We start from the raw sequence: 57,671 nt of genomic DNA, 5'->3' as shown, positions 1-57,671 counted from the left end.
CCCAATGAGGTTACGGCATCAACAATACTGATACAGTCATGTAATTGCGCTAAGGTGCACAAGGTTTTCGCATCAGACAGCGCACCAGTTGAGGTTTCGGCATGTACAAATGCGAGAAATTTTGCATCTGGATGCGCCACGAGTGCTGCTTCAACTTTATCTGGGCATACAGGTTCGCCCCATTCATTGTCGACAACAACTGCTACACCGCCAACTCGTTCAACGTTTTGACGCATGCGCTCACCAAACACCCCATTACGACATACGATGACCTTTTCGCCTGGCTCAACTAAATTGACAAAACAGGTTTCCATTCCGGCACTACCTGGTGCTGATACCGCTAAAGTCATTTCGTTTTTAGTTTGAAAAGCATATTGAATTAATCTTTTGAGCTCATCCATCATGCCGACAAATAATGGGTCAAGGTGACCGATAGTCGGCTTTGATTGTGCCGCAAGCACTTCGGGATACACATCAGATGGGCCTGGGCCCATTAAGATTCTGCGCGGTGGCATAAAAACTGGAATTGTTGGCACGGGTAACATCAATGTCTCCTTAAAATGAGGTCTAAAATTCATAACTCAATATGAATCTGGAAAAATTTACCCTACATATAAAGCAAAACATACCAATCAGTTGCAGCAAAATAAATCAACATTCACTTGTTGGTAATCGTTTCTACAGACCCACGAATATTTTTTCGTTTTAGGCGTACTGACAATACCACATTGAGGCACTAAATCACCTAAGAATGGTAGTTAACCTGAACTAGGGATAACAAACGCCTCTCAAACAGCCCTTTGTCTTGCTAACGGTGTTGAATTAACTTGCCATAGACCCGCTATTAACGCGCAATTCGCCTTGTTAGTAAAACAAATGACAAGTTTGATAGTGATAAACGTCTAAGCCTATGATCTTTAATATCATATCTTCATCTCTTATCCCGATTTCAGGTCAGTTAAAAATGAATTATGATTTTGCTTTCGCACTATTTAAAAATAACTGATAAGCCGGACTGTGGGTTTCTTCTTGATAAACGAAACCGAGCTCCATTAAAAATTGCGCAAACGCGACGTCATCTTTAGCCGGTACTTCAAAACCGGTTAACACCCTACCAAAGGCTGCACCATGATTACGGTAATGAAATAAACTGATATTCCATTTGCTCTGTAAAGTGGTTAAAAACTTCAGCAATGCCCCGGGATGCTCAGGAAACTCAAAGCTAAATAAGCGCTCTTCTAATGGCTCAAGTGGGTGACCACCGACCATATAACGCACGTGTAATTTAGCGGTTTCATCTTGGGATAAGTCTTGAACTTCAAAGCCTTCAGACTCTAACTTAGCAATGATCTCACTGAGTTCTGCTTGGCCGCCAGTGAGACGAATACCCGCAAATACCACTGCAATATCACGACTGCTAAAACGGTAATTAAACTCGGTCATCACTCGTTTATCAAGTAACTCACAAAAACGTAAAAAACTGCCTGGTTTTTCAGGTATTTTAACCGCTAACACCGCCTCTTTTTGCTCAGCTAATTCACAACGTTCAGACACATAACGTAAACTATGAAAATTGACGTTAGCACCACTGAGAATAGCCGCTACTTTTTTGGGGGCATCGATAGAGTCACCCTGTTGCGCCATGTACTTTTTAAGCCCTGCTACCGACAAGGCTCCAGCGGGTTCTGCTATCGCGCGAGTATCCTCAAAAATATCTTTAACCGCGGCGCAAATTTCATCAGAAGTAACGGTAACCACTTCATCAACGTATTCACGCGCTAAGCGAAATGGCTCAGTACCAATCCGCTTAACCGCTACGCCGTCAGCAAACAACCCCACTTGAGCCAAAGTTACTGGTTCATCAGCTTCGAGTGCCGCCTTTAAGCAAGCAGCGTCTTCGGGTTCAACCCCAATGATCTTAACTTGCGGCATCACAGCTTTGTAATAGGCCGCAATACCGGCAATTAAACCACCACCGCCAACAGGCACAAACACGATTTCAATATCGCGTTGTTGTTGTACCATTTCTTGAGCAATAGTGCCTTGTCCGGCAATAACCGCTTCGTCATCAAATGGGGCGATATACACCCGTCCTTCTGTTGCCGAGAGGTTTTTGGCATAGTCATTGGCTTGATCAAACGCCTGCCCATGAAGGACCACATTGCCACCTAAGCGTTTCACTGCATCAATCTTAATATCTGGCGTGGTACTAGGCATTACAATTACGGCATCAATACCGCGACTGGCAGCAGACATCGCTACCCCTTGAGCGTGATTGCCCGCTGATGCGCACACCACACCTCTATCACACTCATCTTGAGTTAACGCTGCGATACGGTTGTAGGCACCACGTATTTTAAACGAATGCACTGGCTGCATATCTTCACGCTTTAAATACACCTGACAACCAAAGCGAGCAGACAATTTATTCATGCTCGACAATGGCGTCACTTTAGCCACATCATAAACAGACGACAGCAAAATTTTCTGTAAATAATAATGCGCTAAATCTAATTGAGTTTGAGACGCCAAAGCCAACATATTACCCCTCCAGCTTAGCGCGATCGCGAACGGCACCTTTATCAGCACTGGTGGCCAATAATGCATACGCCTTAAGCGCTAATGACACATAACGTTCACGAGCAACCGGCTTCCAACCTAGCGGACCTTTGGCATCCATCGCAGTGCGACGCTGAGCAAGCTCTTTATCGCTGACATTAAGTTGAATGCTACGCTTGGGAATGTCGATGGCAATTTGATCGCCGTTCTCGATAAGTGCAATGGTGCCACCTGACGCCGCTTCTGGTGACACATGACCAATCGATAAACCTGAAGTACCACCGGAAAAACGCCCATCGGTAATTAACGCACATTTAGTGCCTAAACCACGTGATTTTAAGTAGGTTGTTGGATAGAGCATTTCTTGCATACCTGGGCCACCTTTAGGGCCTTCGTAGCGAATAACCACTACATCACCTTCAACGACTTCGCCACCGAGAATACCGGCTACCGCATCGTCTTGGCTTTCATACACTCGAGCGCTACCAACAAAGGTTAAGTTAGACTCGTCTACCCCTGCGGTTTTCACTATACAACCATCAACGGCCACATTACCTGACAATACGGCTAAGCCCCCTTCTTGGCTAAAGGCAAACTCACGCGAACGAATACAGCCATTTTCACGATCATCATCAACACTGTCCCAACGACAATTTTGGCTGAATGCTTTCGTGGTGGGAATACCAGCAGGGCCGGCACTAAAAAAGCGGATTACATCTGGATCGTTAGTTTGTTTAATGTCGTACTTAGCTAAGACTGATTTTAAATCACCACCATTGTCTGCGGCCACATGCGGTACATCGTTATGGATTAAACCTGCTCTATCTAACTCGCCTAAAATCCCCATTACCCCACCAGCACGGTGAACATCTTCCATATGATATTTAGGCGTTGATGGTGCAACCTTACATAGATGAGGCACTAAGCGCGATATGCGATCAATGTCCGCCATGGTAAAGTCAATTTCCGCCTCTTGCGCTGCGGCGACTAAATGCAACACAGTATTAGATGAACCTCCCATGGCAACATCGAGTACCATGGCATTTTCAAATGATTTAAATGACGCAATATTACGTGGCAAGGCAGTTTCATCGTCATGCTTGTAATAACGTTCAGCAAGCATCATCACCCGGCGACCTGCTTCTAAAAATAATTCACGACGGTCTTCATGAGTTGCAAGCATTGAACCATTACCCGGTAAAGACAAACCTAAGGCTTCGGTTAAACAGTTCATTGAATTAGCAGTAAACATACCCGAGCACGAGCCACATGTAGGGCAAGCACTGCGTTCAATTTGCTTGCTGTCTTCATCACTGACATTAGAATCTGCACCGGCAATCATGGCATCGACTAAATCAAGTTTAATAATTTGATCAGATAACTTGGTTTTACCTGCTTCCATTGGGCCACCAGACACAAATACCACTGGGATATTTAATCGCAGCGCTGCCATTAACATGCCTGGGGTAATTTTATCGCAGTTAGAAATGCACACTAATGCATCGGCACAATGAGCGTTGACCATATATTCAACACTATCTGCAATTAACTCGCGTGACGGCAAGCTGTACAACATGCCGCCATGGCCCATGGCGATACCATCATCGACGGCAATAGTATTGAACTCTTTGGCAATACCGCCCGCCTCTTCAATCGCGCCGGCAACCAATGAGCCCATATTCTTTAAATGTACATGACCCGGTACAAACTGGGTGAACGAATTGGCAATGGCAATAATGGGCTTACCAAAATCATTTTCTTTTACGCCAGTTGCACGCCATAGTGCGCGGGCGCCTGCCATGTTGCGGCCTTCGGTACTGGTTGCTGAACGTAATTTTGGCATTGCAAATATCCTTGTTTAATGTGGAGCGCGTTACCGATTTGATCACGGATAACGTTCTAATAATGAGTGATAAAAAAGCTTAACTGTTTGCTGCTTGATCCAGTGACACTGCTGGCAAAACTTTACAATGCATCACATCAATGAGTTTATCTAACTGGGTACTTAACAATTCAATGGCGCGTTCGGCCTCAACCCATAAGTCGACCGCCATACTGGTGTCGTCGTTGATGCGCACCTGCATTTGAGTGACTTTAAATCCACGATGGCGAGTCACACGAAGCACGCGTTCAAGTACCTCGGGGCGTTGCTGAACGGTTATTTCTAATGCATGCATCATGTTTGCTTCTCCATTTGGTCCATCATGTCACTATTACTCGCACCTGGCGGTACTAAAGGCCATACGTTAAAAATATCATCAATCGATACATGCAGCATGTAAGGACCGCTACTGTTTAACATATCATCCAATCCTTGCTCGACTTGATCCGCACGCGTAATGGTTCTGCCAGGGATATCAAATGCCGACGCCATAAGGACAAAGTTAGGGTTATCAGATAAGTCTGTTTCACTGTAACGTTCTTCAAAAAATAGCTGTTGCCATTGCTTAACCATACCCAGTTTTTGGTTATCAATCAGTAAGATTTTCACCGGTAATTTACGGCGTTTAATGGTGGTTAACTCTTGGACATTCATCATAAACGAGCCATCACCAGAGACAGTAACCACAGTCGCATCGGGGCGTGCGACTTGGGCACCAATGGCGGCAGGTAAACCAAAGCCCATAGTGCCTAACCCTGCGCTGGTTAAATGATCTTCAGGGCGGCGGAACCACATGTGCTGTGCAACCCACATTTGATGCTGGCCGACATCGCAAGCAACTACGCTGTCTTCCGGTAATTTATTGGCTAAACGTCGTAACATCGCTGGCGCATAAATTAAATCACCTGGATGGTGATAATCCCATTGATGCTTTCGAGACAACTCCTCAACATCTGCTTGCCACTGACCAATATCAAGCTTATCTGCTACCGCCGCAGTTAATGCTGGCAACACTATGCTCAACTCGGCGGCAATGGCGACATCCGCTTGGCGTAACTTGCCAATTTCGGCGGCATCGATGTCTAAATGCAATACTTTGGCATTACAAGCGAAACTGGCAAGGCGGCCAGTAACCCTGTCATCAAAACGTGCACCGACAACCATCAATAAATCGCATTCTTGCACTGCAAGGTTGGCACCTTTACCACCATGCATACCCAACATGCCTAAATAACCTTTAGTCCCATGTGCAATACTGCCCAAACCTTTTAACGTCGCTACCGATGGGATGCCCGTGGTGTCGATGAACTGACGTAAGTGCGCAACAGCACCCGCCATCCCCACACCACCGCCAACGTATAACATAGGTTTTTTAGCCTGCTTAATTAACACTGCAGCTGCATCTAAATCGCTTATCTGAGGTTGTAACTCATCAGCAACGCTTTGAAGCGGTGTTCTGTATTCTAATGCCGCAAGTTGGATGTCTTTTGGGATATCAACTAATACAGGACCAGGACGTCCTTCTGCAGCGATTTCGAATGCGCGATATAACGTTGGGATTAACTCGTTGATGTCGGTGACCATAAAGCTATGTTTGGTACATGATAACGACATACCTAATACATCGATTTCTTGAAATGCATCGGTACCAATAACACTAGTAGACACTTGACCGGTTATGGCAACTAATGGCACTGAATCAAGTAAAGCATCGGCAAGTGAAGTGATGAGATTCGTAGCCCCTGGACCTGAGGTGGCAAAGCACACTCCGGTTTTACCACTGGCGCGGGCATACCCTACAGCAGCAAACGCAGCACCTTGTTCGTGACGACTAAGCAAGTGTTCTACCGGACCGCCATAAAGGGCATCGTAGATTGGCATAATCGCTCCGCCAGGATAACCAAATACGGTTGTCACACCATGTGCTGCTAGTACTTTGATTACTGCATCCGCGCCGCGCATTTTCTGTCCTGCTTCCATATGTTGCTCTCTACTTCGTCAATGGTTCTGCTGCTCTACTGTGTGGTTGTTTTTCTTTAAGCCTAAAACTAAAAAACCCCCGGTCCTTTCGGAGCGGGGGTTTTTGCAATCTGTTTGACTCTTAGGTCAGTCTAGTTGCCAAACGCCACCCCCGCTGTGACTTAATAATCACTACGGTAATAATTACGAGAATGAGCATGGCTGCATGGTTTAACATGTTTTAGACTGTATCCTAAGTTTCTAGTAAATAATTTGTTTAGTTATGTTCAAATAACGTTACGGTATTACTAACAAGTACCATAAAAGATTTACTTAGCACAACTAATAAATTGTCTTTATAAAAAAAATTCAGCTTCCCTGCCGAGACAATGCAAACAACAACAAAAACTTAACCTATGAGTTCAACGACATAATCAAGTTGAACTCACTCTAACTATTTGTTTTCCCCACGCCTCAATCAGGAGGATAAAGGCGTTTCGATTGATGCCTGTCCGACAACGGAGCTGTATTTCCAGCCAAAACTCTGAACAGGTACAACATCAGTTCAATTAAACACTTGGTAATTAGTGCTTAGTTCGCTTCCACAATGCCTTTCATGTCGGTCATGTAACCGCGTAATTCTGCGCCAATGAATTCAACGTCGGTATGACGAATTTGCTCATTCACTTCAATCAAACGTTTGTTATCAACACCATTTGATGAAACATCCAGCCCTGCACCTAAATATGCCGCTGGCATGGCATTCACATAATCACGTAACATTGGCACGGCAGCATGGTTGAACAAGTAACAACCGTATTCTGCCGTATCCGAAATCACTACGTTCATTTCGTATAAACGCTTACGTGCAATAGTATTCGCAATCAAAGGGGTTTCATGTAACGACTCATAGTAAGCAGACTCTTCAACAATCCCTGCGGCAACCATGGTATCAAATGCCAGCTCAACACCGGCTTTGATCATCGCCACTAAGAAAATACCTTTATCGAAGTAGGTTTGCTCATCAATATGTTCAGATGACACTGGCGCATTTTCAAATGCGGTTTCGTTAGTTTCCGCTCTCCAACGCAGCAAGTTAGCGTCATCATTTGCCCAGTCTGCCATCATAGTGCGAGAAAACTCACCGCTAATAATGTCATCCATGTGTTTTTCGAATAATGGCTTAAGGATAACTTTTAACTCTTCAGCCATATCAAATGCTTTGATTTTTGCTGGGTTAGATAAGCGGTCCATCATGTTGGTAATGCCGCCGTGCTTAAGTGCTTCGGTAACCGTTTCCCAACCTTGTTGAATTAACTTGCCGGCATAACCAGGTTCAACACCGTCAGCGACCATTTTCTCGTAGCCTAAAATGGCACCCGTTTGTAACATGCCACATAAAATGGTCTGCTCGCCCATTAAGTCTGACTTAACTTCAGCCACAAACGAGGACATTAATACACCGGCACGGTCGCCACCTGTTGCACTAGCATAAGCCTTAGCAATGGCTACACCGTCACCATTAGGATCGTTTTCTGGATGTACAGCAATCAAGGTCGGTACGCCAAAACCACGCTTATATTCTTCACGAACTTCTGTCGCTGGACACTTAGGTGCAACCATAACAACAGTAATGTCTGGACGAACTTGCATGCCTTCTTCAACAATATTGAAACCATGTGAATAAGATAGCGTAGAACCTTGTTTCATTAATGGCATAACCGCATTAACAACATTGGTATGTTGCTTGTCTGGTGTTAGGTTTAACACTAAATCAGCTGCAGGAATAAGCTCTTCAAAGGTGCCGACTTTAAAACCATTATCGGTCGCTTTTTGCCATGAGGCACGCTTTTCAGCGATCGCTTGCGGACGCAAGGCAAAAGAAATGTTCAGCCCTGAGTCTCGCATGTTTAAACCTTGGTTAAGGCCTTGTGCGCCACAACCTAAAATAACGATATTCCAATCTTTAATATATTGGCAACCATCACTGAATTCAGTACGGTCCATAAAGCGGCATTGTGCTAGTTGAGCTAATTGTTGACGTAAATTCAGAGAGTTAAAATAGTTAGCCATCTGATACCACCTTTAAAATTTAATAATTTGGGACTCAACATCTTATAAGTCAGCGACCTTAAGCGTTGTGATTGAAATCACTATAGCGCATGCATATGATTGCTTAAAATGATATATTCGGGACGTCACGTTGCAATTAATGCAACATGGACTGATGAACCTCATACTCAACTGAATTTGTGCTTTAAGGTACTGTTATGGATATTCGCTCACTTAAATTGTATTTACACTTGTGTGATAGCCTGCATTTTGCCAAAACTGCAGAGCAATCTCATGTCAGTCCCTCGACGTTAAGCCGTGCTTTACAGCGTTTAGAAGAAGAAGTAGGCAGTAAATTGTTCGAGCGTGACAATCGCAGTGTCACTATTACCCATGCAGGCATTGAATTTAAAGCTTTTGCGGAGCAAACTTTAGCGCAATGGACCCAACTACGCAGTCGGATTGATCCCAATCAGCAGGTGTTACGCGGTAATCTTAATCTGTATTGTTCGGTGACCGCTGCTTACAGCCATTTACCGGCACTGTTAGATCGCTTTAGACGTGAACATCCCCATGTAGACATCAATCTCAACACCGGAGATCCGGCAAATGCAGTCGGCCAAATTCAAAAGAATCGTGCTGATATTGCCATTATTGCATTGCCAGAGGTGCTCCCCAGTAGTTTGCATTTTACCCCGATTGATAAAGTACCGATTTCTGTCATTGCACCCACAATACAATGCCAAGTTCAGCAATGGGTCAATCAAGCAAAAATTGACTGGGCTAAATTACCTTATATCGTACCGGACCATGGTCCCGGCAGAAAAAGAATCGATTTATGGTTTAAGCAGATGGGGATTAAACCCAATATTTATGCTCAAGTATCCGGTCAGGAAGCAATTGTCTCTATGGTCGCACTCGGTTGTGGTGTTGGTATTAGTCCAGAAGCGGTGATCCACAATAGTCCGGTGCGAGAGCGTATCCAAACCTTATTGTCACCGGTGCCGATTCCTCCTTTTGAATTAGGCTGTTGCTGCAAAGAAAAACGCACCAATGATCCAATCATTAGTGCGTTCTTAGACATCATTTAATCGTACCGAGGCGACTTAAGCTTAAGCGGATAGACGATACTTAAGGTAGTGGTGGCATCTCAATATCTAAACGAGTAACCAGTAATTGGTCCACTTTATATGAATCAATATCGACTACCTCAAACTTGTAACCCGCGTAATTGACAAAATCAGTCCGTTTAGGAATTTTGCGCAACATATACATCATAAAACCAGCAATGGTTTCGTAATTTTGATTATGCGGAAAGGCTTCAATATTAAAAGCGCGCATCACATCAGTGATAGGCGTCACACCATCGACTAACCAAGAGTTGCCATCACGAGCCACTATTTGCTCCTCACTTTCGTGTAATGACCACGCCCCCATCACGGCGCTTTGTAAGTCATTAGTGGTCACAATGCCGACGACTAAAGCATACTCGTTCATGACCACCGCAAAGTCAGAACGATTATTCTTAAAATATTCCATCGACTCTGACAAGGTCAACGTATCAGGAATGATCAGACAGTTATGCACTAAGGTACTGCCTTTTAAGGTGATGTTCTCGCCGTTAATCACCCTAATGAGCAACTCTTTGGCATCAACAAAACCTTTGATCATGTCCAGTTGGCCATCACAAACAATAAACTTATTATGTGGATTCTTAGCAATTTTTTGTTTGATGACTTCTTCACTATCTTGCAGTAAGAAATACACTAAACTTTCACGCGCCGTCATTGCAGAGGTTACCGATACCGACTGCATTTCAAACACGTTCTCCATCATTTGCTGCTCACCTTTATCCATTACACCAGCTTCAGTACCTGCGGTCATCATGGCGTAAATATCATCATGAGTAACTTGATCGTTTCGCGCTGTAGGCACTTGCAACAATTTAAAAATCGCATTGGCCAAGCCATTAAAAATCCACACGAAAGGTTTTAACACTTTAATACACAAAATAATCGGCATCACAAAAGTGACCGCGACTTGCTCAGGGATCACCATGGCAATCCGCTTCGGCATTAAATCAGCAAATAGAATGAATAAGGATGTAACTGTGATAAATGAACACACAAAACTCAGTTGTAAACCCCATTCGTTGCCTAATAAAGGTAACAATAGTTGTTCAAAATGAGGTCTAAAAGCAGACTCTCCGACGATACCGCCCATGATCGCCACCGCATTGAGGCCGATTTGGACAACGGTAAAAAAACTACCGGGATGAGCTTGAAGTTTCAGCACTTTGGCTGCACGTAAATCGCCCTCATCAGCCATTAATTGCAGACGAATTTTACGCGACGCCGCAAGGGCAATTTCGGACATAGAGAAAAAACAACTAATGCCGATGAGGCACAAGATGATGACTAAATTATCAGAGAGGCTCATAGTTTACCTTTACCTGAATACTAGCCAAAATATCAGGAATGTATGGACATATCATTGTTACAAAATGGGTAAATGTAAAACCAAAGCGATTGATTTAAATAAAAAATCAATAACGCTAATGATTCAATACAAATAGAAATAACGACAGATGGAATATGATTATAGCGTTTCACAGCAAAAGGCCTATTGATTAACAAGCCTCTCGTACTATAAAGCCGCGGTATTCTACTCAACATCAGTGATTTAAACTAGCGTGCCAGCATAATTATATCTGAGTTATTTGGGCTTTATCACGCAAAAAAACACATCGCTGCTAGACTATAATCACGTGTTGATTTGTATATTATTCAAACAAAAGGAATTGTTAATGGCGATTGCCTGTGTATTTACCCGAGCGAGTTGCGGTGTAGAAGCGCCGAGAGTCACAGTTGAAGTCCATTTAAGTAATGGTTTACCAGCATTTAATCTGGTGGGATTGCCAGAAACGTCAGTTAAAGAAGCTAAAGAGCGGGTCAGAAGCGCGTTAATTAATGCAGGATTTGAGTTCCCGCAACGACGGATCACTGTCAACCTAGCGCCAGCAGATTTACCTAAGCAAGGCGGTCGCTATGATTTGCCTATTGCCGTTGGAATTCTCGCAGCATCAAATCAAGTCCCAGCCAAAGCATTACATCAATGTGAATTTGTCGGTGAACTGGCTCTTTCCGGTCAAATTCGCCCTTGCAGTGGCTTGTTACCTGCCATTATTGCCGCCCGTAACGATCAGCATCATTTCTTTATGCCTATCGAAAATCGCCATGAGGCAGAGCTCGTTGGCTATCATCACAGTTATTTTGTCGCCCACTTACAAAACTTAGCGGCATTTCTACACGGCCAAGCACAATTACCTTTAATCGATACTCTCCCCGAGTGGATTGAAGAAGAGCCGCAACTGCAATCATCACTTTGCATGAGCGATGTCATTGGTCAATATCAAGCCAAACAAGGATTAGAAATCGCAGCTGCCGGGGGACATAACATGTTATTGATAGGCCCCCCTGGCACAGGAAAAAGCATGTTAGCTAATCGAATTATCCCACTATTACCCAAACTCACCTACGATGAGGCCATTGAAGTGGCTGCCATTCACTCTGTCGCCGGATTACATATTAAACCACAAAGTTTCCTTAACCGCCCTTTTCGCTCGCCGCATCATACCTCATCATCGATTGCGCTTATTGGTGGTGGCAGTCATCCAAAACCTGGGGAAATATCGTTGGCTCACCGTGGTATATTATTTCTTGACGAAATAGCTGAGTTCCCTCGAAAAGTATTAGATTGCCTGCGAGAGCCACTAGAAACTGGTCAAGTTGAGATATCACGCGCAGCCGCTAAACTGACTTTTTTGAGTCGATTTCAACTCATCGCGGCAATGAACCCCAGCCCCTGTGGCGATACGGAACGTACTCGTTCTACCCCTGATCAAATTCAACGTTACTTATCACGTCTATCAGGACCTTTTTTAGATCGTTTCGATTTAACCGTTGATGTACCCAAACTGCCAGCTGGCACCTTAACCCAACAACATCAACCCAGTGAGTCCAGCGTTGAAATCGCTAAACGGGTTAAACAAGCACGCGATCGACAACTCAACCGATCAGGGGTATTAAATAGTGAATTAAGCCCAAAACAACTCAAACAAGACGGCGGAATAACTCAAGCAGATTTGGCTTTTTTGGAGCAAAGTGTGGTGAGTTTAGGGTTGTCGGTTCGCAGTTTTCATCGTATTCAACGTGTATCTCGCACCATTGCCGACTTACAGCAATCACCAACAACCGAACGCAGTCATATTGCTCAAGCCCTTGGCTATAGGGCAATGGACCGATTACTGGCAAAATTGAATCAGCAATAAGCGTAATTTAACCTATCGTATTGATTGAGCAAAACAGCGACTACGAGTAACATAGCACTCCGTTTAATAGGAGATACAAATGTCGCTGCTTTCGAAAATCAAAGGTTCAATCGCATTCTTATGTTATGTCATTAATACCATTTTTTGGACCATCCCGATCTTAGCATTTAGTTTTGTAAAATTGATCCCTATTGGTATTTGCCAAAAAATCTGCAGCTATATTCTTGATAATTGCGCCACTGCTTGGATTAGCGTCAATACCGTCATCGAAGCTATTTTTCATCCGATGCGTATTCGCGTTACAGGTGATCAATCATTTTCGGAACAAGAGTGGTATATGGTTATTGCTAACCATCAATCCTGGGTCGACATCCTCATTTTACAACGAGTATTTAATCGCAAGATCCCCTTTTTAAAGTTTTTCCTAAAACAAGAACTGATTTTTGTGCCCGTACTAGGCTTGGCTTGGTGGGCATTAGACTTTCCTTTTATGCGCCGTTATAGCACATCACAATTGCGCAAAAACCCTAAATTGAAAGGGAAAGACATTGAAATCACACGTAAAGCATGTGAAAAATTTAAAACTAAGCCTGTGAGTATAATGAACTTTGTTGAAGGTACGCGTTTTACTGCAGCTAAACACGATAAACAAGCATCACCTTTTCAACATCTTTTAAAACCTAAAGCTGGTGGTATGGCGTTTGCTCTTTCAGCCATGGGTGAACACATTAACAAGCTGGTTAATGTCACTATATATTACCCTGATACGGTACCCACATATTGGCAATATATCAGTGGCGGGTTGTCAGAGGTGAGAGTCGACATCAAAATCACTGATATTCCTCAGAAGATGCGAGGTGATTACCTAAAAGATCGTGAGTTTAAAATTGAATTTCAAGAGCAGCTCAATCAGCTTTGGCTTAAAAAAGATTTACAGTTACAGGAATTTTCTTCGCAAGCAAAGCAAGAGGTATAACAAGGAATGCTGTCTTTTCTACCAGGTCCGATACTGTTTATTATTAGTCTGTCACTATTGATCATCAATACCGCAATATGGAGCACCTTATTGACCATTGGTGGGGTGGTAAAATTATTACTGCCTTTCTTGCCCGTTCGTCGTCTGTTAACGCGAATAATGAACCGATTCATGTGGGCGTGGGCAACATGCAATGGTGGTATTTTATATTTAATCTCAAATATAGAATGGGACGTCGAAGGTTTAGATAAACTTGACCCTAATGGCTGGTATTTATTGATCAGTAATCATGTGAGTGGTTTCGATATAGCAGCCCAAACATACTTATTGCGTAACCACATTCCAATGTTGAAATTCTTTTTAAAAAAAGAACTCATCTATGTGCCCATTATGGGTCTAGGTTGCTGGGCACTCGATATGCCATTTATGGATCGCACCAGTGCTGCCAAGCTGAAAAAAAATCCCAAATTAAAAGGCAAAGATCTACAAACAACCCGCAAAGCTTGTGAACGATTTAAGCACATGCCGACATCCATTATTAATTATGTCGAAGGGAGTCGGTTTACCGAAGAAAAACGCCTGCGTCAAAACTCACCTTATCGCCATTTGTTACGTCCTAAAGCGAGCGGTATCGCTTTTACACTTTCAGCAATGGGCGAACAATTTACCGGACTGCTCAATATCACTTTAGTGTATCCAGAAACGTCAGAAAAAGTATTAGCCAATGTCATGCATGGGCGCACTAAAAAAGTGGTTATGCGTGTTGAAACGCTACCCGTGCCTAAAGTGGATTCAGAAATTTACTTTTCAAGCCCTGAAAACCGTGTCGAATTTCAGCGCTGGTTAAATCAGCTCTGGTTAGATAAAGATCAGCAAATTGATGACATAATAAAAGTTTACCAACAGTAATAGGGATATTGGATAGGTTTAATTGTCAGAAAGTCGACAAATGACGATTTTCTGTTGCGTTGAGCATGTAAAACTGTCAGTTTTAGAAATAAAATAGTTTTCAGATAACTCAATTGATAAAATTAGTTAACAACTGAATCTGCAAAGCTTAAATTAGCATATCATTGTTAACATAATTAAAATTTTTCGCAGCCTTCCAATGAAATGTTTATAGGTGAAATTTGAATTTTCGTGCCTTAACGCTTGCAACACACTGGCTAATTTTGGTCATTACATTGAGTTTCTCAGTGTCTGTTGCAGCGCAAAAAAATGCTCCTTATGACAGCCTAACTGAAGTAAAATTTGAGCACTTTGATACCAAGGATGGCCTAAATCAAAACTCTATTACTCGCCTTTTCATGGACAGTGCGGGAATGCTATGGATAGGTACTCAAGACGGTCTGCACAGTTATAATGGTGTAGACTTTAGCTTGTATTTGAAACAACAAAAAAGCACTAACTCTATTTCAGGCAATTTTATCACTGATATTTTGCAGTCACCTGACGGCGATTTATGGGTCGGTACTCTCAATAATGGTCTCAATAGGTTAAATTTAACCACAGGCAAATTTACTCAGTTTAAAAAAGCTCAAGGCTTGCTAGATCTTCAGGTGACCAAACTTGATGTTATCGGTGATACCCTTTGGATCGGCACACGTTCAGGTCTTTACATTCTCTCGCTAAAAACAGAAAAAATAACCTCCGTTAGCCTAGGCAATAACATTGCACCTGAAATTACCAGTATCGCTAACATCGACAATAAGTACATTGTTGTCGGTACTCAAGCGCATGGCATATTTGCCATCGACAGTAACACTATCATTCGACTTGATATTCCGGTCAATATGACAGTAAATCAAATTAAATCGAGCTCAATCTATTCAGTTTGGTTAGCGATTAATAATCAAATTTGGCGCTACAATCTTGATACCCATGAAAAAGAACTCATTTGGACAAATGAAAATAGTTACGGATACAACCGTAATATTGCAGACTTTGTGGTGATTAATGCCAATCAGATTTTTGCTATCGGCAATAACAATGGCCTTTTTCAGCTGGATTTTTTTGATGAACAATGGCATAGCAGGCATTACAAGTATAATCCGCAAACCCTCAATACCATCAGTGCTAATAATCTGCAAAACCTAATGCTTGATCCAAATGGCACCTTATGGATTGGCACAGGTTATTCAGGAATTGATAAACTCTCTCTTACCAATCAATATTTTAGCCATCTCTACGATTACCAAACTGATACCCCAGGTATGGCAAACATGATCCGGGCTATTTTTCGCGATAAGCAGCAACGCCTGTGGGTTGGTACTGATGGTGCAGGGCTTAAATATTTAGCTCCTAATGACCATCAATATCACTATATTAATGAATTATTTGCTAAAACATTAGCAATACCAGCAGAAGAGTTATCGTTTGTAGTACACGACATAGTGCAAGATAACCAAGGTTTACTGTGGTTTGCCACCAATATAGGACTGTTTACTCTCGATAACAACAACACCCTCAAACAAGTAAAACCTGCAAATGAGCAATTTAGTACCGATACCAAGTTTCGGAGTTTAACCATTGATGACAAAGGCCGTTTATGGATAGCAAGTTCACAGGGGTTATATTTCATCTCTGAATATAGTCACACTATGATGGCTTATAACTTTGGCTTTCAAGATGACTTTTCACCCTATAAATACCAGATTATTAAGCTCTATTTTAGCCAAGGTTATTTATGGCTAGGCACCATGGGCGGTGTCGTTAGGCTCTCTGCTGAAGCGCAACAATTAGTGTTGTTAAATCACGACCCAGAAAATCCTTACAGCATTAGTGATAACCGTGTTAGAGACTTTTTACTGGCCGATAACGGTGATTTTTGGGTAGCAACCCATGGTGGTATAGACAAGCTAACGATTGAATACGGTACATTTAAATTTGAACGGATGGACGTTAACGCGGATAACAGTAGCAATACGGTTTATGCCATTTTAGAAGATGACGCTCACGATTTGTGGCTCAGCACTAACTCAGGGATTTCACGATTTACTCCAAGTACTCAGAGCTTTATTTCCTATAATAAATTCGAAGGTCTACAAGCTAACGAGTTTAATGGTACTGCCAAATTTAAAGAGGCGAATGGCGCCTTATGGTTTGGCGGTATTAGAGGGCTTAATCAGTTTAACCCCAGCACAATTCCCACTCAGAGAGCGGAGAATAAACTGGCGCTAACGAAATACACCGTAGGTGAAGACCAGCATCCTATTCTCGACTTAAGCCATGCACCTCACATTGTCATGCCTTATGAACAACAACTGATCAGTTTTGAAATCGGCTCACTCAATTTTAATTACCCTGGATTAAACCGTTTTAGTTACTTTTTAGACGGCTATGATAGTGATTGGCATGAGTTATCTAACGGCAATGACATCACTTATACGAACTTGCCGCCGGGTGAGTACACCTTAATGGTTCGCCATGCTCTGGGAACCAATAGATACAGTCAATATACACTAAATGTAAATGTGTCAGTCATCCCGCCTATTTACATGACCAAGATGGCCTATGCACTTTATGCCACATTTGGGTTATTTATTATTATTTGGATTTTTTCGACTAGAAAGAAAAAACGAGCTAAACAACGCGAGTTTGACAGCAGTATCCGCGCATCTGAAGAGCGTCTCAAATTAGCGCTTTGGGCTTCTGGCGACGGTATGTGGGATTGGAATATTAAGGACGATAAAGTTTATCGCACTAATATGATTGAGCCGATGAATTTATCATTAACAGATCAACTATTGATTAAAAATATTGATCCAGAAGATAAGCCTCGGGTTCAACAACTGCTTAACGAACATCTCAATGGCGACAGTGAGTTTTTTGAAGCTGAGTACCGTGTTGAAACTAAACCTGGAGAATGGGCTTGGGTACTAGACCGGGGCCAAATCGTTGAACGTGATCATAATAATATTCCCATACGGATGGCGGGAACACATAAAGATATTACGAGTCGTAAAATTACCGAAAATGAACTTAAACTGTCATCACAAGTATTATTCAGTATGAACGAAGCCGTTGTCGTCGGCGAGTTGGATTACCAAATCCGTTCAATCAACCCTGCGTTTAGCCGTATAACTGGCTTTAAACACCGTGATGTTGTTGGCAAGCACTTCTTATTTTTGACCATGGGTAAGCAGTCTCGAGAATTTTATAATGCTGTTGAAACCCAGCTACTAAGACACAAACATTGGGCTGGTGAAATTCATATTCGAACTCGCGATCGACGCGGTATTCTTGCATGGTTAGAGATCAACCAAGTCATCGATAATAAAGGTGAAACCAGTCACTTTGTTGCAGTATTTACTGATATTACCGCACGTAAAAAAGCTGAAGAAGATTTACGTGTATTGGCTAACTTTGATCCACTGACCGGACTGCCTAACCGCACTCTGTTTCAAGACCGACTAAATCAAGCAGTAACCAAAGCCCATCGCGCCAATAGTATCGTGGCATTATTATTTTTAGATCTCGATCGATTTAAACATATTAACGACTCAATGGGCCACCATATTGGTGATTTGCTGCTTAAAGCCGTCGCCCATCGTCTACAAAATGCTGTACGAGATGGCGACACGGTTGCTCGTTTGGGCGGAGATGAATTTACCATTATTTTAGAAGGCGTGGCTAAAACTAAAGCGGCCACTATTATTGCGGAAAAAGTGTTACATGCATTTCAAACCCCATTCTTACTAGACGATAAAGTACTGACGATCTCACCGTCAATTGGTATCAGTTTGTATCCTGAAGATGCTAAAGACACTACATCGTTGATTAAGTACGCCGATACAGCCATGTATCATGCTAAATCATTGGGGCGAAACAATTTCCAATTCTATACTGAACAGTTAAACCAATATGCAACACGTTATGTTCAATTAGAAGCAGGGCTAAAAAAGGCGATTCAAGACAACGAATTATATTTGGTTTATCAACCTAAATATGATGTTAAAACTGAAAAGATTATCGGCGTTGAAGCCTTAATGCGTTGGGAGAGTCCAGAGCTAGGGCTTATTTCACCAGTTGAGTTTATCCCGCTGGCAGAAGAAACGGGCATCATTAACCAGATTGGTCACTGGGCGATTAACCAAGCCTGTAGTCAATTGGCACAATGGCATGCGCTTGGTTTTGAGCATATATCTGTCGCGGTAAACCTTTCGGCTAGACAGTTAAAAGCCGATATAATTTCTATCATAGAGGTCGCATTAGCCGTCTCTGGATTACCAGCAAGCGCCCTAGAGCTCGAATTAACAGAATCAATGATCATGGGCAATCCTCAAGATTCTGTAGCGATATTGGCGCAATTAAAGGCACTAGGGTTAACTATTGCTGTTGATGATTTCGGTACTGGTTACTCTAGCTTAAGCTATTTAAAGCGCTTCCCTATTGATACCTTGAAAATTGATAAAGAATTTGTGCGTGATATCACTGAAGACCCTGATGATGCCGCCATCACTAGCGCGATTATTACTTTAGCCCACAGTTTAGATCTTAACGTTGTTGCTGAAGGCGTAGAAACCCAAGCACAATTAAATTTCTTACGTGAAGGCGGTTGTGATCAAGTTCAAGGCTTCTTACTCAGTAAACCCTTAAGTGCCGATGACTGCATGACTTTATTAACATACGACAAAACTGACACTCGTCATTTTTAAGATAAAATAAAAGCTCCCAAGGGAGCTTTTATTTTTATGAACATAATAAGCTAAACTATGGAGCAACGCGCTCAATACGCTTTACCCAGCCTGCTGGTGCAGGAATATGGCCTTTTTGTAACTCAGTAAATACTTTATAGATACGTTTGATATTAGGCCCAACATTACCATCACCGACTGTGATAATGCGTCCATCCTCAAAAATATATGAACTAACAGGTGATACTACTGCAGCGGTACCAAAACCGCCCGCTTCAATAATTTCGCCAGACTCAATATCAGCAACAAACTTATCTAACATTACGGTTTCTTGTCTCACTTCACATCCAAGTAAATCGCCCAACTCAAGAATCGATTGCGAGGTGATTGACTTTAAAATCGTATCGGTAAATGTCGGAATAATTACCGTACCGTCTTTTAAAATATGAAAATGATTCATTGCGCCAACTTCTTCAATTTGAGTGTTGGTTGAATCTAGATACAGCACTTGCGCAGCACCATATTCAGCTGCCGCTTTGCCTGCACGTAAAGAAGCGGCATAGTTACCCGAAGCCTTTGACGCTCCCGTACCACCAGAAACAGCACGGTGAAACTTAGTCGTGATTAATAAGCGAATACCATTATTAACCCCAGAAGCATAATAAGCACCAGATGGGCTTAACATGACGCAAAAAGTGTATTGCTGGCTTGGGCTAACTGACAAGCGATCTTCAGTGGCAAAAATGAAAGGTCGAATGTATAAACAGGCACCATCTTGCTGCGGGAACCACAAACGATCAACATCAATAAGGGCATTAATCGCCTTTACTTGCATCGCTTCATCGATATTTGGAATACACACAATATCGGCAGAACGATTCATACGCTCAGCATTTTTATTTAAACGGAAAGTATAAATCTCACCGTCTTCATGCATAAATGCTTTTGCACCTTCAAAAATCGATTGACCATAATGCAATGTCATTGCACCTGGCGCCATTTCAAAAGGACCATAAGGCACTATGCGCGGATCGCACCATTGACCATCACGGTAATCCATTAAAAACATGTGATCAGTACGAAGTCGACCAAAACCAACATCACCTTCTGGTTTAAAGGGTTCTGTGCGGCGCTCTGACGCTGATTTTAAATTATATTTTATGTCCATTGCATACCACCTTAAAAACTGAGCTTGCAGACTATGGAGGCTAGAGATTAATGTCAAGTCGCAGCCATATATCCTAAATCAAAATACGTCAATTGAACGTAACAAGCATCAATATATTTATTCAAATTGCAACAGACAAACTGTCAGTGCATGTCTGATTTTCATCGCGCGCTAATTAATCAAAGTGAATCCATTAAGGCTAATCACTGACTTAAGGCAATAACTCGTTTACCACAGCGGCAATCACTGATATTTCAACTAAGTATTCCGGCTCCGCAATCGCAGCTTGCACACATGCTCTTGCAGGAGCATGGCCCACTGGCAACCAACTATCCCATACTAGGTTCATAGCATCGTAATCTGTCATGTCTTTGAGGTAAATAGTCGCGGATAAAATATGATCGCGTCGGCTACCAGCTTGTGCCAGTAAACGATCAACCTGTTCAAGCATGCTCGCCGTTTGAGTATTAATGTCTGCGTACTTATCATTTGCAACTTGGCCACACAGGTAAACAGTATCATTATGGATCACAATACTGCTCATTCGCTCACTGACATCGTGTCGAGTAATTATCATAACTAAGTCTTTTATTACCATAGAGGGCAGATGAAAATAGCGCGATCTCAGATAAAGTACAATATAGTACGATTTATTGAATATATTTTAGCCACTTAGTTTTAAAGGCTATTCCTATAGGCCTTGTCACTGCTAGAATCGGGATTCCATCCAGAAACGTATAGGACTCCCCATGAGCCTTGAATTATTGTCCCAACTGGAAAACAAAATCCAGGCAACTCTCGAAAATATTGAGCTACTAAAAATGGAGCTTGATGAAGAGAAGCAAAAGAATGAAGCATTAGTATTACAGCAGCAAGAATTGACACAAAAAAACCAACAATTGCAGCAGGACCTAAACTCTTGGAGTGATAAGGTCAACGGCCTTGTTGGTTTATTGAATAACGAAATCTAAATGGATTGATACTGCTTTGATTGTGTTTCAATCAAGGCATTTAGTTCGCTGATAGCCTGCTTAACTTTTGGCAGGCTTTTTTTCGTCTGTAAAAAGCGGCCCTTATCAAACTCAAGTAACCCTAAGTCTTTTACCCAGATAACACCACTCAAAAAAATCCTCGCATGCTTAACAATTAATTTAGGTGCATACACAGGGAACCTTCTCATACGATTTCCTCCAACAAGATAACATATGTAAATTGCGATGAAATAACGACAATAAGTTATGTATAACTCGACAGATAGAAGTCTAAAGCGCCGATAAAACCACTTAACACGACTATTCACTTTTTGTTTAGTTTTCTAGTTGAGCCACTACAAGGTTAATGTCAAAAGATTAGACCACGTGCCCGCGGAAGAGTTTCATCAATACGCTATTTTTTATCAGGTTGATCAATCCAAAAACAAAAACGACACTTTAATGCCGCTTGCCAATATTTTGACGCCATGTTAGGATCTTTAGTGTTACTCAGGGTAAAAAAGAGTTATTTAACTCATCTCCGTATCGTCTTTTATAGACATACGGTTTTTTTTTGCCTGACACTTTTTGCTTACGGCCTTTTGATTAACGTTTTTGCCGCAACGTAATATCCGCTCCCCCACCACAATACACTCCCTATAAATAATGCTACCAAGCTGCTCTTTTACAGGAGAATAAGTGACGACTGGCCCTTGCCAGCATTTAAATCACAAATATTCAGGCAACAAAAAAGGAGCCTAAGCTCCTTTTAAAATATCAGCAGTCAACACTACTTTTTATTCATAGACGTTAAGTAATATGCAATATCAATTAACTCGTCATAAGATTTAATTGAGCTTGTTTCAACACGATATTTACCATTAACAACCAATGAAGGCACACCTGAAATTTTCGCATTCTCAGTATCACGCTTCATTTTAGACATCTTGGCATTCACCATAAATGATTTTGCTGCGGCATCATAAGCTTTACCATCTATGCCATTAGCAATAAATATCGCTCTGATATCATCAGGACGGGTGAACTGCTGGCGTTTTTCATGGATAGCGCTAAACAAAGCTGCTTCCATTTTTTTCTCAACATTAAGCTGCTGCGCAACTGCAAATGCACGAGACATTTCAACACCCATTTCACGGCCAATAAACTCAACATGTTCCTGATTAAAGCTTACGCCTTCAGGTAAAGTCGCTTCTATTTTTGGCACCACAGTTTTAGAAAAATTAAAACAATGTGGGCAGTAAAAGGAGAAAAACTCAGTAATTTCTGGCTTGGCAGTTTCAGGGCCATCACTAATCACAGTGTAATGAACACCTTCTTTATAATCGGCAGCCATCGCAGCCATCGGCGCTAGCAAGAGTGCAGCAGCCATCAGTAATGCTTTTTTCATTTTACTTCCTTCTAATAGGCAAAATATAAATACGCTGGCTCTATCATAGTCTAGCGTTAGCCTGTAACTCAATTGCTAGCTAATTGTATTTGTAACTAAATACGATTAGGTAGTGATTATGAAATATTGTTAATTAAAACTGGGTAAACTCAGCGGAGGTTCATTGAGCGTAGATAACTGCTCTTTAAACGCTAGCGTTTGTTGTTCCCAGTACTTTATATCACCAAACCATGGAAAATTCATTGGAAATGCTGGGTCTTGCCAGCGTTTGGCTAACCACGCATTATAATGCACCATCCTGAAAGCCCTTAACGGCTCAATCAGAGCCAGCTGTTTAGCATCAAAATCACAAAACTCTTGATAGCCTTCTAATAAAATATCAAGTTGCAACAACTGTTGATGGCGATCACCAGTTAACATCATCCACAAATCTTGTATTGCTGGGCCTTGCCTGGCATCGTCTAAGTCAACAAATCCGGGGCCGTCTGGGGTCCATAAAATATTACTAGGGTGCAAGTCTCCGTGCAGGCGTATAGGCGTAAAACGATGTTGCTGCCATATCTGCTTGGCTTTATCTAAGACCTGCTCAACTACGGTAAAAAAAGCCGTTTGCATCGCGCTTGAAACCATATCACTTTCACGTAAATAGCGATAAGACTCATCTCCCAAAATCTCCGGTGTTAGCGATTCACGGTACTTAAAAGGTTGTGTTGCACCATACTGATGAATTCGCCCAATAAAACGGCCCACCGATTCGAGTTGATCTAAATTATCAACTTCAAATGCCCGACCACCAATAGAGGGGAACAGTCCAAAACGATAACCTTGATACTCAAATAAGGTTTTACCCTCGATAACCACAGGAACAGCAATAGGAATATCTTCGGCCGCTAAAGCCAAGGCGTAATCATGTTCTTCTTGAATTTGCTCATTACTCCAACGATGTGGTCGATAGAACTTGACCACATAGCGCCTCCCTTGGTCACAACGGAACTGATACACTCTATTTTCGTAACTGTTTAGCGCTAATAATCCCGTTTCAGGGAAGATACCAATGCTTTCAATGGCATCAAGAATGAGATCGGGTCTCAGTGCCTGAAAATGAAATTCTGCGCCCGTACGGTTATCCATGTATGCCTTCTTTAGTCGTTTGAATATGTGGAGCAAGTAGCGTTAACAAAAACGCTAGTACGTCTAATTCTGCAGCGCTATCGGTAGATATCCAACAAATATCACCATAAAACTCATAATGTAACCATAGAGGACTGCCTTCAAAGTTCAGCAACCATTGGTGGCGATCTGCGCCCCATTGGCGCTCACGGATTTCGCAATCAAGTGCCGCCGCCAGCGGTTCTGCAAATCGTTCAAACTGCTCAAAATCCACCTCAGCTTTAATAATAAGACTTAATGCTGCGGGATCTAATTGGGCTGACAATAATTTCATAAATTAACTCGACTAAAATAATTCAATTAACTGCTGCAAGACATAATTAGGCCTTGCCCCCATTCTGGTGGGCGTTTAGCAAAATCTTCCATCTCGGGCTGTTCGTCAAAAGGACGACTTAACAATTGTTGGAGTTGCAATAGCTTACTGTTATCGCCACTTTCTTCTATATCAATAATGGCCTCTTGCGCGAGGTAATTACGCAAAATGTATTTCGGGTTAGCACTATTGCGCTCACCTTGCCACGCATTGACATCTGCCACTTCACCCACTCGCTTTTGATAAGCTTGATACCAAGTATCAAAGCCTGCAAGATCGACCATATCATCACGTAAAGTACAATAAGAGCTACTCGGGTCAATTTGACCCACACGACGTAAACTATTGGTGTAATCAAGTTGATTCGCTTCCAGTAAAACAGTTAACTGCCCCACGAGCTGTAAATCTTGCTGATCCAGCTCAGCTTGAGCCGCCTGAGTGCATGTATTTGAGTTAATGCTCGCTTGAGGCAGCCCTAATTTGGCGCGCATTAGGCTTAAATACTGGTTAACTAATTCAGTTTGATAAGTATTTAAGGCCGCAATTAAATCATCAGCATCAATAATGGGCGAGAGTGCTTGGGCTAAACGTTTAAGGTTCCACAGACCTACTCCGGGCTGCTGGCCAAATGCATAACGGCCCTCGTGATCAGAGTGGTTACAGATAAAGTTTTCTTTAAAAGTATCTAAAAATGCAAAGGGGCCAAAGTCGAAGGTGTCACCGAGTATCGACATATTGTCGGTATTCATTACCCCGTGAGCAAAACCAATGGACTGCCAATGGGCAATCATTTTTGCAGTAGATTGCACCACCTCATAAAACCACTGCTTATAACCCGCAGCATCGGCGGATAAGTGGGTAAAGTGCTGCTGAATCGTAAAATTCACTAATTGAGTCAACTTTCCAGCATCACCGCTTTCGCTGTGAAAAAAATATTCAAAATGACCAAAACGAATATGACTTTTAGCCAGGCGTACCGTAATAGCTGCTGTTTCTTGGCTTTTACGCCATACAGGTAAGTCGGAACCGATAACGGCTAATGCGCGGCTTGTGGGCACATTAAGCGCCGCAAGCGCTTCTGATACTAAAAACTCGCGCACCGCAGAGCGCATTACTGCCCGGCCATCACCTTGGCGAGAGTAAGGTGTTGGGCCGCCACCTTTTAACGCGACATCCCAAGCACCATTAGGGCCAATAGCTTCACCTAATATAATTGAGCGACCATCGCCTAATCTGGGAGTGTAACCGCCAAATTGATGACCACTATATACTTGCGCATAATAACTGGCGCCAGGCGCGGCATAGTTAGCCGATAACTGCATCAGCAATTCATTATTAGGTTTTTGTAATCCAATCAGTTTCGCGGCGTCATCACTCCAACCAAGCCAATGAGGATTGCTGATGGGTAGCGGATAAACTTGTGAATAAAATCCGTCTAATTGTTCAAAAAAATCTTGCTTAAAGTGCATCATATACAGCACCAACAACCTGACTTTTACATTGTAATTGCTGTTGTTCATTTACCTGACACTGTTCACCACAAGCAAAAGCTTTCTCTGCTGGCAATGATGATGCCTGTAAGCGTAACATTCCTGCACCTTTAGCTTGGCATTGTTCTAATGAATTGTAATAACCAGAAATATGCTCTTGCAGGACAATTTGCGTCGGCACAGGCGTGTGGTCAGCCACATAAAATAAGGTCCATTCTGGAGTACGCATACACCCGCCAAGTAAGACAAGCGTGGCAGTTATCAGCAATATTGTAGTCAATGTACGGGTCATTAATATCATTTTAAACCTTAAAATCATTGGATCTGAAGCAACAAAAAAGCGAACCAAGGTCCGCTTTCCTTTTGAATATCATACCTGATATCCATGCAACAGTATTGATTAGCCTATTAGCTCGCTTTAGCTTTAGCTTTTTCGATGCGTTTTATTCGCCCTTCAAACCCAGTGACAGTTCCATCAGTTAACTGGTATTCAAGTGCTTGCTGGCACACCTTAAGCGCTTCATCAAATTGACCAACATCATTTAACAAGGTTGATAACTGCATAAACGCTGGCGCTTTGATATCGTCAGTATTTTTTTGAGCCACATGCTGCTGATGCAGTGAGCGATATACCTCTAGATAGGTTAACTGCAATGCTGCGCCATATTGGCAATAATCAGCTTGCTTACGCATTTTATAACAATGGTTAATCACACTGACTAAACCATCATGCTGACCTTGAAGATCTGTGGCATTGTTGGCTACTTCAACCTGCTGTTGCAAACTCTCACTAGCCCAATCGCCTTTAGCTGACTCCAAACTCAATCCTCCAGCTTGGAGAGTCGACACTGCAGTCGCAGATGTGTCCGCGGATCTAGTTTCAGCATGAGTCAAGCTCTCTGGAGTTTCAGAATCATTTGGCTCAGCATCTGGCTCGGTCGTGAGTTTTATGTTTGGAGTATCGACGGGTGAAGCGTTCACTGATGGACTCTTAGCATGACTCAAGGTATCTGTAGTTTCAGAATCATTTAGCTCAGCATCTGGCTCGGTCGTGAGCTTTATTTTTGGAGTATCGACAGGAGAAGCGTTAACTGATGGACTCTTAGCATGACTCAAGGTTTCTGTGATTTCAGAATCATTTAGCTCTGCATCTGGCTCGGTCGTGAGTTCTGCTTGTTGAGTATCGACAGGCGAAGTATTAGCGGTTGTACTTGGTTCATCGACCAATGTAGCCGATGTGCTCTGAGGGGCATTAATTACAGAATCGCCTAAAACGGCATCAGCTGCCGGTTTATCTAATTCCTTATGCTCTGCATCAGTCGTATCGGTAGCGGCTGGCGATGACGGTTGAGCAACTTCAGATGATGACGAATGCGCAGCGGCATTGCTATCGGTTTTATCAAGTTCTTGTTTTGCCACTGCTTGAGTGCGTCTGTATAGGTACAGAGCAATTGCAACCAATACGAGCATTAAAATGATCTTCATTAGGCTTCCACCTTGCTGATTAAGTGTCATAACACACTATTTGTTCTCACTCACAACGACATTTATTGTGAGGTAATGTAAAGGGTTAATGATAGCGCGCTGTTTTTTTAAGCATCTACCATTATTATTTCAATGTACACTATAAAAGCGACTATTTATCTATTTTAATCTGTAAAAAGGCATACATAGCCGATCATTTGAGCACTGGTTCAATCTTTTTTGCGATCTTAAGCTCATATAAAGTTAATTTTGGGCCGAATATCAAAGTTAACCACACTCAGTTTGTCAGCTGTTATCATCGAGCTTACACTGCCAATATCAGACTATTTTACTAAGGTATTAAATCGAGGATAACCTTATGGCTGAAGCAGAATTATTGAGTGACCAATTACTCTATGAGTTTCGCACTATGCAAGCTATGGTGGAAATCTACTGTAAAGTGCACCACCCACTCAAACCAGCCAGAGATGTGTGCCTACAATGTAGTGAGTTTCTAAGCTATGCCAACACTCGTTTAGATCGTTGCCCCTACGGCCAACAAAAACCAACGTGTAATAAATGCCCAGTACACTGCTACAAGCCCCAAATGAAACAAAAAGCCCGCGAAATTATGATGTTTGCTGGGCCAAGAATGTTATTACCACATCCCATTATGGCGATTAAGCATTTACTTGCTGAGCGTAAACCTGCACCAGGTTTACCACCAGAAAAAGCCTCAAACAGACATTTTCGAAAAGTTAAGCAAGGTTAACAATCGTAAACTACTTGCTTTGCAGAAAGTAGGTTAGTATTCACTGTCGTCCAAGAGAGTGAAAATGAACCAATTTAACGATTTATTTATTCAAACATACTGGTGGCTTTCCTTACTCGGAGGCATTCATTGCCTTGGAGTGGGCGTGTATGTTCATTATATTTATCAAAGCAGCACTCGCAGCCATAGCCTACTCGCCGGAATATTTTTACTCATCGGTTGTTATTTTTTAACCGGGTTGCTAACACAAGAAACAGCTCCAATACCAATCCATTTGGCCCTAACGTTATTCATTCCAATCTATTTTTTACTCATGCCCATGCTGTATTTATATTGTAAAAGCAGCTTAACCGAACAAGACTACCAACCACTGATCATTAAACATTTTGGCGGGGCTATTTTGGCTGCCTTAGTCACCAGTTCAGCCATCTTGTTTCATATTCGTATCGCCCCTAAAAACTTACAAAACACTATTACATCACTCGCTGAGTTAAACACGATTAACCTACTAGCAGTCATTTTACCCCTACTATTAATGCTGCAAACCATGGGTTATTCTTGGGCGATTTATCGCTTGTTATCACGCTATCGACCACAATATTTAGCCAGTAGGCAACCTAACTTACAAGTTATTCGTTTTCGCTGGTTAAGCGTATTAACCATAGGTATTTTGATTAATTGGGTGCTGCGAATTGTATTGGTATACTTACCATTTTACTTAGGTGATTCAGTATCCTTGTTAATTCAAGCAGTAACTCAATTAAGCCTTCTATTCACAGTCTATGTATTTGCCTTGTATGGTATCCATCAAGTCACACGATCAGCCTATTTGCGCGGTGCTCTCAACGCCAGCAGCAAAGGCGATACGTCACAGTCGCCACTTAAAGCTCATTCGCTACTAGACGATGAAGAAATCACCTATTTACAGCAGTTAATGATCAATAAAGATGGACGCGATACCAGTCAATACACGACTAAAAATGGCAGTGATAAAAAAGACTAACGGCACATGTCTCAGGTTAACATTATGCTTAAAAGCGTATTGCGACTAGCCGAATATAAATGTTAATTAACGCACGCTATGTAAGGGTTATGCTACTCTAAGGCCAGTTTTATCATGACAATATAGTCACCGAGGTTATTTATGAAACGTTCAATTAGCTTAGTGTTTTCTAGTTTTCTTGTGTTATTAAGCTTCGCGTTTTCAGCTCCTAGTTTTGCTGACGAAGCAGCTTATAACGATGCAACTACCAATTTTAAAAAAGCCAATGAAAGCCGACATTTATTTGATTCAGCTTATGGTTATGCAATCTTCCCCAGTGTCGCCAAAGGGGGTATAGGTATTGGTGCTGCTTATGGTAACGGTCGAGTGTATCAGGCAGGCTCGTACATGGGTGATTCTACATTAACCCAACTATCAATCGGTTTTCAGCTAGGCGGACAGGCCTATAGCGAAATAATCTTCTTTAAAGATGCCAAAGCATACAATGATTTTACCAGCGGCAGTTTTGAGTTTAGCGCTCAAGCGTCAGCAGTAGCAATTAACCTTGGTGCTAATGCTCAAGTTGGCACCACAGGTAATTCTGCGGGTGCAGGACAAGCTGGCAGTAATCATGCTGCGACTGCAGCCTACATCAATGGCATGGCGATATTTACCGCCGCTAAAGGTGGATTAATGTTTGAAGCCGCCCTAGCCGGTCAGTCATTTACTTTTGATGGTAAGTAACCGCGACGAGTCTTAACACTCTTAAGCACATAACATTCAGGCTGCCATTGGCAGCCTGAATTATTTTGAATAAGTGGTTTTTAAGGTATGGCCTGTGGCCATAAATACAAAAGTACAAAAGTACAAACCGGGATCCCGGCTCACTAACATTACCGGGATGACGATTAAAGTAGCCTGCGTAAGAAGACAACCTACTAACTTACTCTGGTATGGGCGAAGCACCACAACGCTAGTGGCCGTAGGCCATGCCAAACCGATAAACCTACCAAAAACCTATTTATATCCCCAAGGGGCTGGCGGTAATGCAACTGGTTGAGATAAATCAAACTCAACTTTAAAGTCGCGATTTTCTCTGGTTAACCGATAAGTAAAAGTATTGGCTTCAATCATCATTTGCCACTCGTTAGTGACCGATTGCGTTAAGCCATGTTGCTTAAAGTTGGCAATAGACTCATCGTCTACTGGAAACGTTTGCAAGTTGGCTGTGCCAGTATCACGGGTCTCTCCACCATACATAGTCACTTTGTCATCGCTGCCATCTTTATGGCGATGATCATGCTTTAAGCGCAATCCGGTATCGGTTTGAGTTATCACCCAAGTGCGAGAGTGATCATCACCAACATGAAATGGAATACGTAACTGATGATCGGTGCATTCTCTTACATGCATAACTAATGGTTTGCCACTAAAGCCATCTCCTTCACTGCCACCAGCAGTGATCTTACCGGCAAAAGCTTTCCCACAAAGAGCGCTAATAGCTTCAAAAAATTGCTGTTGCTGTACCGAGTTTGCGGCATAAGCAGGATTAACCAACATAGTGCTACCACACAGTAATACCCCACTAAGGTATCCGCTCAGCCTAATTAACGTTGGCATAATGATTATTCCTTGTTTATCAAATAATTAGATTTTCAAACGATTAAATCGATAAAGAGTCATAGTGTAAAACACTTATCACTATTCGCTACAGTATTAGCGACAGTATTAGCGACAGTATTAGCCCACATTACCTTGTTATTGAATCTATTGCTGCTAGAAAAACAAAACCCGCAAATGTTAATGCGGGTTTTATGACAATAAGTTAACGTGTTAGCTTACTTAGCGTATTTAGACTTAGTCGCCCAACTGGTCGCTTTAGCTGGACGCTTAGCGCCCTGGCTTTTGGGTGCTTGCCCATTTGCCGCTTGGCTCGAAGGCTTAGCTGGAGACTTTGGTTTCTTCCCTACTGGCTTAGCACTGCCTTTATCCGCTTTAGTGTTACCTTTACGGTCTTCAAACTGGTCGGCAGAAAAACGGGTCATCGCCTTTTGGCCGCCTTGTTCTTTCGCTTTAAGCGACGGCTTTTGGCCCCACTTCACTTTAGTTTGCTCGTTACGCGTTTCTGGTGGTACCAAATGATTTGGACCATTACCAATTAACGACTCTTTACCCATAGCCACTAACGCTTCACGGATCATCGGCCAGCCGACAGGGTCGTGGTAACGTAACAAAAATTTATGCAATTTACGCTGACGGCCTTTTTTCGGCACTGTCACTTGTTCACTGTCATGTTTAATGTTTTTCAGTGAGTTAAGTTCGGTATGATAAATCGTGGTCGCATTGGCCATCGGCGATGGATAAAAATTTTGTACTTGATCCAATTTAAACTTCTGGCCTTTTAACCATAATGCCAAATTGACCATGTCTTCATCGGTAGTACCAGGATGCGCCGAAATAAAGTACGGAATTAAAAACTGCTCTTTACCGGCCTCTTTAGAAAACTTATCAAACAGCTCTTTAAACTTGTCATAGGTTCCCATACCTGGCTTCATCATTTTACTGAGTGGGCCTTCTTCGGTATGTTCAGGGGCAATTTTTAAATAACCACCCACATGATGTTTCGCTAACTCTCGAATATATTCTGGGTTTTCGATAGCCAAGTCGTAACGCACACCCGAAGCGATTAGCACTTTTTTAATGCCAGGTACTTCACGCGCCGCTTTGTATAAGTCGATGGTATGTTTATGGTCGGTGCCCAGATGGCCACAAATAGACGGGAACACACACGATAAACGTCGGCAGGTTTTCTCTGCTTTCTCACTGGTACAACCTAAACGGTACATGTTTGCCGTTGGGCCACCCAAGTCAGAAATAACACCGGTAAAACCTGGCACTTTTTCTTGAATGTCTTTAATTTCTTTGATGATCGACTCTTGCGAGCGACTTTGAATAATTCGCCCTTCATGCTCGGTAATCGAACAGAATGAACAACCACCAAAACAACCACGCATGATATTGATTGATGTCTTAATCATGTCATAAGCTGGAATTTTTTCTTTGCCATACATCGGATGCGGGATGCGTTGATACGGTAAATCGAATACCGCATCCATCTCGTCAGTGTTTAATGGCCACGCTGGTGGGTTTACCCATACACCACGGTTGGCATCATGTGGTTGAAACAAGGCACGGGCACAACCCGGATTTTGCTCTTGGTGCAAAATACGCGAGGCATGGGCATACAAATACTTATCTTCGCTGACCTTGTTATAGGCAGGAAGCAGCACATAGGTTTTTTCCCATGGCTTTGGACGTGGCGGTTGCACGCTAATGGCTTTGGGCGCATCGTTATCAAAAATCTTTTCGTCTGTTGGACCAGATAAATTACTGCAACCAACATCATCAGCACCATATGGGCTAGGTAATGGCTCAATTTTATGTAGTTGGTCAATTTTGCGTGAATCCATGCCGCGCCAACCGGGCATAGGTTCTTTGCGCATTGTTGCGGTACCACGAACATCGTCAATATCGCCAATGGCTTCACCCGCAGCAATACGGCGTGCAACTTCCATTAATGGTCGCTCAGCATTGCCGTAAATTAAAATATCGGCTTTGGCGTCAAAAATCACACTGCGACGCACTTTATCTGACCAATAATCGTAATGAGCAATACGGCGTAAGCTGGCTTCAATGCCGCCAATCACAACCGGTACATCTTTAAAGGCTTCTTTACAACGCTGAGTGTACACGGTTACCGCACGATCAGGGCGTTTACCACCAATATCACCGGCAGTATAAGCATCATCATGACGTAACTTGCGGTCTGCTGTGTAACGGTTAATCATCGAATCCATGTTACCAGCGGTTACCCCAAAAAACAGATTTGGGCGACCTAACTGCATAAAGTCTTCTTTGTTTGACCAGTCTGGCTGCGAAATAATACCCACACGATAACCTTGAGCTTCTAACATTCGCCCAATCACCGCCATACCAAAGCTAGGATGGTCAACATACGCGTCGCCAGTCACGACAATAATATCGCAACTATCCCAACCTAAAATATCCATCTCTTTGCGAGACATAGGTAAAAAAGGTGCAGTTCCGTAGCATTCAGCCCAAAACTTTGGATAATTAAATAACGTTGACTCAACTTGCATGTATATGACCTACATAAATGGGGAAAACCAGTCTAACTGATCCGATGACAACATCAGCCTACGGCTGAATTTAACGGACGCGGAGTATAGCAGTACAGCGACACTAAGTGTGACTAAAAAAACATCAAAAGTGAAATATTTTTATCCTTTTATAACCTTGTAAAACACATGGGAATATTGCTATTCCCTCATGCTTTCAATGTTATAACCCAAGAAAGAAGCCAATATTAGCGACCGCTAAGGTTAATAGCACAATCCACGTGATTAATACGCCCCAAAAACGGCCAAAATGATAGCCACCTTGACCTTGATTTAATCCAATAGCATGTAATAAGCGCGCCACAATCCAAGCGGTGCCCAAACAATGTATCAAGTAAACTGGCATGCCATTTAATTCAGCCAACGCTAACAAAATAAGTACTATGGGTGCATTTTCAATTAAATTGCCATGCGCTCGAATCGCAATCGATAATCCTTGGTGACCACCATCACCGATACCTATTTTATTTGCGCGACGAAATTTAACCACTTTGTACGATAATGCTAAAACCAATACCGCCGTTAAACCCGCGTATAAACCCGATATCATCAATGTCATGTGTTATTCCTTGAGTCGACTATATTATTGTTATTACATCAATCTTTAACATATTGATGCTATACCAACATTTTGGATCAGTTTGGCTGTAAACACACGCCTTAATCGGTTAATATTCGCGCCAAAACTAGCTCAACCCCCTAACAAGAGTGACTATCGCCCAGTGGATAATCAGGATTTTTTAGAAAAACGCCGATTTATTATTAAGTTAGGAAAATACTTACATAAGTTTGGTACGCCTGCGTATCGCTTAGAATCCCACTTGCAAACGGTATGTAGCACGCTCGGTATTGAAGGTTACTTTTTAATATCACCGACTTCGATGACTTTTGTACTGCAACACGATACTGAACAAGAGTATAACCATGTCGCTCGAGTTAAACCTGGTGACCTCGATTTAGGCTCATTAGCACGTACTTTTGAGTTAGTTGAAGAGCTCAGTTCTGGCCAGCGTACTCTGCAAGAAGCGTTAGAGCGCTTAGAAGAAATCGCCAATAAACCCAATCCTTATGGCCATAAACTCACCTTATTAGCTTTTGGCTCAAGTGCGGGTGCCTTTGCCATGTTAATGGGTACTGGTTGGCATGACGTTTTTTGGTCGGCTATTTTAGGCTTACTGGTATACAGCCTCGTTTTTTGGGCTGAACGTTCAAAACGTATTGCAGAAATGCTTGAGCCTATGGCGGCGGTCGTTTGCGCTATCTTGGCGACAGGGATTGCGCAATTTGACCCGAGTATCAATTTACCTGTGACCATTTTATCGGGGATTATTATTTTTGTTCCTGGTCTTGCACTCACGCTTGGCTTGGCGGAGCTTGCCGCCCGCGACTTAATCTCGGGTACTGCACGTATCATGGATGCAGTCATGCAGTTGTTTAAACTGTATTTTGGTGCAGTGCTTGGCATGACCATAGGGAAGGCGATATTTGGCGAAACCATTTATGTCGAACCGATACCACTGCCGCGCTGGGCGATTTGGTCTGCAGTACCGCTATTGTCTATGTCACTGGTGATTATCTTTAAAGCACGCTTAAAAGACTCTCCTTGGGGCGTGTTTGCTGGCATTGTGGCCTTTTTCTCTGCCATGCTCGGCGGTATCTACTTAGGTGAATCTATTGGCATTTTTGTCGGCGCGCTCGCGGTAGGTATTTATTCGAACCTATACGCCCGTTGGATGAAGGCACCAGTGTCGATTGCGTTACTCCAAGGTATTGTTATTCTTGTTCCGGGTAGCAAAACTTATATCGGCTTAAATGCACTTATCTCAGGTGAAACGATGCTGAATCAAGCCCATTTAGGCTCACAAATATTCCTCATTTTTATGTCCTTAATCGCAGGACTCATTTTTGCCAACGTAATCGTACCTCCCCGCCGTTCCTTGTAAGCCTCCGATTATTATATTTCAAACAGCATAAGGGCATGATAAATACAGCCCTTATGTTGTTAACAATCTAAATACCCTTATCTTTTTAGTGGCTAAATGAAATATTTATTTAAGCTACATGTTTGACTATGATGTTATTCAGGTATGATACAAAACAAAGAGGCAACATAATAATTTCATATCAGAAACAATTACCCTTTGTTGCTGACCTCTTAAAAAACATAACAATAAAAATAAGGACGAAGCTATGCCAATCATATTTATGGCAGCATTTATTTTCTTCATCCTGCTGACTTCGCAGAGTGTTCAAGCTGAGGTTGCAGCCACTCAGTCACAGCTAACCGCCAACGATGACTCTGACATCAATGAGCAATCGACAACTAATAAGCACCTTGTTGATAAGGTCGCTAAAATCGTTATTGTTAGTCACCCTATTTTTGATGAGTCAGCACCAGATGCTATCTTTTTACATCGCTGGGCTAACTATTTGCATATCAACACCAAAGAATCGACCATTCTCAATAGCTTAAGCTTTGAAAAAGGCGATAAGATCACCGAGAAAGATCTGCAAGAAGCGCAGCGATTGTTGCGTTACGAATCTTATATTCGCGATGCTAAAATTAATATTGCCAGAAAAGACCCATTGGCAACCGATAATGTTGAAGATGTGGTGTTAGTCGAAACATGGGATAACTGGTCATTATTACCCACGGTAAGCTTGAGCAAAAATGGTGGCGACACTAAATATTCTTTTGGTATGAAAGAAGATAACCTACTGGGATTAGGGGTTAAAACCAAAATTAAATACCAATCAAGTGCCGATCGTACCGGTTATAAATTAGCTTTTGATGCTCCAGTAAGATGGCTTAAACACGCGAATGTGTCGGTTGATTTTTACGACAACAGTGACGGTCAAGCATCCTCAATTGCCTTTAATAAGCCCTTTTATACCCTCGATAGCCAAAATATGTATGCAGCGTCGTGGTTAACTGACACCCGCATTGATACCATTAGACAAAATGGTCAAGACATTAACGAGTTTGAGCATGTCATTGATTATGCAAACTTAGGTTATGGTTGGTTAGTCGATAAACAAGCGGATCAATTGCATCGTATCAGTGTCGGTATTACCCAAGACCAACATCAATTCAATAATATAGACTTATATCCTCAGTCACCATTACCTTATGATCGTGAATTTATGTATCCATGGATCAGCTACGAATATGTCCAAGATCAATTCACAGTCCTAAATAATATTCACCTGATTAATAAAAACGAAGACTTTAATTTGGGTTGGCATCATAGGGTCAGTTTAGGATTAGAAACCAATGACGTCGCTGATAATGCCGATCTCGGCTACCACTTAACCATGCTAAGTACCCGTGGCTGGCAAAAAGACAATCAATTATTGCTCATGACTATCGATGGCCAGACCGATATTCAAACGGGTCAACAGGACTTTTATAATGTCGGTTTAGGGGCTGAATTTTTCCATCAAATTAGCCCTAAGTGGACGGCCTACTCAAAGGCCCGTATTGCCACTTCGCACAATAATTATCTTGACCGAACTTTTGCCCTTGGCGATGAAACCGGTGTGCGCGGTTACCCTAATGACTATCAACATGGTGACAACCAATGGTTACTTACTGGTGAGATCCGTTATTACCCTAATATTAACTTATATCAACTGGCCGAATTAGGCTGGGCAGTATTTGCTGACATTGGCGAAGCAAGCGGCGGCACAGATCAGCAAAATGAAGTCAATGGTCCTATTGGCAGTGTTGGCATCGGCGCGCGCATTTACTCGCCTAAATCAAGCTACGGTAACGTAGCCCATGTTGATATTGCCGTCCCTATCACCACAGGTAATGACATCAATGCCTGGGAATTTAGATTCCAAGTTAAGGACCATTTTTAAAGCGGTAGGTAGACCGTTTAGTTACGATAAACTTTCGCAAAGTAGTCAGCACTAAATGCTTTATGTGCTGCAATGTAGACTTGATGACCAAAAACGGTCTCAACTGGTGGCCACAAAGCCAGCTTGTAAAGCAGCGGCTTAACGAAAAAAGGAGTAAACAATAAATTGTTCACTCCTTTTTTATTCAACAACACGTAAATACTACTGCAACTAACCGTCTTAGTTTAAAAGTGATGTGATACCTGCAACACCACTTCTCGTGGTGCACCAGGGAAATGACCATTACGTTCAGAGAAACCGCTCACGGCATATTGTTTATCAAACAGGTTTTTCACATTTAACTGAAATTGCGTATCTTGCCACCGAGTTGTCCAGCTCATATCAAACACAGTATAAGGCTTAACACGCTGCGCATCCGCGCTGATTTGCTCACTAACATAGTCGGCACCTAATGCAATAGAAGACTGCAAACTGTCAATCTCATAACGCGTCCACAAACCCGCTTGATGTCGCGGCGCATTAATAAACTTAGTGCCATCGGCATAAGTATCGCCCACATCGCCTTGGGTAACACGGGCATCGTTGTAGGCATAATTGGCCATAATGGTCCAGTCGGCAGTAATATCGCCCACCAGAGTAAACTCAACCCCTTTACTTTCGACCTGCCCTAAACTAACCAAGGCAGGGATACCATCATCAAGACCGGTATAGTCAGGGTTACTCATGGCAACATCTTTTTTGGTAATTTGATACACAGCAACCGTGGTCATCATACTACCGTCAAACCACTGATTTTTAATACCGAACTCAACCTGCTCGCCCATTTCCGGATCTAAACTAGCGTCTTTACTTGCAGTTTCTTGATCGCCAAGGGAGGTCGGATTAAAACTTTCAGCGTAGTTAATATATAACGACGTATCGGTGGAGTATTTATAAACAACACCACCACGCGGTGATACATGGCTATCACTAAACTCAAAGCCAGTTTCTTTGTCAAAATCGTTAAAGTGATCGTAACGTAGTCCCATCAACAACAACCATTTCTCGCTTAAACTAATTTGATCTTGAACATATAAACCCGCGCGTTCGGTTTTAGTGCCATCACGATGTTGATCTTGTAAGTTATAAGTTGAAGGATCTGTTTCACCGTAATTAAGATCAAAAATGTTGAGATTGGCCACCCCGTCAGCCTCGTAACGGGCACGCCAATAATCATAATCGCTGTTTACGTGATGATAATCTGCTCCAAATAATAAGGTTTGCTCAATATCAGTATCTAATCGATATACAAAATCTGACGTCACACTCACTTCTTGGTTAGCGCGATATTGTTTACGATATTCACGTTTAATGGTTTTATCATCAATATTGGCTTTACCATCGCCATTAACATCAACCCAACTTTGTGATTCGTGATACCCCTGAACGCGCTCGTTATCCAGATAACGCACTGTGGTATTAACACTCAACTCATCGCTAAAGTGATGTTGTAAGTTAGCTTGTAATATTGTTGCTTCAAGGTTTTGATAGTCGGATTTTTCATTCGCGTTATAGCTTGGATCCACTAAAAAATTACCCTCATCGTCAACGGGAACACCACGTAAACGATTACCGCCTAAGTCTTGTTTGATATAATCAATGGTGGTTGTGAGCGCTGTATCATCGCCAAGTTGAAATAATAACCCACCGGTCAGCTCGGTGTTTTCAGAGTCTGCATTATTACGAAAGCTGTCTTTTTGTTCATAAAAACCACCTAAACGATAGGCAACTGAATCTGTTAAACCACCTTTAGAATCAATTGATCCGCCCATACGATCGTTATCACCAGTGGTTAATGTCACTTCAGTATCTTGGACAAAGCTCGGCTTTTTATTGACATAATTGATCATCCCGCCAGGTTCTCCACCACCGTATAACGCAGCAGCAGGACCTTTTAATACTTCTACTCGTTCAATATTAAATAACTGCGGTACGCCGAATCCCGAAAAAGGGTCGCCTCTTACACCGTCATAAAACACATTACTGTCATCGCGAAAACCACGAAAGGTCACTCCCGAGTAACTGTAAGTGCTTACCCCCGCAATAGAACGATATAAGTCGGTAATTTCACGTGCCGCTTGGTCAACAATCAACTGTTCATTCAGCACCTGCACCGACTGTGGTAAATCCATAATATCAGTTTCAACTTTGGCACCAACAGACGTAGAAGATTCACGATAAAAGGTCTGTGCCCGCCCCATGACAGTTATTTTCTCAATTGACTGATTCGAATTCACAGCCGATTCATTAGCACTGACACTCAACGCTGGTAATAGTAGGCTTAACACCCCAATATTCGTAACCTTCAAATGCATGACACTTTACCTAGTAACAATCTATCGCTATAAAATTGCGTGCAATATAGCATCAAATACTAATGACAACCATTCTCATTCAATAATTTACATTTGTGATATTTTGTTAATTATTATCCAGCACAGAATATTGCTAGCATGAAGTCATTGCAGTAGGTTGAGCATGCAGCAGTCAATAACAGCCATTGTTATTCTGTGCATTGGTGTGATAGTAAATTGAGGAGGTGTTAATTGGTCAAACATGCTATTGGCGACGTATAACCACCCTTTTCAGAATCAGATTATTGAAGTATAAACACACTAATTCGTTTGCAACACAAATGGTTAATAGCAATGATTTTATTGAAATTATTATAGATAATGACCTTCAATAGTCGTAAACAATAAACTGAGATATCAGCATATAAACACATTGTTCTCAATTGGCGCTAACATATATAGCCTAGCTAAATTCACCTAAACAGAGGTTCACATGACACAACAATGGATTACTATTATTCCTGACCAACCTTTTGCCGGATACCTGAGTTTACCTCCTACAGGCACAGGTCCAGGTCTGGTTTTACTTCAAGAAATTTGGGGAGTGAATGAACACATTCGTGCCGTTGCCGACAGCTATGCGCAAGCTGGTTTTGTGGTTTTCGCTCCTGACGTGTTCTGGCGACTCACTCCACGACTGGATTTAAACTATGATGACGCAGGTACCCAAAAAGCCTTTGAGTGTTACCAAACTCTGGATGCCGATCAGGCTGTTAGCGATGTTGTGACGGCAATTGATTTCCTTAAAACACGCCCAGAGGTCAATGGAAAAATCGGTATTATTGGCTACTGCCTTGGCGGTCAACTGGCCTATCGCAGTGCGGCTGCAAGTGCAGACATCAGCGCAGCTGTATGTTATTACGGTGGCGGTATTGCAAATTATTTAGATGTTGCGCCGCAGCTTAAGCAAGCGATTATGTTCCATCACGGTGCACATGACGAACATATTCCAGCCGATGATGTTGCTAAAATTAAAGCAACGTTTGCTCATCACACTCATGCACAATTTTTTGACTACCCTGCAGGACACGGTTTTAACTGTTGGGGACGTTCAGGAATGTATCATCAACCATCCGCGGCTTTAGCCCAGGGACGTTCACTGGCGTTTCTTGCCGAACAACTCTGCATTTAACCCCCAGCTGTCTGTAACATAAAAGGCCTCACATTGCTGTGAGGCCTTTTATTATAAAGAGGTGAGTTGGCCGATAAGCCGGGTCCTGTCGTGGACAGTTATTCATCTAGGCCTGCAATCGCTCACAGGCTCAAGCAACCTACCCGGTTCCAACGCGAGCAGCGCCATGCGGAACCCTATTAGCAACTTAGTGACACCAATTATAATTACGTAAACTATACAGGAAGCTGGCCTGTTATGTCTCAGTTTATGGAACAGTTGTGTATCACTTATAAATATCAAACTTCCTGCATTCTTTTTAAAACCTGATCCAAATGCACTCTAAAATACTGAATTAATTCTGAGTTACCATAACCATTTATTTTACATGAGCCAGACTTTGTCATTTCACAGACTGTATCAGGAAACCTTTCACTGTTAAGTTTAAATTTTACAGTATCAATGCTATGCCTACGGTTTGACACCATCTCATTAAAATCCTTTCTTGAATCCTTTCTACTAGAAACACTAATTTTAGCTAAACCATCATTATCAGTCCTGATTCCAGACGATGCTACGTGAGTAATGATGGGCTTTCCGAGTTCATTAGCTAAAGAGTCAACCCAATCAAACGGATTGATAGTAATATCGGCTAAAACAAAGCCAAAACCTAGAACTTCATGTAACTTAGCAATAAATTTTCTTAGGGATCGTGGAGGGTCAAATACGCACATTAGATGGGAGTCAGCGAACAAACTAAACTTACAGGTGTAGTAAGATACTACTACCTGTTCGGATTCGATACCAAAGGGATCTGTTACAATGGAAACTGTCTCGAGCTTTTCGGTGTATTGACAGGATAGTTGCCCACTATTAAATTCCTGTAGCTTGAAACCATACCCTTTTTTGTCATTATACTGTTCGCCACTGAGTAATGTCGCCAGCTCGCTCAAAGACACTGGAAGTTCTGAATACAACCACTTAGCTTTTAACATACCTAGCTCCCGTATTCTTCAAATACTGCTTTATAAGCCTTTTCAGCGGCTTGTCTAATTAAACCACAATATTCACGATTTTCGACTGGAGTAGCACTCCTTCTCGATATATTATGCAGCTTAGTTCGATCATTATAGTTGTAAACCCCCCGAACTAAATACTTAAAGTCAGTACATGATGATGGGTGACCAAACTGGGCTTCTAATTCAATTTTATCGCCTCCAAATATTTTAGAACTTGAAGTCCAAACAATTTTAGAGATAAAGAAGTTCTCTTTATGGAGTTGAGAAAACTCTTTTGATTCCAATACTCCATTACCCGCCAACACAGCTTTAGTTATATAGCCAGCAATTCGAGCACTTACATCGCTATTATTTTCATCCTCATCCTCATCCTCATCTAAGGAATCTACATCATGGTACACGTCTACACTAGAGACGTTATCAAAGTTAAACCCTTCAATAGATGTGATTAAACGATTGAAAAAATAACTTCTTGCTTTCGCCTCTGCAAATGACTCCAATGAAATTACAAACTCTTCAATTTCAGTGCCTTTTTGTTCATTTAAGCTATCTTTGAGGTATTTTGTGATTTCTTTTGCCTTCGGGTTTGACGGCATTTTAATTAGTAGCTCACCTTCTTTTGAGTGAAGCTCTACTTCACAAGTTTTTTTAGTCCGCTGATTTAATTCAGTTTTAGTAAAGTCAACATCAATATAAGTCACTATGATTTTAGTAGAGCTTCTTGTTTTTACAACTTTCACGGCTTCTTCAGACAAATTCATTTTCTCTCTAACTTGCTGACATGCTTTATCTAATTCATCTGTGCTGACTTCAGCCTTAACCACTGAATAAGTAGACTTCTCTTTACGGTTATGATGCTCTAGCTGCGTAGTAATCCAAATATAATCATGATAATCCAAAGTTAAAGAAGATATTAAGTTAACCAATTCATATTTTTCTGTTTTGGGAGAAACAAAAATACCTCTATCGATTAGAAAGCCCAACAGTGACGAATGAGTTACTCTTTTCTGGAGTAAAGCATCAAAAACATTCTTATCTGAAGGTACGAAGATTGATGGGCCTGTTTTACTTGTCATTATCTCGCATTCCTATTTGAATATCACTGAAGTACTGTGACAGTTGTTCTATATGTCCAGCTTTGATTCTATTTATCTGAGCTTCACGAGAATCATCTAACCCCCAAACACTAAGGTATTCAATTTTTGCTTTCTCAAAATTAACGATGGCGATTTTAGAAGCATCTGTTAATCGTAGTTCAATAGCCTTATTGCTCAATAACAACTGTTGCCGAGATAGTGCATCAAGTAAATATATAAACTCATCTACAGTTTCTCCTTTTCTATGATAATAAATGACATACCCTTCCTCACCAGAGCCAATTGAAGCCTTATATTTCAATGTTAACCATGGGGCAGTCAAAGCCTCAATTGATGCAGGTTGATCCCATTCGTCGCCTTTTCGCTTACTTCGAACAAGATCTGGATAGAAAAAAGTATAATTAGACTTCGTAAACTTCTCATTCGCAACCATATCTTTAATGTCTACAACAACATTATTTAACCTTCTGATGGTTATAGGATCCATAAGAGTTATTTTAGTGTTTTCTGCAATAGGTAGCTTATTGCTATCCAGCTTTAGAACTATCTCACTTAACCCTTTATCATAATCTCCGTCATGATTGTAGATGAACAGTAATCCACCAACATCACCGTAGTCAATGTCACTAACAATGTACAACTTCTGCCAGTCTTGACTTACACGAGCACAATCTACTGAAAGTGACAAATTGGAGAGTGCAGTAGTAATTGATGTTTTTGTTATACTATCCTTAGCATAACTTTTTAGATCTGTATTTATGTAAATATGATGACCTGTGTAGGGATCTAGATAATAGAAGACAACATCAGATGGGTGTGTCTTTTTACAATGATCCTCTTTGACACATTCCCAATTAACATCTGTTAAGGGAAATTTATACCACTTAAACCAATTAAAAAGTCTTTCTGAAACTAATTTGGCAATTGCCTCTATGTTACCTGCCTCACCCATAAGAACTACTCACTTTAATCATTGTTTTCAGAATATTACGCCTTAACTCATGTGTTAGCAATATTTGTACAGTTGCCGGTTTTAAGTTCATGAAGTAGTCCAGAACATTGAATTTTAATGAGGATTTCTAAAGTTACAAATACTTAGTCGAATAGACTCAATTAAACCGCTTAATCCTTTCGTACCTAGCAGCTTCTAATTGCAAGCCATCCATATAGGAGCTAACTTTTATAGCAAGCTCTGTAGCCTCACCTTCGGTCAACTCCATCTGCTTAACTATCCATTCTGGTGAGTACTCCATGCTAATGTAGTAAATAAAATCCTTTATTCTTCTTTCCATCGTTCTCTCCTCTTATCTTTGAAAAAGTCACCTTCAACAACTGGCTTATCAAGTAATTTATCAACATTTCTTGCTTGGCTAATATTTGCCACCAGCTCTCTAATGGCTTTGGCTTTATCAGGCTCATCATGTATTGATTTATAGCAGTGGTAAGGGTTTTTCCCCTTCCCTTCTGAAAAGCATCTTGCGATTGAGTAAGGTACTTCTAAATCCCTCATCAACACTGCTCTTGAAAATCGCTTTTGCTCTAGAACCCAGAGCAAGTTCAAAAAGTTTAACAACTCTAACTTTGCCCTATACTCATGCTCTCCATAGTATTTACCCCCCATTGACATTGGGGAGCTTCACAAGCTTAAAATTGAACATTATGCACCTCTCTTTTTGAGACTATTTCGACTCCTTTTTTTGATTGTTTACGTTTTATGTGGAAGTACCTACTCAGTATTTTTAGGTAATGATTCGGGTTTACCCTAACTGTAATTTGATGGCTGTTGGTGATCGCTTTAGTGATGATATCCTTAGCATCTACTGCGGAGTAAAACTTACCTACTGCAAACTTCTTATAAATTGCTTTCTCTAACGTCGGTTCTGGGAATAGAATCCTATCTCTGTATATATCTAGCTCCTTTCTGTTTAATGCGATTCCCCTCACCTCCTCTTTATCAAAATCACTGTCGAGCAACAATGTCACCATATTGAATACTGAATCAAATTGATCACCATATCTCTCACGATTCAATGCTTTTTCAACAGCTAGCGAATACTCCTTACTCTTCACTTCCTGATTCAAATTTTTCACTTTGTCGAGGGCCGCTACAGTTGTCGAAGAAATATTCGTAACGGCATCAGCGATCCTGTAGTCATATCCTTCAAATGTTAAGCCGTTCCTGAAATTTGCTATGTCCATAGCAGACTTCTGCTTATGGTATGGATATAGCAAGTTCATATATATATCTACCCCCTCAATTCGAATCAGCTTCTCTATGTCCTTCGCACCAAGAAGCCTTATTTTATCAAGACCTAAATTGTTTATTTCCCTATAGAATTCGTTTTGATATTCTTTCTCTTTATATGCTTCAGGTATGTAACATATTGCAGGTTTAATAGGCTTCCTAATTAGATGGCAGTTTGCTTTTCTATCCCGATCCCGCTCATAAAATTGAACGATCTGCTCTTCAGACCAGAATTTGTTAGCGACGATAATAATGTTATCAATGCCACTCAAATTGATCCCCTCAAGCAAAACTTGAGTCGTTATTACAGTTCCTTTTATCTCACCCAGTGCCAAAATTTGCTTGTGGCAATCATCCTCTTTTGAATCTGAGCTTATAACCACAACATTACCTAAGACCTTTTGTATGGCTAAGGCCTTCTTCTTATCATCAAACAGCACAATATTATTTTCTAAGGGGTTTAAGCTCTTTAAGTGCCGAACAAGTGCGTTGTCTAGAGTTCCAGTAGTCTCAAGCACTGTAATTTCTCGTTCAGGTCTATCGGCTTTAAAATCGAAGTGATAATCAAATTTAAAGCACTCCAAATGAGTAGGGTCGAAAGTTCCTGACATACAAAGGACTGTATACGATGTGGCTTTAAGCCTTTCAATTAGGCCTGACATGATGTCCATTCTGAAACCATCAGATAACACCCGATGAAACTCGTCCAAAACAATTAGATAATCGCTTAGGTCATTTTTATCAAGTAAGGCAATTAGCGCATTGTAACTACACAAAAATTTATCGGTCGCAGGTAAAACCCCACTACAACCAGTTAAGGTTTCATAATCTCGATGTTGCGATTGTTGTTCAATAATTGAATTCAATGGAGCAGCAAAAATAACCTTCCTCTCCATTTTATCTAAAACAAGAGTGGTCTTTCCCGTTCCAGTTGTAGCAGTGAGCAAGTGCTTCTTCCCATCCTTGATTTGCACATCATCGGCTTGTAGATACGTTAATTTTTTTGTTTTAATCTTATAGTTTGCAGTTTTCTTTTTAAGTGCAGAGATATCAATACCTCGGCAAGACTTTCTCGCTTCACTTACTGTTTTTTCAACCGTATTTCTTTTTTTGTCCCAATTCATACTATGGGCTAACGCAATTTGATACTCCTCACTAACCCTATGTTTTGCAATTTCAACATGAATATAAAAGAAGGCATCATTTCTAGAGAACTTCTTGTTATTAACGGTAATTGATGAGCTTTCGCATGCGTCCGTATAGGTTTTTGCAAGCTTTGTCACTTCAGGAGATTCATCCATCCCCGCAATAGCCTCTACTTTTTTACCTGTAGATTTGACGACGCTAGAGCCTTTATTAAATGATGATAAATCCAAAATATTCGAAGTTTGCGATTCATACTCAAAAAAATGCTCTAGCTCCACAGGAACGACAAAACCACGACCTTTAATCAAAAAGCTAGTATCTAAATATGTTTCCCCGCCAAAGCTAAAATACTTCTGTATAGAAGCTTTTCGGCTAATAGCATCTGCTATATCCATAGGTTCAGCGATAGGGAAAATGACTCGAAACTTATCAACACCCGTTACCCTATGGGTAGATGTAGTATGTAAGTAATATGTATATTTTTGATTGAATTTAATGAACTGCTCTATTGAGCACGAATCATCAATATCTAAGACCAAAAATTGCAATTTATCTATATTATCGGCAACAAGTTTTTCACTTTGATCTTTTACAGAGTAAGGAAACAGGAGGGGATTTGATTCTTTGATTTGCTTAGTAATGTCGCAAAATTGCGAGCCATAGTTTATGACTAGTTCATCATGTGTTATTCCTTGATTAGGTATTTTTAGGCTTTTAATACTTCCAATCAAATCTGTAACTATTGTTGTGCTGTAATCAGTCTTATTATAGACGTTAGGTGCTAGTTGAAATTGCATCTTCTAGGTTAATGGAAATAGAGAGCTTCATGGCCTCGAACTCTATTCCTGCTTCTTCTAAAAGCTTTGCTCTAAGAGCTGAAAGCTTCACGTATCCTTTGTTTTTTAAATGTTGGTAAAATGCTCTTGCCTCTGAATCTTGCAGGCCTGATTCTACTAATAGACTTCGAGGAGGAATAACCTTAATCCCGTCTGTAGCAAAAATCAGAGCTTTCTCTAAGTTTCTAATTTCCATACAACAATTATACACTAAATCACTGTTTTGTATAGCAAATATTTATATTCCTGCCCGGGCAATAGGTTGTGTAAGTTAATTTGCGCACAACATTTATGTCAGCCGTCGTGCTTGGTTGCCAACTGTTTAAACTTTGAAAATCACAAATTATTATTATTTTTTAAGAAAATCCAAAACTCCTGTTCATCAAACAACTCACTTACCACCTTAGCCCACCTTAGTTTAACACTCGCAACTTAACCCTAAAGCCCCCAAGTACGGTTCGAAGCAACAGCTAACATCCTTGCTGATGATTTTCGAGTGACATTCGAAGCGCCTCCAAACGCCCTTCCAACAGTAGTCGGAACTTCATCACAGATTAATCGATACTCTATACATAACCAGCCCATTAGGCGTGCTAAAGCATATGTTTTAGCGCAGCCAGCGATAATTATATATACACTATATGCACCAAGGGCTACAGCTCATTCGATGCCAACACAAACAGCTTCAGATGAGCTAGCAGAAAAGAAGTTCATTTGATCAATCGCCCCTACAGGTGGAATTATAGCCCCACGAATTACACAGCACTAACGAGAAACAAAAATGAGAATTGGATATCAAGGAATATCACCATATAGCAAGAGAGGTGATGAACAGCTAAATCAAGAGTTACTGCTTAAGAATTGCGACAAAGTAATCATCGAAAAAGCCACATGGTTTAGTGAAAAGATGACACTAGTAGCGAGCATTGACTCAGTGAATGCTGGAGATGAATTTGTAGTCTGTAGCTTAAGGTTTTTAGCGCAAGACACGAAGAAGTTGATCGCTTTCATTGAGCTAATAGAAAGCAAAGGAGCAATGCTGACAGTGCTAGATATGGACAATAGCTTATCAGGCCGTTTTAAAGCTTTAAAGGCCTTTGAGCACTACGTCACTAGCGCCAAAATAATGAAAGGTAAAAGCTCGAGTAAAAAAAGCCAAGGCCGGAAGCCAATAGAGTTAGGCACGGTTTTACGAGTGAAGAATCTTAAGAAATACTCAAAAAAAAGCATCAGTGAAATAGCAAGAGATTGCGAAATATCTAGACGCTCTGTAAATAGAATTTTAAACAATGAGGAAAAATAGCATGAATAACTTAAACAACGATAGCACTACTAACACAGCCTTTAACCCTACAAACTTGTTTGGTGATGTTGCCGTGTCTAACGAGCATAAAAGCCCATCGGAGTGGACTTTAGAAGACTGTAAGAGCAATCTTCAAGTCATTTTTAAAGAATCTAAGAACGCTGACGAAATTGATGTTTCTGTCCGCTTGCAAGGATTAACTATGTTGAGACTACATAATGGAAAAACCGTTATTCAAATCAAGAAAGGGGCTTTAACAAAGGAAGAAGTGCTTGAAAGGGTTATTGATGCAGATTCAATAATTGTTGAGGCTCAAGAACGCCTAAAAGAAAGCCTTAGGAAGGCTAAAACCAGCCGGGAAACGACCCACAAAAGAAATACAGGAGATAGACCAGCAAAACCTAAAATAGAAGAAGATGGTCAAGGATACCCTCAACCACCTCATTCTTAGTAGAAGTTTAAATCTGGAAAAGATTCTATTCATACGTGTGAGAACTGACAGTATAGAATCTATTTCAGGCTTAGGCTACCCCGATACAGTCAAGGAGTAACTTATGAGCAACCGATATAATAGGCCCAAAATAGTATTAGTAAGACGCTACTGGCGCTGGCGGTTTAATCACTGGGAGTTGGTTTGCAAACACTTCCGCTGCCTACCAAAAAGATAGCAGAAAGCCCTCAGCTATGAGGGCTGCTCCACTTGAGTCATTTAGCTGAATAAGTCTTAATTTGATCTGTCAGATTCGATTAACCGGACTTAATCAAACCTAACAGTCGCATATGTGCCAATAGCGACCCTTAAACCTTTTTAGATTTGACGATCGCTATGTTCGTAAAGCGGAAGCTTTTCAACGTTAGTATTGAACAGTTATTCATCTTATAAGCTGACATTAGTATTTTAAATAACTTGGATGTCAATATTCCGTTATAGTACAGTTATCTAACTTATCGACCTGATCGCCAATTTGAGTGACTTTTTTCATCTGAGCTTGCAGTAGCACTAAACAACTGTGCTGTTCTTTAACGCGGTTGTTTAATTTAATCTGCTCAAAACGGACGTTTAGTGAATACCAACCAACCAAAAACGTCACCATGAAAACGACTATGAGGTTGGCGCCAGTGGCATAGGTTTTACGATTCTCTTCGTCAAATTGCTCCGTTACTTTTGCGATAGTGCTTTGGCGAATGCTTTTATTCGGCATGAGTAATGCCATGATGACGACAAGAGACAAGAGTAACCTAAGGGCTAACACCCCGAGTAATACGGCAAACGCCCCCCATGTAATATAGTAATACATGGGCATAGCAAGAAAGCTTGTGTAATTTGAAGTTTGCCCGAAAATGGGTCCTACCCAATCGGTAAAATCGAACGCTAACGGCCAAAAAGTCGCGGCATTTAACGCGGTCACCACCGCAACGAGAAAGATGCCTTTGAAGGGTTGATCGAAAAAAGAGAGCAGTTTATTACAAATAATTTTCATAAATAGCTTCCTAAAAAATGCAATAAAACGCACTTATGATAAGTAATAATCTAGATAACACAATTTTTAAAATCGACATATCACCAAAAAATAGCTCGTTTTAATACATTTAGTCGAACCTTAAGCTGGAGAAGAGGAACAAAATGATTAAGAAACATGATTGTCTCTACCTCCACTTTACACAGGAAGCTAATCTTCATTTCTGATATTGTGAACGATCGTTGTTTTTTTGTCTTTAACGGACCTACATATTGTGGTTGTCGATAGTCCGTTTCTCGCTCATTACTGCCTGTTAGATGAAATATGAACCTATTCCTCATGACTGTAAGATCAGATATGAGCTACTAAAATTTAGCTGAAGCTTTTTCTTCCCGATATATCTTGTAAACCTGATTTCGAGAGCACCCCATCATATCAGCAATCTCTTGCTTCGTTAGGTTACTGTTCTCATCATCTACTAGCTCAACGATACGCTTTCGCTCTTTATCCTGAATCCGACGAGGCTTACCAAATTTAACACCTTTGGCCTTTGCTCTATCCAACCCCTCTTGGACTCGCTCATTAATAAGATCTTTTTCAAATTCAGCGAATGCACCCAGCATACTGAACATCAGCTTCCCACTACTTGTTGAAGTGTCGATAGCCTGATTTAATACATTGAGTGTTGCCCCCTTACACTCAATCATTTCAATCAATTTATGCAAGTCTGTAAGTGAGCGAGCCAATCGATCTAGCTTAGTAATAACAAGACTATCGCCCTTCCTCAAATAATCAATTGCACGTTGTAACTCAGGGCGATCACTTTTGCCCCCACTTAGTTTTTCTTTAAACACTTTATCGCAATGCTTCAATTGCTCCAGTTGAGCATCAAGGCTTTGATTTTGTGTAGAGCATCGAGCATATGCAATCATCATGTATTCTTTATCCTTAAGGGTTAGATTACAACAATTAGATTACGATAAAGATTACATTAAATCAACCTGATTCAGATCAAAAGCCTCGTAGCAAATTCATGTAATCAAAACTGTAGTTAAGGTTACATAGGGGGGCGGTTAAAAGACTACTCATTGCAAGCACCTAATCAGGCCCCTTCTCGCGCGGTACTTTTCAAAAATATATAAATTGGCTAGAGGCGCGATGAGACTTAATAATCTTCCCTCCTAAAGCCATTCAATAAATATTGAATGGCTAGGAAACCGTAAATGTGACTGCACGCACACAACAAGGCGGCACTAAATGTATAATAAATATGAATTTATACCGAAAAACCTTAGTAACGAGGATAGTTGAGCACTGTGCATTAGCAACTCAATTTATTTGTCCTAACCCTTCTAACATTTTTATTTTGGCGTGATTAGGTAAATCACTCCGATCTGAGTTGCAAACATCATAAAGGAGCTAATGATGCTAGACATACCAATTATTAGTTGGCTGATTTTATTTTCTGTCATCGCTATAGTTATTATAGCAATTCCATTTACCCTCTTTAGTCTAAAGGGCCGAGCTGACGAGATAGCCAAAAACACTAAAGAAATAAACGAACACTTGAGAATGTTACGTCAGGAAATTGCGATAAACATAAGTAGCCAAAAACCAGAAGTAAGCCCTAGAGAACAAGTATCCCCTTCAGTGCTGAAAGCACAGCGATAAAAAATATGTTGTGACGTTAAGACAGAGTTATTGTTCCCCAATCTAGAATACATAACTCATTCAATTTAATCGCTTGGCATACTAAAACAGGATAAATGCTACTATATACGCTTAAGGCCACCAGCAGAGCTGGTGGCCTTAAGTTTTGGCACACAGTCATAGCGTTGGCTCAATACTCTATTAGATCAATAACCTTACACAGCTCTTTCAAAGAAAATCGATGAGTATATCTAGCAGTAATGCCAAGCCCTTGAGTCTTATCATGACCAACTATTTCTTGAACGAACTGAGGCTGAACATTTTGCTGAATGGCTTTGGTTATAAACGTATGACGAGTCGAATGAAAAACACGTTTCTGCCCTAGGTCATCAACAACTCTAACATCTGCATTTTTTAGTAGTATATGGTTAAACCAATCTGTAATTTTCTTTGTAACAAGCTTAGGATCACCAAAAATAAATGCCTGATTACCATCAATTCTATTAACAAACTCAATAAATCCTAATGCAGTAATTTTGTGGCTTATTGGGACTAACCTAAGAGCATTATCTGTTTTCAAGCTTTTGTTATCGTCATTGGTAATCTGGATATAATAACGGCCTAAATCCGGGTGAAACTTAATATTTGTCTTTTGAAGGTTAACCAACTCTCCCCTTCTTGCCCCCGTATAAAATGCTAACCTTGGAAGCCAGTATTGCCAGTCCTCCCCTTTAGCATTTTGGAGAACCCGGTTCACCTCATGGTCTTCAAATGAGCCGTAACGGACAGCTTTAGGCTTGATTTTTATTGCTCTGGTGGGATTATCTAACTTCATGTCGAGTTGAAAATTCATAAAAACATACAGCCCTTGTAGCCACTTCAAATGCTCTTTTGCAGTCTTTGCAGCTACTTTGTCTCTATCAGGAACAACCCCTAAACTTACAATATCCTCCCATGACATTGCGCTATACGGTTTAATGTTTTTCTTCGGCAAATCACCCACACGCAATAGATAATCTTTAAAGTGACGTGTTGTTAATTGAGATACAGGCCTATCACCAGAGATGAGCAAGAATAGATTTTTGTATCTAAGATAAGCTTCACACATTTTGTCTGAAAGGCCTTTTGACTTTTTATACTCAATCATTTGGTTATGAATATTTGAAAAAAATGACCCAGAGCTATCAGATTTAGCTTCAACTGCTGTCTGTAGCGGTAAAATGGCATCATCTAAGGCTTGTTGAAACCTAGAATCTAGAAGTTGTTTTATCAGAGTTGTTACTTGGGATTGCTCAACGGCAGCGAAGTTTTTCTGAAAGCTGTAACGCTTAATTGATTGGATGAGGGGGAGAAAGCTATGCAAACGAGAGTATGCTTCATTTAAGCTATCAGTATGAAGGCTAAAACGAATTTCGTTTTGATTTACTAGAAGAGCAATATTGGCAGGTAAGCGATACCGAAAGTAATAAATTCGACTTCTTAACTCTAGATATAGAGGTAGTGGGCGTAATACTTGACTGCTTTGCTTGTGTATCAGTTTGTGTAACATTAATGGCACCCCAAGGTTGAGGTGCCACTAAGCCATTGTTTTGCTTGCGCAAAAATTGTAGGTGAGTTGGCCGATAAGCCGGGTCCTGTCGTGGACAGTTATTCATCTAGGCCTGCAATCGCTCACAGGCTCAAGCAACCTACCCGGTTCCAACGCGAGCAGCGCCATGCGGAACCCTATTTGGTCTTGCTTCGGGTAGAGTTTACCTTGCTACGGACTATTGCTAGCCGCACGGTGCGCTCTTACCGCACCCTTTCACCCTTACCATCTTAGCCGAGGCCAAAATGGCGGTCTCCTCTCTGTTGCACTTGTCGTCGGTTCACACCGCCCAGGCGTTACCTGGTACCCCGCTCTTTGAAGCCCGGACTTTCCTCCCCGTACTTACGTACGCGGCAACTGTCTGGCCAACTCGGCGCGGATTATAGCCTAAGCAGCGCAACAAACCAATGCCAAAGCGACCAGCTTTTTATAAATCCAGTTCTAAACCATATTTATATAGGGCATTTTTCTTTAAACCATGAATTTGCCCAGCTATAGCTGCGGCTTTTTTAAGCGGTAATTCTTCACAAAGTAACTTTAATGTAGCAACTGCAACCGCTGGAATACCTTCTTCATCAGTTAATGTAAAGCCATGGCACATAATGACCATTTCGCCTTTTTGCTGATTATCATCGGCTTCAACCAGTGCCAATACTTCAGCAGCGGTACCCGATAAAAAGGTTTCGAAGGTTTTAGTGACTTCACGAGCCATCACTATTTGTCTATCTTCGCCTAACACCTCAACAATAGCAGCAAGGCTATAAAGAATACGGTGAGGAGATTCGTAAAATATCAGCGTACGAGGATCTTCTTTAAGAAATTCAAGCTTATCGATACGCGCTTTTTCTTTGGAAGGTAAAAAACCTTCAAAACTAAAGCGATCAGACGGTAACCCTGATGCACTTAGGGCGGTAATGGCGGCACAAGCGCCAGGCAGTGGCACGACTCTGTGGCCAGCTTGGCGAACATGATTAACTAAATGATAGCCAGGATCAGAAATTAATGGCGTACCCGCATCAGAAATAAGTGCGATTGATTTACCTTCATTTAACTGTTCAACTATCCATTGCGCTCGGTCACGTTCATTGTGATCATGTAATGCCGTTTTACGGGTTTCAATACCAAAGTGACTCAGCAGCCTTCCGCTATGGCGTGTGTCTTCGCAGGCGATTAAATCAACCTGTTGCAGCACCTCTATTGCCCGAGCGCTGATGTCGCCAAAATTACCAATTGGGGTGGGAACAATATACAGCGCGACCATTTGGTCCATAATTACCTCGATAATGAATCTACCTGAGTCTTTCGCCAAGCGTAAGAGCAGGTTAAACTAGTGACAGCATCTTACCAGAGTGAAGCCAAGTGTTAAAAAGACTGAATACTACAAAATTCGTGTGCGCGTTGATTTTCTCTGTATTGGTGGTCGGTTGTGCCGCCAATAAACAGCAAGATAATATTGACGCAAGTGCATCGCTCGTTGCCGCTGAACATCCAGCTAAAGTTTATTTAGCCCAAGCAACGAATAGCAGTTTACCAGAAAAGCGTGATCGTTATTTATTACTCGCCGCTCACGCTTATATCAATGACGGTAACTTTAATTCTGCCGCTAAAGTATTAACCTCAATGCAGAAGTCGATGGTGACCGTTCCCTCGCTTCAAGCTGAGCACATATACTTGCGTGCGCGCATTGCAGAGAAAACCAATAGCAGCCAAGCTGCGCTGGATATATTACAGTATCCGCCTCATTGGCAGTTACCGCGTTGGCAAATGGCGAGTTATCACCAATTTAAAGCCAAGCTGTATAAGAATACTCAACAGCCAATTGATCAAGTTAAGCAATTAAGCCTGTTAAGTAATTACTTACCAAAATCTGAAACCTCTGCGATTAATAATGTCATTTGGAAGCTTCTACAGCCTTTACATGAAGAAACAGTGCAGTCGTTTATGCGCGATCAGTCTAATCCGATTTTTGCGGGTTGGTTACAATTAACCTATATTGCTAAGCATTATGCGGTTGAACCAACTCAATTAGTGCGTTATTTAGGTGAATGGCAGCGTAATAACCCTAATCATCCTGCGGCGATGAAATTACCTGCAGATCTAGAACAGGCACTCAATGCTAAGCCTTTTAGACCGCAAAATATTGCGGTGTTATTACCATTAAGTGGTCCACGTGCTGTGGTTGCTGAGCCCATTCGTCAGGGGTTAATGTCAAGTTACCTGTCAGACTATGACGCCAATGTATCAATTAACTTTTATGATACTCAGCAAGGTGTTGCTGCCGCTTATCAACAAGCCGTTGCCAAGGGGGCGGAATTTATCATTGGGCCGTTATTACCCAATGAAGTTGAAGAATTACAGAAAGTAAATGATAAACAAAAAACCACTATTCCTCAGCTGTATTTGAATCAAACAGACACCTTTACACCACAACCAAATCTGTTTTATTTTTCATTGTCACCCGCGCAAGAAGCCAGTGATGCAGCACGTAAACTGTTTAATGATGGCGTCAAACTGCCATTGCTTCTAGCCAGTAATGACCCGATTGGTAAACGTATGGCCGACAGTTTTCAACAAACATGGCTGACATTAACCAGTAACGATGCCGAAGTGTATTTCTATGATGCTGGCGACCAAATGAAGTTGACCGTTCAAGAAGCATTGGGCGTAAAAGATAGCCAAGCACGTATTAGTAGAATGCGTGATTTATTAGGCAGTCGCTTAGAATCAGATTTTCGTTCTCGCCAAGATATTGATGCGATTTACATGATTTCTGGTTCACAAGATTTAGCCCTGCTAAAACCCTTCTTAGACGTTAACTTTAGTGTGTTCTCTGAACCAGTAACTTTATATACCACTAGCCGGAGCCGCCTTGAAAGTGAGTCAGCACAATCGGCACAAGAGTTAAATAACTTGATCATTAGTGATGTTCCTTGGCTAATGCAATCGAATAGCGAAACTCAAATGGTGTCAGAACTGTGGAGTGGTTGGAATAATAGCCAAAAACGCTTGTATGTCATGGGGTTTGACGCACTTGAGTTGGTTAATCGTTTAGCGCAAATGCGTGCGTTCCCTGGCTATCAATTTATGGGGCGTAGCGGCGCATTATCAGTGAAACCTAATGGCGTGATTGAGCGTCAATTGTCTTGGGGTAAATATACTCAAGGAAAATTAACACCACTATGAACAGTGGACAATTAGCTGAGCAACGTGCACGAACTTATCTTGAACAACAAGGTCTGATATTTGTTGCCGCTAATGTCCGCTATCCATTTGGTGAAATAGATTTGATTATGCGCCAGCAAGATGTATGGGTGTTTGTGGAAGTCAAATTTAGAGCGTCAAATCAGTTTGGTGGCGCCTTAAATGCACTCACAAATAAGCAAATCACCCGGATAAGATTAGCCGCGGATCATTATTTACAAAGACAAAAATTGAATCCACCTTGTCGCTTTGATGTCATTGCGATGAATATTGATGAAATAAACTGGCTACAAGGCTGTTTTTAAGCGGCAATTGATTACCATAACCTTGATTTATGGCATCATAGAGTCAAATCACCAAGTCTTACTGATGAGCGATATTAAAAAGGCCAATCAGAGACATACGTAGACATAATTTAGCGTAAGGATTGTTGCATGTTAGAACGTATTAAAGATAGTTTCACCGAATCGATTCAAACTAAAATTGATGCTGCTGAAGCATTGCCAGAATCGATTGAAAAAGCGGCCGAGATGATGGTGCAATGTCTACTTGGCGGTAATAAAATTCTGTCATGTGGTAATGGCGGCAGTGCTGGCGATGCTCAACACTTCTCAGCTGAATTATTAAACCGTTATGAAATTGAACGTCCACCTCTACCGGCTATTGCATTAAGCTGTGACACGTCAACCATTACGGCTATCGCCAACGATTATAGCTACGATGAAATTTTCTCGAAGCAAATTTTAGCTTTAGGACAACCTGGTGATATTTTATTAGCGATTTCTACCAGTGGTAACTCAGGTAACATTATTAAAGCCATGGAAGCAGCATTAAGCCGTGACATGACAATTGTTGCATTAACTGGTAAAGACGGCGGCGCAATGGCAGGTTTAATGAGCGCTGGTGATGTAGAAATCCGTGTACCGTCAAACGTGACAGCACGTATTCAGGAAGTTCATTTACTGGTTATTCATTGTTTATGCGATAACATCGATCGCACCTTGTTCCCACAGGACGAACAAGCATGATAAGAGGGTTACTCATCATCTCGATCCTTGCGATGTTGCAGGGATGTGCTGGTGCGGTCATGGTTGGCGCCGTTAGCGGTGCCAAGATGGCAAACGATGAGCGCAGCATGGGCACGCAAATCAGCGATACCAATGCTGACTTTGTTATTGCCAGCGCATTATCAAAACATGATGACCTCAACAATCAAACCCATATCGCTGCCATTGTGATGAACAAAAATGTATTGATGATAGGCCAAGCGCCTAATTCAATGCTGCGCGATAAAGCCGTTAAAGTCGTACAAGATTTACAAATTGGCGGCAAAATACATAATCAAATCCGTATTGGCACACCAACCTCATTTACCACTCGCAGCAATGACACTTGGGTCACCACCAAAGTAAAAGGCCGCATGCTGA

General features: G+C 41.4%; 50 protein-coding genes and 1 other RNA gene (2 of these 51 only partly in view). 19 read left to right on the top strand and 32 right to left on the bottom strand.

The features are described 5' to 3' along the window. The 6 genes from H5123_RS09395 to ilvC all read right to left on the bottom strand — a co-directional run. Nucleotides 1-545 carry the 5' portion of an alanine--glyoxylate aminotransferase family protein gene (locus H5123_RS09395; protein ID WP_182697790.1) on the bottom strand. Its footprint begins 592 nt before the window's first position, so 545 of the gene's 1,137 nt are visible here — the first part of the coding sequence; its start codon is at nucleotides 543-545; its stop codon lies beyond the left edge, outside the window. A gap of 424 nt (nucleotides 546-969) precedes the next feature. Further along, complete coding sequence (ilvA, locus tag H5123_RS09390) at nucleotides 970-2,541, bottom strand: threonine ammonia-lyase, biosynthetic (RefSeq protein WP_182697789.1); 1,572 nt, start codon at nucleotides 2,539-2,541, stop codon at nucleotides 970-972. Between the two features lies 1 nt (nucleotide 2,542). After that, nucleotides 2,543-4,402 (bottom strand): dihydroxy-acid dehydratase, encoded by a 1,860-nt coding sequence (gene ilvD, locus H5123_RS09385; RefSeq protein WP_123778370.1) that lies wholly within the window; start codon nucleotides 4,400-4,402, stop codon nucleotides 2,543-2,545. Nucleotides 4,403-4,481: 79 nt separating this feature from the next. Beyond that, on the bottom strand, nucleotides 4,482-4,739 hold the full coding sequence (gene ilvM / locus H5123_RS09380) for an acetolactate synthase 2 small subunit (protein ID WP_123778371.1): 258 nt from the start codon (nucleotides 4,737-4,739) through the stop codon (nucleotides 4,482-4,484). Then, complete coding sequence (gene ilvG / locus H5123_RS09375) at nucleotides 4,736-6,421, bottom strand: acetolactate synthase 2 catalytic subunit (RefSeq protein ID WP_182697788.1); 1,686 nt, start codon at nucleotides 6,419-6,421, stop codon at nucleotides 4,736-4,738. The genes ilvM and ilvG overlap by 4 nt, the downstream gene beginning before the upstream one ends. Before the next feature lie 570 nt (nucleotides 6,422-6,991). Next, nucleotides 6,992-8,473: a ketol-acid reductoisomerase gene (ilvC, locus tag H5123_RS09370; protein WP_124017531.1), complete on the bottom strand. Its 1,482-nt coding sequence runs from the start codon at nucleotides 8,471-8,473 to the stop codon at nucleotides 6,992-6,994. 197 nt (nucleotides 8,474-8,670) lie between these two features. Here ilvC and ilvY point away from each other — a divergent pair, with 197 nt between their 5' ends. After that, nucleotides 8,671-9,543 carry an HTH-type transcriptional activator IlvY gene (gene ilvY, locus H5123_RS09365; RefSeq protein ID WP_182697787.1) on the top strand — a complete coding sequence of 291 codons (873 nt, stop codon included), beginning with the start codon at nucleotides 8,671-8,673 and terminating at the stop codon, nucleotides 9,541-9,543. A 40-nt stretch (nucleotides 9,544-9,583) separates the two neighbouring features. Here ilvY and H5123_RS09360 read toward each other — a convergent pair whose 3' ends face one another. Then, nucleotides 9,584-10,891, bottom strand: a complete 1,308-nt coding sequence (locus H5123_RS09360; RefSeq protein ID WP_124017529.1) for a hemolysin family protein — start codon at nucleotides 10,889-10,891, stop codon at nucleotides 9,584-9,586. A 367-nt stretch (nucleotides 10,892-11,258) separates the two neighbouring features. On the opposite strand from H5123_RS09360, the gene H5123_RS09355 reads away from it, so the two are divergent. From H5123_RS09355 to H5123_RS09340, 4 genes are all read left to right on the top strand, one after another. Further along, nucleotides 11,259-12,782: a YifB family Mg chelatase-like AAA ATPase gene (locus H5123_RS09355; RefSeq protein ID WP_182697786.1), complete on the top strand. Its 1,524-nt coding sequence runs from the start codon at nucleotides 11,259-11,261 to the stop codon at nucleotides 12,780-12,782. Nucleotides 12,783-12,861: 79 nt separating this feature from the next. Continuing rightward, a complete protein-coding gene (locus H5123_RS09350; RefSeq protein ID WP_182697785.1) occupies nucleotides 12,862-13,758 on the top strand; it encodes an acyltransferase in 897 nt (298 codons plus the stop codon). A 6-nt stretch (nucleotides 13,759-13,764) separates the two neighbouring features. Beyond that, nucleotides 13,765-14,667 (top strand): acyltransferase, encoded by a 903-nt coding sequence (locus tag H5123_RS09345; RefSeq protein WP_124017526.1) that lies wholly within the window; start codon nucleotides 13,765-13,767, stop codon nucleotides 14,665-14,667. A gap of 287 nt (nucleotides 14,668-14,954) precedes the next feature. Beyond that, entirely contained in the window at nucleotides 14,955-19,415 is a 4,461-nt protein-coding gene (locus H5123_RS09340; protein WP_182697807.1) for an EAL domain-containing protein, read from the top strand. A 55-nt stretch (nucleotides 19,416-19,470) separates the two neighbouring features. Here the strand turns inward: H5123_RS09340 and H5123_RS09335 are convergent, their stop codons facing one another. Both H5123_RS09335 and H5123_RS09330 read right to left on the bottom strand, forming a co-directional pair. Further along, nucleotides 19,471-20,562: a branched-chain amino acid aminotransferase gene (locus H5123_RS09335; RefSeq protein ID WP_124017525.1), complete on the bottom strand. Its 1,092-nt coding sequence runs from the start codon at nucleotides 20,560-20,562 to the stop codon at nucleotides 19,471-19,473. Between the two features lie 211 nt (nucleotides 20,563-20,773). Next, nucleotides 20,774-21,139 carry a RidA family protein gene (locus H5123_RS09330; RefSeq protein WP_124017524.1) on the bottom strand — a complete coding sequence of 122 codons (366 nt, stop codon included), beginning with the start codon at nucleotides 21,137-21,139 and terminating at the stop codon, nucleotides 20,774-20,776. A 172-nt stretch (nucleotides 21,140-21,311) separates the two neighbouring features. Here H5123_RS09330 and H5123_RS09325 point away from each other — a divergent pair, with 172 nt between their 5' ends. Next, nucleotides 21,312-21,533 carry a cell division protein ZapB gene (locus H5123_RS09325; protein WP_124017523.1) on the top strand — a complete coding sequence of 74 codons (222 nt, stop codon included), beginning with the start codon at nucleotides 21,312-21,314 and terminating at the stop codon, nucleotides 21,531-21,533. Here H5123_RS09325 and H5123_RS09320 read toward each other — a convergent pair. From H5123_RS09320 to H5123_RS09290, 7 genes are all read right to left on the bottom strand, one after another. Continuing rightward, a complete protein-coding gene (locus tag H5123_RS09320; RefSeq protein WP_124017522.1) occupies nucleotides 21,530-21,742 on the bottom strand; it encodes a DUF1107 domain-containing protein in 213 nt (70 codons plus the stop codon). The two genes, H5123_RS09325 and H5123_RS09320, sit on opposite strands and share 4 nt — an antisense overlap. A 581-nt stretch (nucleotides 21,743-22,323) precedes the next feature. Beyond that, entirely contained in the window at nucleotides 22,324-22,941 is a 618-nt protein-coding gene (locus tag H5123_RS09315) for a thiol:disulfide interchange protein DsbA/DsbL (protein ID WP_124017521.1), read from the bottom strand. A gap of 129 nt (nucleotides 22,942-23,070) precedes the next feature. After that, nucleotides 23,071-24,072 carry a serine/threonine protein kinase gene (locus H5123_RS09310; protein WP_124017520.1) on the bottom strand — a complete coding sequence of 334 codons (1,002 nt, stop codon included), beginning with the start codon at nucleotides 24,070-24,072 and terminating at the stop codon, nucleotides 23,071-23,073. After that, complete coding sequence (locus H5123_RS09305; RefSeq protein WP_124017519.1) at nucleotides 24,065-24,385, bottom strand: DUF3630 family protein; 321 nt, start codon at nucleotides 24,383-24,385, stop codon at nucleotides 24,065-24,067. Before H5123_RS09305 ends, H5123_RS09310 begins: the two co-directional genes overlap by 8 nt. Before the next feature lie 26 nt (nucleotides 24,386-24,411). Then, nucleotides 24,412-25,893 carry a YdiU family protein gene (locus H5123_RS09300; RefSeq protein WP_182697806.1) on the bottom strand — a complete coding sequence of 494 codons (1,482 nt, stop codon included), beginning with the start codon at nucleotides 25,891-25,893 and terminating at the stop codon, nucleotides 24,412-24,414. Next, entirely contained in the window at nucleotides 25,883-26,143 is a 261-nt protein-coding gene (locus H5123_RS09295) for a hypothetical protein (protein WP_124017518.1), read from the bottom strand. The genes H5123_RS09300 and H5123_RS09295 overlap by 11 nt, the downstream gene beginning before the upstream one ends. Before the next feature lie 179 nt (nucleotides 26,144-26,322). Beyond that, nucleotides 26,323-27,399 (bottom strand): hypothetical protein, encoded by a 1,077-nt coding sequence (locus tag H5123_RS09290; protein ID WP_182697784.1) that lies wholly within the window; start codon nucleotides 27,397-27,399, stop codon nucleotides 26,323-26,325. A gap of 358 nt (nucleotides 27,400-27,757) precedes the next feature. Here H5123_RS09290 and H5123_RS09285 point away from each other — a divergent pair, with 358 nt between their 5' ends. The 3 genes from H5123_RS09285 to H5123_RS09275 all read left to right on the top strand — a co-directional run bounded on the left by H5123_RS09285 (nucleotide 27,758) and on the right by H5123_RS09275 (nucleotide 29,876). Beyond that, nucleotides 27,758-28,150 carry a nitrous oxide-stimulated promoter family protein gene (locus H5123_RS09285; RefSeq protein ID WP_124017516.1) on the top strand — a complete coding sequence of 131 codons (393 nt, stop codon included), beginning with the start codon at nucleotides 27,758-27,760 and terminating at the stop codon, nucleotides 28,148-28,150. A gap of 64 nt (nucleotides 28,151-28,214) precedes the next feature. Then, nucleotides 28,215-29,153, top strand: a complete 939-nt coding sequence (locus tag H5123_RS09280) for a hypothetical protein (RefSeq protein ID WP_182697783.1) — start codon at nucleotides 28,215-28,217, stop codon at nucleotides 29,151-29,153. A 141-nt stretch (nucleotides 29,154-29,294) separates the two neighbouring features. After that, on the top strand, nucleotides 29,295-29,876 hold the full coding sequence (locus H5123_RS09275) for a lipid-binding SYLF domain-containing protein (RefSeq protein ID WP_182697782.1): 582 nt from the start codon (nucleotides 29,295-29,297) through the stop codon (nucleotides 29,874-29,876). Between the two features lie 273 nt (nucleotides 29,877-30,149). On the opposite strand, the gene H5123_RS09270 is transcribed toward H5123_RS09275, so the two are convergent. The 3 genes from H5123_RS09270 to H5123_RS09260 form a co-directional block, all read right to left on the bottom strand. After that, nucleotides 30,150-30,752 (bottom strand): hypothetical protein, encoded by a 603-nt coding sequence (locus H5123_RS09270; RefSeq protein ID WP_182697781.1) that lies wholly within the window; start codon nucleotides 30,750-30,752, stop codon nucleotides 30,150-30,152. Between the two features lie 218 nt (nucleotides 30,753-30,970). Further along, nucleotides 30,971-33,292, bottom strand: coding sequence for a YgiQ family radical SAM protein (locus H5123_RS09265; protein WP_182697780.1), 2,322 nt, complete (start codon nucleotides 33,290-33,292; stop codon nucleotides 30,971-30,973). A 202-nt stretch (nucleotides 33,293-33,494) separates the two neighbouring features. Beyond that, the gene (locus H5123_RS09260; RefSeq protein ID WP_182697779.1) at nucleotides 33,495-33,890 is read right to left on the bottom strand and encodes an MAPEG family protein; all 396 of its coding nucleotides are present in this window, start codon (nucleotides 33,888-33,890) and stop codon (nucleotides 33,495-33,497) included. A 163-nt stretch (nucleotides 33,891-34,053) separates the two neighbouring features. Here H5123_RS09260 and H5123_RS09255 point away from each other — a divergent pair, with 163 nt between their 5' ends. Together H5123_RS09255 and H5123_RS09250 are read left to right on the top strand one after the other, a co-directional pair. Continuing rightward, nucleotides 34,054-35,274: a threonine/serine exporter ThrE family protein gene (locus H5123_RS09255; RefSeq protein WP_124017546.1), complete on the top strand. Its 1,221-nt coding sequence runs from the start codon at nucleotides 34,054-34,056 to the stop codon at nucleotides 35,272-35,274. A 262-nt stretch (nucleotides 35,275-35,536) separates the two neighbouring features. Continuing rightward, nucleotides 35,537-37,195, top strand: coding sequence for a ShlB/FhaC/HecB family hemolysin secretion/activation protein (locus H5123_RS09250; protein ID WP_404948303.1), 1,659 nt, complete (start codon nucleotides 35,537-35,539; stop codon nucleotides 37,193-37,195). Nucleotides 37,196-37,419: 224 nt separating this feature from the next. On the opposite strand, the gene H5123_RS09245 is transcribed toward H5123_RS09250, so the two are convergent. Continuing rightward, on the bottom strand, nucleotides 37,420-39,549 hold the full coding sequence (locus H5123_RS09245; RefSeq protein WP_182697777.1) for a TonB-dependent siderophore receptor: 2,130 nt from the start codon (nucleotides 39,547-39,549) through the stop codon (nucleotides 37,420-37,422). A gap of 472 nt (nucleotides 39,550-40,021) precedes the next feature. Here H5123_RS09245 and H5123_RS09240 point away from each other — a divergent pair, with 472 nt between their 5' ends. Then, nucleotides 40,022-40,720, top strand: a complete 699-nt coding sequence (locus H5123_RS09240; RefSeq protein WP_182697776.1) for a dienelactone hydrolase family protein — start codon at nucleotides 40,022-40,024, stop codon at nucleotides 40,718-40,720. Nucleotides 40,721-40,998: 278 nt separating this feature from the next. On the opposite strand, the gene H5123_RS09235 is transcribed toward H5123_RS09240, so the two are convergent. The 7 genes from H5123_RS09235 to H5123_RS09205 form a co-directional block, all read right to left on the bottom strand. Beyond that, nucleotides 40,999-41,694: a hypothetical protein gene (locus H5123_RS09235; RefSeq protein WP_182697775.1), complete on the bottom strand. Its 696-nt coding sequence runs from the start codon at nucleotides 41,692-41,694 to the stop codon at nucleotides 40,999-41,001. 2 nt (nucleotides 41,695-41,696) lie between these two features. Then, on the bottom strand, nucleotides 41,697-42,794 hold the full coding sequence (locus H5123_RS09230) for a hypothetical protein (RefSeq protein ID WP_220487591.1): 1,098 nt from the start codon (nucleotides 42,792-42,794) through the stop codon (nucleotides 41,697-41,699). Continuing rightward, complete coding sequence (locus H5123_RS09225; RefSeq protein ID WP_182697774.1) at nucleotides 42,784-43,767, bottom strand: hypothetical protein; 984 nt, start codon at nucleotides 43,765-43,767, stop codon at nucleotides 42,784-42,786. The genes H5123_RS09230 and H5123_RS09225 overlap by 11 nt, the downstream gene beginning before the upstream one ends. Before the next feature lie 157 nt (nucleotides 43,768-43,924). Then, on the bottom strand, nucleotides 43,925-44,107 hold the full coding sequence (locus tag H5123_RS09220; protein ID WP_182697773.1) for a hypothetical protein: 183 nt from the start codon (nucleotides 44,105-44,107) through the stop codon (nucleotides 43,925-43,927). Then, nucleotides 44,092-44,442 (bottom strand): hypothetical protein, encoded by a 351-nt coding sequence (locus tag H5123_RS09215; RefSeq protein WP_220487590.1) that lies wholly within the window; start codon nucleotides 44,440-44,442, stop codon nucleotides 44,092-44,094. The genes H5123_RS09220 and H5123_RS09215 overlap by 16 nt, the downstream gene beginning before the upstream one ends. 17 nt (nucleotides 44,443-44,459) lie before the next feature. Further along, nucleotides 44,460-47,003: a DEAD/DEAH box helicase gene (locus H5123_RS09210; RefSeq protein WP_182697771.1), complete on the bottom strand. Its 2,544-nt coding sequence runs from the start codon at nucleotides 47,001-47,003 to the stop codon at nucleotides 44,460-44,462. After that, the gene (locus tag H5123_RS09205) at nucleotides 46,981-47,238 is read right to left on the bottom strand and encodes a hypothetical protein (RefSeq protein WP_182697770.1); all 258 of its coding nucleotides are present in this window, start codon (nucleotides 47,236-47,238) and stop codon (nucleotides 46,981-46,983) included. The genes H5123_RS09210 and H5123_RS09205 overlap by 23 nt, the downstream gene beginning before the upstream one ends. A 585-nt stretch (nucleotides 47,239-47,823) precedes the next feature. Between H5123_RS09205 and H5123_RS09200 the strand changes: the two genes are divergently transcribed. Next, complete coding sequence (locus tag H5123_RS09200; RefSeq protein ID WP_182697769.1) at nucleotides 47,824-48,345, top strand: hypothetical protein; 522 nt, start codon at nucleotides 47,824-47,826, stop codon at nucleotides 48,343-48,345. Between the two features lies 1 nt (nucleotide 48,346). Beyond that, nucleotides 48,347-48,796 carry a hypothetical protein gene (locus H5123_RS09195; RefSeq protein ID WP_182697768.1) on the top strand — a complete coding sequence of 150 codons (450 nt, stop codon included), beginning with the start codon at nucleotides 48,347-48,349 and terminating at the stop codon, nucleotides 48,794-48,796. 463 nt (nucleotides 48,797-49,259) lie between these two features. Here H5123_RS09195 and H5123_RS09190 read toward each other — a convergent pair whose 3' ends face one another. Together H5123_RS09190 and H5123_RS09185 are read right to left on the bottom strand one after the other, a co-directional pair. Continuing rightward, nucleotides 49,260-49,826 carry a hypothetical protein gene (locus H5123_RS09190; RefSeq protein ID WP_182697767.1) on the bottom strand — a complete coding sequence of 189 codons (567 nt, stop codon included), beginning with the start codon at nucleotides 49,824-49,826 and terminating at the stop codon, nucleotides 49,260-49,262. 344 nt (nucleotides 49,827-50,170) lie between these two features. Continuing rightward, nucleotides 50,171-50,740: a recombinase family protein gene (locus H5123_RS09185; protein WP_182697766.1), complete on the bottom strand. Its 570-nt coding sequence runs from the start codon at nucleotides 50,738-50,740 to the stop codon at nucleotides 50,171-50,173. A 487-nt stretch (nucleotides 50,741-51,227) separates the two neighbouring features. Here H5123_RS09185 and H5123_RS09180 point away from each other — a divergent pair, with 487 nt between their 5' ends. Beyond that, on the top strand, nucleotides 51,228-51,476 hold the full coding sequence (locus H5123_RS09180) for a hypothetical protein (RefSeq protein WP_182697765.1): 249 nt from the start codon (nucleotides 51,228-51,230) through the stop codon (nucleotides 51,474-51,476). Nucleotides 51,477-51,645: 169 nt separating this feature from the next. On the opposite strand, the gene H5123_RS09175 is transcribed toward H5123_RS09180, so the two are convergent. The 3 genes from H5123_RS09175 to rsmI all read right to left on the bottom strand — a co-directional run bounded on the left by H5123_RS09175 (nucleotide 51,646) and on the right by rsmI (nucleotide 54,313). Next, nucleotides 51,646-53,004 carry a tyrosine-type recombinase/integrase gene (locus tag H5123_RS09175; protein ID WP_182697764.1) on the bottom strand — a complete coding sequence of 453 codons (1,359 nt, stop codon included), beginning with the start codon at nucleotides 53,002-53,004 and terminating at the stop codon, nucleotides 51,646-51,648. Between the two features lie 58 nt (nucleotides 53,005-53,062). Next, an RNA gene (rnpB, locus tag H5123_RS09170) (RNase P RNA component class A) lies at nucleotides 53,063-53,416 on the bottom strand. Between the two features lie 54 nt (nucleotides 53,417-53,470). Beyond that, complete coding sequence (rsmI, locus tag H5123_RS09165; protein ID WP_124017508.1) at nucleotides 53,471-54,313, bottom strand: 16S rRNA (cytidine(1402)-2'-O)-methyltransferase; 843 nt, start codon at nucleotides 54,311-54,313, stop codon at nucleotides 53,471-53,473. 89 nt (nucleotides 54,314-54,402) lie between these two features. Here rsmI and H5123_RS09160 point away from each other — a divergent pair, with 89 nt between their 5' ends. The 4 genes from H5123_RS09160 to dolP form a co-directional block, all read left to right on the top strand. Then, the gene (locus tag H5123_RS09160) at nucleotides 54,403-56,226 is read left to right on the top strand and encodes a penicillin-binding protein activator (protein ID WP_124017507.1); all 1,824 of its coding nucleotides are present in this window, start codon (nucleotides 54,403-54,405) and stop codon (nucleotides 56,224-56,226) included. Continuing rightward, complete coding sequence (locus tag H5123_RS09155; protein ID WP_182697763.1) at nucleotides 56,223-56,549, top strand: YraN family protein; 327 nt, start codon at nucleotides 56,223-56,225, stop codon at nucleotides 56,547-56,549. Before H5123_RS09160 ends, H5123_RS09155 begins: the two co-directional genes overlap by 4 nt. A 129-nt stretch (nucleotides 56,550-56,678) precedes the next feature. After that, entirely contained in the window at nucleotides 56,679-57,272 is a 594-nt protein-coding gene (locus H5123_RS09150; protein WP_124017505.1) for a phosphoheptose isomerase, read from the top strand. Beyond that, nucleotides 57,269-57,671, top strand: partial view of a division/outer membrane stress-associated lipid-binding lipoprotein gene (dolP, locus tag H5123_RS09145; RefSeq protein WP_124017504.1) — the 5' portion only. Its footprint extends 167 nt past the window's final position; the window shows 403 of its 570 coding nt (coding positions 1-403); the start codon lies at nucleotides 57,269-57,271; the stop codon falls past the right edge of the window. The genes H5123_RS09150 and dolP overlap by 4 nt, the downstream gene beginning before the upstream one ends.

Source organism: Shewanella sp. SR43-4 (genome assembly GCF_014163845.1).
GTDB classification, from domain to species: domain Bacteria; phylum Pseudomonadota; class Gammaproteobacteria; order Enterobacterales; family Shewanellaceae; genus Shewanella; species Shewanella vesiculosa.
The sequence above is the reverse complement of the archived record's forward strand: the minus strand, read 5'-3'. Positions and strand labels throughout refer to the sequence as shown.

Coding starts and splice junctions, on each gene's coding strand:
- ilvA (WP_182697789.1), bottom strand. CDS start 2,541: ATGTTGGCTTTGGCGTCTCAAACTCAATTAGATTTAGCGCATTATTAT.
- ilvD (WP_123778370.1), bottom strand. CDS start 4,402: ATGCCAAAATTACGTTCAGCAACCAGTACCGAAGGCCGCAACATGGCA.
- ilvM (WP_123778371.1), bottom strand. CDS start 4,739: ATGATGCATGCATTAGAAATAACCGTTCAGCAACGCCCCGAGGTACTT.
- ilvG (WP_182697788.1), bottom strand. CDS start 6,421: ATGGAAGCAGGACAGAAAATGCGCGGCGCGGATGCAGTAATCAAAGTA.
- ilvC (WP_124017531.1), bottom strand. CDS start 8,473: ATGGCTAACTATTTTAACTCTCTGAATTTACGTCAACAATTAGCTCAA.
- ilvY (WP_182697787.1), top strand. CDS start 8,671: ATGGATATTCGCTCACTTAAATTGTATTTACACTTGTGTGATAGCCTG.
- H5123_RS09360 (WP_124017529.1), bottom strand. CDS start 10,891: ATGAGCCTCTCTGATAATTTAGTCATCATCTTGTGCCTCATCGGCATT.
- H5123_RS09355 (WP_182697786.1), top strand. CDS start 11,259: ATGGCGATTGCCTGTGTATTTACCCGAGCGAGTTGCGGTGTAGAAGCG.
- H5123_RS09350 (WP_182697785.1), top strand. CDS start 12,862: ATGTCGCTGCTTTCGAAAATCAAAGGTTCAATCGCATTCTTATGTTAT.
- H5123_RS09345 (WP_124017526.1), top strand. CDS start 13,765: ATGCTGTCTTTTCTACCAGGTCCGATACTGTTTATTATTAGTCTGTCA.
- H5123_RS09335 (WP_124017525.1), bottom strand. CDS start 20,562: ATGGACATAAAATATAATTTAAAATCAGCGTCAGAGCGCCGCACAGAA.
- H5123_RS09330 (WP_124017524.1), bottom strand. CDS start 21,139: ATGATAATTACTCGACACGATGTCAGTGAGCGAATGAGCAGTATTGTG.
- H5123_RS09325 (WP_124017523.1), top strand. CDS start 21,312: ATGAGCCTTGAATTATTGTCCCAACTGGAAAACAAAATCCAGGCAACT.
- H5123_RS09320 (WP_124017522.1), bottom strand. CDS start 21,742: ATGAGAAGGTTCCCTGTGTATGCACCTAAATTAATTGTTAAGCATGCG.
- H5123_RS09315 (WP_124017521.1), bottom strand. CDS start 22,941: ATGAAAAAAGCATTACTGATGGCTGCTGCACTCTTGCTAGCGCCGATG.
- H5123_RS09310 (WP_124017520.1), bottom strand. CDS start 24,072: ATGGATAACCGTACGGGCGCAGAATTTCATTTTCAGGCACTGAGACCC.
- H5123_RS09305 (WP_124017519.1), bottom strand. CDS start 24,385: ATGAAATTATTGTCAGCCCAATTAGATCCCGCAGCATTAAGTCTTATT.
- H5123_RS09300 (WP_182697806.1), bottom strand. CDS start 25,893: ATGCACTTTAAGCAAGATTTTTTTGAACAATTAGACGGATTTTATTCA.
- H5123_RS09295 (WP_124017518.1), bottom strand. CDS start 26,143: ATGCGTACTCCAGAATGGACCTTATTTTATGTGGCTGACCACACGCCT.
- H5123_RS09290 (WP_182697784.1), bottom strand. CDS start 27,399: ATGAAGATCATTTTAATGCTCGTATTGGTTGCAATTGCTCTGTACCTA.
- H5123_RS09285 (WP_124017516.1), top strand. CDS start 27,758: ATGGCTGAAGCAGAATTATTGAGTGACCAATTACTCTATGAGTTTCGC.
- H5123_RS09280 (WP_182697783.1), top strand. CDS start 28,215: ATGAACCAATTTAACGATTTATTTATTCAAACATACTGGTGGCTTTCC.
- H5123_RS09275 (WP_182697782.1), top strand. CDS start 29,295: ATGAAACGTTCAATTAGCTTAGTGTTTTCTAGTTTTCTTGTGTTATTA.
- H5123_RS09270 (WP_182697781.1), bottom strand. CDS start 30,752: ATGCCAACGTTAATTAGGCTGAGCGGATACCTTAGTGGGGTATTACTG.
- H5123_RS09265 (WP_182697780.1), bottom strand. CDS start 33,292: ATGCAAGTTGAGTCAACGTTATTTAATTATCCAAAGTTTTGGGCTGAA.
- H5123_RS09260 (WP_182697779.1), bottom strand. CDS start 33,890: ATGACATTGATGATATCGGGTTTATACGCGGGTTTAACGGCGGTATTG.
- H5123_RS09250 (WP_404948303.1), top strand. CDS start 35,537: ATGGCAGCATTTATTTTCTTCATCCTGCTGACTTCGCAGAGTGTTCAA.
- H5123_RS09245 (WP_182697777.1), bottom strand. CDS start 39,549: ATGCATTTGAAGGTTACGAATATTGGGGTGTTAAGCCTACTATTACCA.
- H5123_RS09240 (WP_182697776.1), top strand. CDS start 40,022: ATGACACAACAATGGATTACTATTATTCCTGACCAACCTTTTGCCGGA.
- H5123_RS09235 (WP_182697775.1), bottom strand. CDS start 41,694: ATGTTAAAAGCTAAGTGGTTGTATTCAGAACTTCCAGTGTCTTTGAGC.
- H5123_RS09230 (WP_220487591.1), bottom strand. CDS start 42,794: ATGACAAGTAAAACAGGCCCATCAATCTTCGTACCTTCAGATAAGAAT.
- H5123_RS09225 (WP_182697774.1), bottom strand. CDS start 43,767: ATGGGTGAGGCAGGTAACATAGAGGCAATTGCCAAATTAGTTTCAGAA.
- H5123_RS09220 (WP_182697773.1), bottom strand. CDS start 44,107: ATGGAAAGAAGAATAAAGGATTTTATTTACTACATTAGCATGGAGTAC.
- H5123_RS09215 (WP_220487590.1), bottom strand. CDS start 44,442: ATGTCAATGGGGGGTAAATACTATGGAGAGCATGAGTATAGGGCAAAG.
- H5123_RS09210 (WP_182697771.1), bottom strand. CDS start 47,003: ATGCAATTTCAACTAGCACCTAACGTCTATAATAAGACTGATTACAGC.
- H5123_RS09205 (WP_182697770.1), bottom strand. CDS start 47,238: ATGGAAATTAGAAACTTAGAGAAAGCTCTGATTTTTGCTACAGACGGG.
- H5123_RS09200 (WP_182697769.1), top strand. CDS start 47,824: ATGAGAATTGGATATCAAGGAATATCACCATATAGCAAGAGAGGTGAT.
- H5123_RS09195 (WP_182697768.1), top strand. CDS start 48,347: ATGAATAACTTAAACAACGATAGCACTACTAACACAGCCTTTAACCCT.
- H5123_RS09190 (WP_182697767.1), bottom strand. CDS start 49,826: ATGAAAATTATTTGTAATAAACTGCTCTCTTTTTTCGATCAACCCTTC.
- H5123_RS09185 (WP_182697766.1), bottom strand. CDS start 50,740: ATGATGATTGCATATGCTCGATGCTCTACACAAAATCAAAGCCTTGAT.
- H5123_RS09180 (WP_182697765.1), top strand. CDS start 51,228: ATGATGCTAGACATACCAATTATTAGTTGGCTGATTTTATTTTCTGTC.
- H5123_RS09175 (WP_182697764.1), bottom strand. CDS start 53,004: ATGTTACACAAACTGATACACAAGCAAAGCAGTCAAGTATTACGCCCA.
- rsmI (WP_124017508.1), bottom strand. CDS start 54,313: ATGGACCAAATGGTCGCGCTGTATATTGTTCCCACCCCAATTGGTAAT.
- H5123_RS09155 (WP_182697763.1), top strand. CDS start 56,223: ATGAACAGTGGACAATTAGCTGAGCAACGTGCACGAACTTATCTTGAA.
- H5123_RS09150 (WP_124017505.1), top strand. CDS start 56,679: ATGTTAGAACGTATTAAAGATAGTTTCACCGAATCGATTCAAACTAAA.